Source organism: Roseateles sp. P5_E1, assembly GCF_054049335.1.
Genome location: NZ_JBFUMN010000030.1, coordinates 1 through 57,671, shown reverse-complemented (window position 1 = coordinate 57,671; position 57,671 = coordinate 1). Strand labels below are relative to the sequence as shown.

The 57,671-nt window shown below is 67.1% G+C and carries 40 protein-coding genes (1 of these 40 running past the window's edge); 5 read left to right on the top strand and 35 right to left on the bottom strand.

Features of this window, described 5'->3' with window-relative positions; all coding sequences use genetic code 11:
• The 11 genes from ACXJKJ_RS20040 to ACXJKJ_RS19990 form a co-directional block, all read right to left on the bottom strand.
• Positions 1 to 956 carry the 5' portion of a glycoside hydrolase family 43 protein gene (locus ACXJKJ_RS20040; RefSeq protein WP_457391839.1) on the bottom strand. Its footprint begins 697 nt before the window's first position, so only the first 956 of its 1,653 coding nucleotides appear in the window; the start codon lies at positions 954 to 956; its stop codon lies off the left edge, out of view.
• Between the two features lie 2 nt (positions 957 to 958).
• On the bottom strand, positions 959 to 2,161 hold the full coding sequence (locus ACXJKJ_RS20035) for a glycoside hydrolase family 88 protein (protein ID WP_457391837.1): 1,203 nt from the start codon (positions 2,159 to 2,161) through the stop codon (positions 959 to 961).
• Positions 2,162 to 2,169: 8 nt separating this feature from the next.
• Entirely contained in the window at positions 2,170 to 3,435 is a 1,266-nt protein-coding gene (locus ACXJKJ_RS20030; protein ID WP_457391835.1) for an oligosaccharide MFS transporter, read from the bottom strand.
• Between the two features lie 34 nt (positions 3,436 to 3,469).
• A complete protein-coding gene (locus ACXJKJ_RS20025) occupies positions 3,470 to 5,359 on the bottom strand; it encodes a glycoside hydrolase family 97 N-terminal domain-containing protein (protein WP_457391834.1) in 1,890 nt (629 codons plus the stop codon).
• A 10-nt stretch (positions 5,360 to 5,369) separates the two neighbouring features.
• The gene (locus tag ACXJKJ_RS20020) at positions 5,370 to 6,296 is read right to left on the bottom strand and encodes a carbohydrate kinase family protein (protein WP_457391832.1); all 927 of its coding nucleotides are present in this window, start codon (positions 6,294 to 6,296) and stop codon (positions 5,370 to 5,372) included.
• Positions 6,293 to 7,453 carry an AGE family epimerase/isomerase gene (locus ACXJKJ_RS20015; protein ID WP_457391872.1) on the bottom strand — a complete coding sequence of 387 codons (1,161 nt, stop codon included), beginning with the start codon at positions 7,451 to 7,453 and terminating at the stop codon, positions 6,293 to 6,295. The genes ACXJKJ_RS20020 and ACXJKJ_RS20015 overlap by 4 nt, the downstream gene beginning before the upstream one ends.
• 76 nt (positions 7,454 to 7,529) lie before the next feature.
• Positions 7,530 to 8,486, bottom strand: coding sequence for a hypothetical protein (locus ACXJKJ_RS20010; protein WP_457391830.1), 957 nt, complete (start codon positions 8,484 to 8,486; stop codon positions 7,530 to 7,532).
• Positions 8,487 to 8,665: 179 nt separating this feature from the next.
• Positions 8,666 to 11,569 carry a TonB-dependent receptor gene (locus ACXJKJ_RS20005; RefSeq protein ID WP_457391828.1) on the bottom strand — a complete coding sequence of 968 codons (2,904 nt, stop codon included), beginning with the start codon at positions 11,567 to 11,569 and terminating at the stop codon, positions 8,666 to 8,668.
• Positions 11,570 to 12,259: 690 nt separating this feature from the next.
• Positions 12,260 to 13,318, bottom strand: coding sequence for a LacI family DNA-binding transcriptional regulator (locus ACXJKJ_RS20000; protein WP_457391827.1), 1,059 nt, complete (start codon positions 13,316 to 13,318; stop codon positions 12,260 to 12,262).
• A gap of 132 nt (positions 13,319 to 13,450) precedes the next feature.
• Positions 13,451 to 15,019: an alpha-N-arabinofuranosidase gene (locus ACXJKJ_RS19995; protein ID WP_457391825.1), complete on the bottom strand. Its 1,569-nt coding sequence runs from the start codon at positions 15,017 to 15,019 to the stop codon at positions 13,451 to 13,453.
• Positions 15,016 to 16,143 carry a glycoside hydrolase family 43 protein gene (locus ACXJKJ_RS19990; protein ID WP_457391823.1) on the bottom strand — a complete coding sequence of 376 codons (1,128 nt, stop codon included), beginning with the start codon at positions 16,141 to 16,143 and terminating at the stop codon, positions 15,016 to 15,018. Before ACXJKJ_RS19990 ends, ACXJKJ_RS19995 begins: the two co-directional genes overlap by 4 nt.
• A 953-nt stretch (positions 16,144 to 17,096) precedes the next feature.
• Here ACXJKJ_RS19990 and ACXJKJ_RS19985 point away from each other — a divergent pair.
• The 3 genes from ACXJKJ_RS19985 to ACXJKJ_RS19975 all read left to right on the top strand — a co-directional run bounded on the left by ACXJKJ_RS19985 (position 17,097) and on the right by ACXJKJ_RS19975 (position 21,262).
• Complete coding sequence (locus tag ACXJKJ_RS19985) at positions 17,097 to 17,732, top strand: sigma-70 family RNA polymerase sigma factor (protein ID WP_457355466.1); 636 nt, start codon at positions 17,097 to 17,099, stop codon at positions 17,730 to 17,732.
• Positions 17,733 to 17,775: 43 nt separating this feature from the next.
• Positions 17,776 to 20,283: a protein kinase domain-containing protein gene (locus ACXJKJ_RS19980; protein WP_457391821.1), complete on the top strand. Its 2,508-nt coding sequence runs from the start codon at positions 17,776 to 17,778 to the stop codon at positions 20,281 to 20,283.
• Between the two features lie 154 nt (positions 20,284 to 20,437).
• Positions 20,438 to 21,262, top strand: a complete 825-nt coding sequence (locus tag ACXJKJ_RS19975; protein ID WP_457391819.1) for an autoinducer binding domain-containing protein — start codon at positions 20,438 to 20,440, stop codon at positions 21,260 to 21,262.
• An 85-nt stretch (positions 21,263 to 21,347) separates the two neighbouring features.
• On the opposite strand, the gene ACXJKJ_RS19970 is transcribed toward ACXJKJ_RS19975, so the two are convergent.
• The 14 genes from ACXJKJ_RS19970 to sctV form a co-directional block, all read right to left on the bottom strand.
• On the bottom strand, positions 21,348 to 26,309 hold the full coding sequence (locus tag ACXJKJ_RS19970; protein ID WP_457391817.1) for a hypothetical protein: 4,962 nt from the start codon (positions 26,307 to 26,309) through the stop codon (positions 21,348 to 21,350).
• A gap of 302 nt (positions 26,310 to 26,611) precedes the next feature.
• Positions 26,612 to 27,643 carry an EscU/YscU/HrcU family type III secretion system export apparatus switch protein gene (locus tag ACXJKJ_RS19965; RefSeq protein WP_457391815.1) on the bottom strand — a complete coding sequence of 344 codons (1,032 nt, stop codon included), beginning with the start codon at positions 27,641 to 27,643 and terminating at the stop codon, positions 26,612 to 26,614.
• Positions 27,636 to 28,430, bottom strand: a complete 795-nt coding sequence (sctT, locus tag ACXJKJ_RS19960) for a type III secretion system export apparatus subunit SctT (protein ID WP_457391813.1) — start codon at positions 28,428 to 28,430, stop codon at positions 27,636 to 27,638. The genes ACXJKJ_RS19965 and sctT overlap by 8 nt, the downstream gene beginning before the upstream one ends.
• Positions 28,430 to 28,915 carry a serine kinase gene (locus ACXJKJ_RS19955; RefSeq protein ID WP_457325793.1) on the bottom strand — a complete coding sequence of 162 codons (486 nt, stop codon included), beginning with the start codon at positions 28,913 to 28,915 and terminating at the stop codon, positions 28,430 to 28,432. The genes sctT and ACXJKJ_RS19955 overlap by 1 nt, the downstream gene beginning before the upstream one ends.
• A 1-nt stretch (position 28,916) precedes the next feature.
• Positions 28,917 to 30,245, bottom strand: coding sequence for a type III secretion system ATPase SctN (sctN, locus tag ACXJKJ_RS19950; protein WP_457391811.1), 1,329 nt, complete (start codon positions 30,243 to 30,245; stop codon positions 28,917 to 28,919).
• Complete coding sequence (gene sctL / locus ACXJKJ_RS19945; RefSeq protein WP_457391809.1) at positions 30,245 to 30,880, bottom strand: type III secretion system stator protein SctL; 636 nt, start codon at positions 30,878 to 30,880, stop codon at positions 30,245 to 30,247. Before sctL ends, sctN begins: the two co-directional genes overlap by 1 nt.
• Positions 30,862 to 31,563 carry a SctK family type III secretion system sorting platform protein gene (locus ACXJKJ_RS19940; protein ID WP_457391807.1) on the bottom strand — a complete coding sequence of 234 codons (702 nt, stop codon included), beginning with the start codon at positions 31,561 to 31,563 and terminating at the stop codon, positions 30,862 to 30,864. Before ACXJKJ_RS19940 ends, sctL begins: the two co-directional genes overlap by 19 nt.
• Entirely contained in the window at positions 31,563 to 32,336 is a 774-nt protein-coding gene (gene sctJ / locus ACXJKJ_RS19935) for a type III secretion system inner membrane ring lipoprotein SctJ (protein WP_457391806.1), read from the bottom strand. Before sctJ ends, ACXJKJ_RS19940 begins: the two co-directional genes overlap by 1 nt.
• Entirely contained in the window at positions 32,329 to 32,718 is a 390-nt protein-coding gene (locus ACXJKJ_RS19930; RefSeq protein ID WP_056193334.1) for a hypothetical protein, read from the bottom strand. The genes sctJ and ACXJKJ_RS19930 overlap by 8 nt, the downstream gene beginning before the upstream one ends.
• 102 nt (positions 32,719 to 32,820) lie before the next feature.
• A complete protein-coding gene (locus ACXJKJ_RS19925; protein ID WP_056193332.1) occupies positions 32,821 to 33,015 on the bottom strand; it encodes a hypothetical protein in 195 nt (64 codons plus the stop codon).
• Between the two features lie 111 nt (positions 33,016 to 33,126).
• Positions 33,127 to 34,260, bottom strand: coding sequence for an FHA domain-containing protein (locus tag ACXJKJ_RS19920; RefSeq protein ID WP_457391804.1), 1,134 nt, complete (start codon positions 34,258 to 34,260; stop codon positions 33,127 to 33,129).
• Entirely contained in the window at positions 34,257 to 35,981 is a 1,725-nt protein-coding gene (gene sctC / locus ACXJKJ_RS19915; protein ID WP_457391803.1) for a type III secretion system outer membrane ring subunit SctC, read from the bottom strand. The genes ACXJKJ_RS19920 and sctC overlap by 4 nt, the downstream gene beginning before the upstream one ends.
• Positions 35,981 to 36,247 carry a type III secretion system export apparatus subunit SctS gene (gene sctS, locus ACXJKJ_RS19910; protein ID WP_457355492.1) on the bottom strand — a complete coding sequence of 89 codons (267 nt, stop codon included), beginning with the start codon at positions 36,245 to 36,247 and terminating at the stop codon, positions 35,981 to 35,983. Before sctS ends, sctC begins: the two co-directional genes overlap by 1 nt.
• A gap of 145 nt (positions 36,248 to 36,392) precedes the next feature.
• Complete coding sequence (gene sctV / locus ACXJKJ_RS19905) at positions 36,393 to 38,507, bottom strand: type III secretion system export apparatus subunit SctV (RefSeq protein ID WP_457391801.1); 2,115 nt, start codon at positions 38,505 to 38,507, stop codon at positions 36,393 to 36,395.
• 131 nt (positions 38,508 to 38,638) lie between these two features.
• Between sctV and sctQ the strand changes: the two genes are divergently transcribed.
• Both sctQ and sctR read left to right on the top strand, forming a co-directional pair.
• Positions 38,639 to 39,718, top strand: a complete 1,080-nt coding sequence (gene sctQ / locus ACXJKJ_RS19900; protein WP_457391871.1) for a type III secretion system cytoplasmic ring protein SctQ — start codon at positions 38,639 to 38,641, stop codon at positions 39,716 to 39,718.
• Between the two features lie 2 nt (positions 39,719 to 39,720).
• Positions 39,721 to 40,383 carry a type III secretion system export apparatus subunit SctR gene (gene sctR, locus ACXJKJ_RS19895; protein ID WP_457355496.1) on the top strand — a complete coding sequence of 221 codons (663 nt, stop codon included), beginning with the start codon at positions 39,721 to 39,723 and terminating at the stop codon, positions 40,381 to 40,383.
• On the opposite strand, the gene ACXJKJ_RS19890 is transcribed toward sctR, so the two are convergent.
• The 10 genes from ACXJKJ_RS19890 to ACXJKJ_RS19845 form a co-directional block, all read right to left on the bottom strand.
• The gene (locus ACXJKJ_RS19890) at positions 40,356 to 41,318 is read right to left on the bottom strand and encodes an ABC transporter permease (protein ID WP_457391800.1); all 963 of its coding nucleotides are present in this window, start codon (positions 41,316 to 41,318) and stop codon (positions 40,356 to 40,358) included. The two genes, sctR and ACXJKJ_RS19890, sit on opposite strands and share 28 nt — an antisense overlap.
• A complete protein-coding gene (locus ACXJKJ_RS19885; RefSeq protein WP_457391799.1) occupies positions 41,315 to 42,289 on the bottom strand; it encodes an ABC transporter permease in 975 nt (324 codons plus the stop codon). Before ACXJKJ_RS19885 ends, ACXJKJ_RS19890 begins: the two co-directional genes overlap by 4 nt.
• Positions 42,286 to 43,809: a sugar ABC transporter ATP-binding protein gene (locus tag ACXJKJ_RS19880; protein ID WP_457391797.1), complete on the bottom strand. Its 1,524-nt coding sequence runs from the start codon at positions 43,807 to 43,809 to the stop codon at positions 42,286 to 42,288. The genes ACXJKJ_RS19885 and ACXJKJ_RS19880 overlap by 4 nt, the downstream gene beginning before the upstream one ends.
• 10 nt (positions 43,810 to 43,819) lie before the next feature.
• Complete coding sequence (gene rhaS / locus ACXJKJ_RS19875; protein ID WP_457391795.1) at positions 43,820 to 44,821, bottom strand: rhamnose ABC transporter substrate-binding protein; 1,002 nt, start codon at positions 44,819 to 44,821, stop codon at positions 43,820 to 43,822.
• A 121-nt stretch (positions 44,822 to 44,942) separates the two neighbouring features.
• Positions 44,943 to 48,170 (bottom strand): glycoside hydrolase family 2 TIM barrel-domain containing protein, encoded by a 3,228-nt coding sequence (locus tag ACXJKJ_RS19870; RefSeq protein WP_457391793.1) that lies wholly within the window; start codon positions 48,168 to 48,170, stop codon positions 44,943 to 44,945.
• 14 nt (positions 48,171 to 48,184) lie between these two features.
• Positions 48,185 to 49,528, bottom strand: a complete 1,344-nt coding sequence (locus ACXJKJ_RS19865; protein WP_457355507.1) for an MFS transporter — start codon at positions 49,526 to 49,528, stop codon at positions 48,185 to 48,187.
• A gap of 14 nt (positions 49,529 to 49,542) precedes the next feature.
• On the bottom strand, positions 49,543 to 51,903 hold the full coding sequence (locus ACXJKJ_RS19860) for a beta-galactosidase (RefSeq protein WP_457391791.1): 2,361 nt from the start codon (positions 51,901 to 51,903) through the stop codon (positions 49,543 to 49,545).
• 109 nt (positions 51,904 to 52,012) lie between these two features.
• Positions 52,013 to 54,694, bottom strand: coding sequence for a TonB-dependent receptor (locus ACXJKJ_RS19855; protein WP_457391790.1), 2,682 nt, complete (start codon positions 54,692 to 54,694; stop codon positions 52,013 to 52,015).
• Between the two features lie 312 nt (positions 54,695 to 55,006).
• On the bottom strand, positions 55,007 to 56,368 hold the full coding sequence (locus tag ACXJKJ_RS19850; RefSeq protein WP_457391789.1) for a BNR repeat-containing protein: 1,362 nt from the start codon (positions 56,366 to 56,368) through the stop codon (positions 55,007 to 55,009).
• Positions 56,369 to 56,481: 113 nt separating this feature from the next.
• On the bottom strand, positions 56,482 to 57,671 hold a 1,190-nt coding region (locus tag ACXJKJ_RS19845; protein ID WP_457391788.1), incomplete at its 5' end, for a TonB-dependent receptor domain-containing protein.

The window sequence follows — 57,671 nt, the reverse complement described above, 5'->3', positions numbered from 1 at the left end:
AGGGGCCAGTGGTCCTTCCAGGTCATTGGCTGCAGGTGCACGACGCGCCCGTACGGCCCCTTGTCCTGGAAGTGCACGAACCAGTCCTTGCCGTCGGGCGCCGAAACCCACGCGCCCTGGTGCGGCCCGTTGACAGGCGTGTCGCCTTGGTCCATGACCTTGCGGACTTCATAAGGCCCCATCAGCGACCTGGACCGGAACACCGCCTGCCAACCCATCTCCACGCCGCCCGCCGGCGCGAAGATGTAGTAGTAGCCGTCGGCCTTGTAGAGCTTGGGGCCCTCCACGGTGTGATAGCCGGGAAAGTCCGCGCCGTTGATGATGTCGACGGCGGGCTCGTCCAGCATGCGCGTGGCGCTCGGGTCCATGCGCTGCAGCGTGACGAGGTTGTTCTTCCCTGCCCTGCTGAAGGCCCAGGCATAGGCCAGGTAGGCCTTGCCGTCGTCGTCCCAGAACGGCGCCGGATCGATCAGGCCCTTGCCGGCGATCAGCAGGCGCGGCGCGCTCCAGGGCCCGCGGAAGTTCTCGGCCTCCACCACGTAGATGCCGAAGTCCGGGTCGGGATAGAAGATGAAGAACTTGCCATCGCGATGCCGGATGGCCGGTGCCCAGACACCTTTGGCGTACTGCGGCTTGTTGAAGGTCTCGCGCGGCACGAGCTCTGGGAGCGCATGGCCTACCAGCGTCCAGTTCACCAGGTCGGGCGACTCCAGCAACGGCAGCCCGGGCACATTGGTGAAGCTCGACGCCGTCATGTAGAAGCGCTCGCCGACACGGATGACGTCGGGGTCGGAATAGTCGGTGTGCAGCACCGGGTTGCGATAGCGCCCATCGCCCAGGTCGGCGACCCAGGGCGCGCCCGGTTGAAGCCCCTGGGCCTGCGCCACGGTCCCGATCGTCGCTGCAGCCAAAAGGCCCGCCAGCGCACTGCGAAGCAATGACAAGGTCTTGTGCATGATCACCAGTAGGGCTTCCAGATTCGCGTCAGTCGGGCAAGCGCTTCGAGGTAAAAGTAGTCACCCCAGACGCAGGACTCGTCCACGCCGATGCGATTGGGCTTGTGATAGACGGCGTGCTCAAGCAGGCCCGCGCCGGGGACCGCATCCTTGGCGAAATAGCTCTCGGCCAGTGTCAGGATCATCCCGGTGGCCGCGTGCTCGTAGATGGAGCGGTGCGGGTCCAGCAGCGGCATCTGGCTCGCGAGCTCAAGCAGCCCGCAGGCGGCGATGGCCGCTGCGGAGCTGTCCCGTTCCTCAGGACCGTTCGTGAAGATCAGGTCCCAGTAGCAGATGCCATCCGCTGGCAGACGGTTGAGGAAGTAGTTGGTCAGCACCTGACCGAGTTCGATGAGGCGCGGGTCGTCGTTGTGCCGGGCCACCAGCGAGAAGCCTGCAATGCCCCAGGCCTGGCCGCGTGACCAGCAAGAGCTGTCCGCCACGCCCTGGTGCGTGTTGCCGCCGCGGGGGTGCCCGGTGTCGGCGTCGAAGAAGTAGGTGTGATAGGTGGAGCCGTCATCGCGGACGATGTGGCGCGCCGCCTGCTCGATGTGCCGATCGGCTGCCGCGCGATAGCGCAGGTCGCCGGTGACGTCCGCCGCCCAGTACAGCAGCGGCAGGTTGAGGTTGCAGTCGATGATCATGCGGCCGCGTTGCGCCGGATCGTTCAGGTCGCCCCAGGCCTGGATGATGCCGGCGCCGGCGTGGAAGCGCTCCATCAACAGCTGTGCGGCGCCGAGGGCCGCCTCCTTGGCCACGCGGCTGCCGGTGAGCTTGTAGCCGGCAACGCAGGACAGGCTGTACAGAAAGCCCAGGTCGTGGTGATTGGTGGAGATGCGGTCGCGCTGGCGCTCGAAGAAGCTGGCCACGTGGCGATCCGCCGCCTGCCGGAACTTGTCGTCGCCGTCGAGTTCATAGGCCAGCCAGAGCTGGCCGGTCCAGAAGCCGTTGGTCCACTCGGTGTTGCCCATCACGGGATACACGCCGCCCTGGCTGGACGGCTCGGGAAAGGCGTCGCCGAAGTGGTCGAGATTTCGTGCGACGGCAGCGACCGCCGCGGCGACGGCGCGCTCTACCCTTGTCTTGGCGGGCTGCTCAAGCCAGGCCTTGGGCAGGCGGTCGACGTGGAGGAACTCCGGCTTGGCCGGATGCAGGGACTCTCGCATGGGTGGGATCAGCTTGATGCTTTTGCGACATCGCCCGTCTGTTCGGGCGAGTCGTCAGGGTGAGACGGCGATCCTGTTTCCGCAGGGGTCGAAGACAGGCTGAAGGCCGACAGGACAAGGAAGCCGGCGCCAATCGCCGACAGCAGCAGGTAGGAGCTGGGGAAGCCGATCAGGTCGTAGCTCTTCCCCACGATGGGGGACAGCAGCGCCAGGCCGAGGGAGTGGCCGAAGCTGACGCCGACCATGTAGACCGTCGAGGCGAGCCGGTTGTCGAAGTGACAGGCGATGTAGCGGAACACCGAGACCACCAGGATCGGCAGCTCGATGGAGTGCAGCATCTTCATCACCGAGATGGACATAGGGCCGACGGCCATGCCCGAGCCGAAGATGCGCAAGACCATGATGGTCCCGGCCAGCAGCAAGCCGTTCTTCGCGCCGATGCGCCGCACCAGCAGCGGCGACAGGAACAGACCGCCGGCCTCGAAGAAGATTTGCAGCGAGTTCAGGTAACCGAACATCGCGGCGCCAGTCGCCTTGTCCGGGAACTGGGATGCGAAGTAGCTGGGGAACTGCTGGTCGTAGACGAGGTAGATGTTGGTGACCGTCAGCACGAACACCATGAAGCGCCAGAAGGCCTTGTCCCGGAACAGCGCCAGCGCATCGCTGAAGCGCAGCGCCTGCTCGCGGGTGTCGGTCGCCCCGTGCGCCGGCAGCCGCCAGAACGCCAGCATGGCCACCAGCACCAGCCCCGCAACCGACGCCAGCATGAAGTTGTAGTGCGGGTCGAGGTTGTAGAGCCGGCCGGTCATGAAGGCGGCCGACGCAAAGCCCAGCGAGCCCCAAAGGCGCACGCGGCTGTACTCGAACCCGTAGGCGCGGCCGATGCGGTCCACGTAGGACTCGATGGCGTAGCTGCCGGCCAGGAAGGTGATGCCCAGATAGATGCCGCCCACGGCCGCGCCGGCCAGCACGTTGGCCTTGAGCAGCGGGCCGTAGACATGGACCAGGAACAGCCCGGACGTCATGCACAGCACGCCCACCACCCACAGGATGTGCCTGCGCATGCCCAGCTTGTCCGAGAGGTAGCCGTACACGGGCTGCGAACACATCGCGGCGAGCGAGTTGGCCGCAAACACGATGCCCGTCTCGGTGCCCGACAGCTCCAGCGTCGAGCGCAGCCACAGCGCGAGCAGCGAGACGCTCATCGCCTGGGCGAAGAAGTACACGTAGACGAACGTGCTCAGGAAGCGGTAGTGGGACTGCTTGGGCGTCATGGCTTGCAATGAGGGGTACGAAAGACGAGCGGCATCAGCGTTCCGGACTGAGCCAGATCGCCTGGCCGCCGGACGCCGGCAGGTTCAAGGTCAACACATCGTCGGCGGCGACCTTGAGCATGCGGACGCTCACCTGGGTACGTGTCGGCACGGCGGCGTCGTCCGCATAGACCGTGGCGATGAAGCGCCGGCCCTGGGGCAGGAAGGACAGCGGCAGCTTGATGCTGCGGGCGTCGTTGTTCGTGATGCTGCCGACGAACCACTCGTCGCCCTTGCGGCGGGCGATCGTCACGCGCTGGCCGGGGTGGCCGTCGATCACCCGCGTCTCGTCCCACACCGTCGGGATGCGATCCCAGAAAGCCAGCTCGGGCTCGTCCTGCGACATCTCCGGCTTGTCGTACCAGTAGAGCGTCTGCAAGGGGCTGTAGTAGATGACCGCGAGCGCCAGTTGGTGGGCATGCGTCGTCTTGATGCGCGGGTCGTAATAGCAGATGGTGTAGTCCGCCGCGCCGGCCAGGAAGCGAACGAACGGCAGCACGGTGTTGTGCGTGGCATCCGGCATCTCCTCGTTGCCGCGGATGCCCTCGGCCGTCATCAGGTTGGGCCAGGTGCGCTGCTCGCCGGTCTGGCGCCAGTCGTCATGCACATTGACCATGATGCGAGCCGCGGCGGCCTGCTGGATGGTCTTGTCCAGCCAGGTCGTCCAGCGGTGCGAGCCCACCTGGACGAAGCCGAACTTGACGCCTTTGACGCCCCAGTCGCGGTAGGTCTGGAACAGCGTGTCGGACTGGGCCAGCAGCGCCTGCTGGTTCACGTACAGCCAGACGCCGATGCCGCGCGCCTTGGCGTACTCGATGATGTCCGGGAGATCGAAGTCGGGGATGGCGACCCGGGTGGCGTCCGAGCCGAACGAGAACGCCGGGCCGTACCACTTCCAGTCGAAGAGGATGTACTGCAGCTGGTGGCGGGCGGCGAAGTCTATGTTCGCCTTGGCCGCGGCCGTCGTCTGCGTCATCACCCGCATGATCTTGCCCGGCTTGATCCATGACGTGTCCACGATCCGCGAGGGCGGGTTCAGGTTCAGGATGAAGTCGTTGTTCTCGATCAGCCTGCCCGGCGTGCGCGCAATCATGATGCCGCGCCACGGCGTGGCGAAAGGCGAGATGAGATCGGCCGGGTCATGCATGGCCGTCACCAGCGTGTCGGGTTTGGTCGCGCTCAGTTTGAACTTCGTGCGCGCGTAATCGACCATCTGCGCTTCGAGCAGCGCCAGGTACAGGCCGTTCGGCAACTCCAGCGTCAGCGGGCGTTCGGACTGGTCGGGCCAGTCGCGCAGCGGCAGCAAGCGGTAGGGTGCCTGCGCCCAGCCGTGGAACCAGGCCCGCGTGCCGGCAGGCAGCGCGAACTCGGTGTCCTCGCTGACGATCCGGTAGTAGCTGCCCTTGGGGTTCTCGGGGAAGGCAAAGCGCAAGGCCACGCCGGCGTCATAGGCCCGCAACTCGACGGACACGCGGTAGATCGGGTTGTCCTCCTTCACGAGGTCGACGCTCAGCGCCTGGTAGTTGTCGCGGATCTCCGCCCGTTCGCCGGTGACCGGCTTCCATGTCGAGTCCTGTGCGCTGCGGCGCGTGCCGACGACCTGGAGGTTCTCGAACCAGCGCGACCGGCGGTCGACGGGCAGCGCCATCGCGCTCTCGGACAGGTGGTTGTCGAGCTGGAGTTCCAGCAGCGACTCACGGATGACCGTCTCGCCTTCGTAGCGAACGCTGTAGTACAGCGCCCGCTTGCCGTCGGTGTCGGCCGTCTGCCGCAGCGTGACGGCGATCCGGCCGTCGGGCGACGTCAGCACTTCCTCCAAGCCGCTGGCACGCGCCTGCGTCAGGCTGCAGATCCACAGCGCGAGAACGAGGAAGAGTGGGCGCATGGGAACTCGCTCAGGCAAGGGTCGTGACGTCGACGGCCGGCACGAGGGCGGTCACCTGCTCGAGGGTCGGCGGTACGGCGCCGGGTCGCATGCAAGCCGCCGCACCGGCGGCGACTGCCATCCGCAGACGCTGGCCGCCGTCGGCGCCGGGCTGGCGCATGAGGGAGAACAACAGCGCGCTGACGCTCGCGTCTCCCGCGCCGATGGTGTCGGCCACCGTGACGACGGGCGCGGCTGCGCGCCAGGCGAGATGGCCGCAGTGGTACTCGGCCCCCTCGGCACCGCGCGTCAGCAGCACGCTGGCCCGCGGGTTCAGCGCGCGCAGGCTATTGAAGGCCGAGGCCGTGTCCCTGGTACGGAACAGCCCTTCGAGGTCTTCGTCGGACACCTTGATGACATCGGCCAGCCCCGCCATTGTCCGCAGCGTCGCGTCGTAGCGCCCGTCCATCGGCTTGCGGTAGTTCGGGTCGTAGCTGATGGCCACGCCTTGGGACTTCAGCCAGATCGCCATTTGAATGAGCCGGTCCGCCAGCGGCTGACGCGCCAGGCTGATGCCGCCAAAGTGCACGTAGCGCACCTCGCGCTCCCAGCCGGCCGGGAGCGCCTCGGGCGCAAAGTGCAGGTCGGCACTGTCATCGCCGATGAAGAAGTAGTCCGGCGGCGAGGTCTCGTGGACCATGGCCAGCAACGGCGCCTTGTCACGCCGCTGGATGAAGCGCATGTCGAGCGCCGCCAGCCGCGCGCCCTCGGAAAGCGCGCGGCCGAGCACATCGGTGGACACGGCGCCGGCGAAGGCGCTCCCGACGCCCAGCCGCGCCATGGCGCGCGCGACGTTGAAGGCCGCACCGCCGATGCGGCTGCACCAGACGTCCGGGCGCTTCTGGATCATGTCGGTCAGGGCCTCGCCGGCCGAGACGAACTCGGGCAGCGCGCTCATGCCGCCGCTCCCAGCACGTTGAGCGCCTCGTAGCACGCGCCCATGGTGTGATAGTCGGTCTTGCCCGCGGGGCTCTTCTCGTCGCTGAGCTTGCGGTTGTCGCGGCTCAGGATGCGGAACCAGGCGCCGTGCTGGTGGTCCACCATGTGGGCCCAGCTGTAGGCCCAGATGCGGTCGTACCAGTCCCAGTACATGGCGTCGCCCGTGCGCGCCGCCAGCAGCGCCGCCGCGGCCAGGGACTCGGCTTGCACCCAGAAGTATTTGTCGCCGTCGCAGATGACGCCTTGGGGATCGAAGCCGTAGGCAATACCGCCGTGGGCCGGGTCCCACGCTTGCGCCATGGCGTCATCGAACAAGGCCGTGGCACGGGGCAGCAGCCAGCCCGCGGGCTGGGCAAGGCTGGCGGCGTGCCGGTCGAGGATGAGCAGCAGCTTGCACCACTCCGTGAAGTGGCCGGGCTGGTAGCCCCAGGGGCGGAAGAGGTTGGCCTTGTCGTCGAGGCTGTAGCTCCAGTCGACTTGCCAGTCCTCGGTGTAGTGCTCCCAGATGCGGCCGCCCGCAAGGCCTGCCTGGCGGACGGTGATGTTGTGCGCGATCAGCTCCGCGCGATGCAGATAGCGGAGCTCGCCCGTCGCCTCGTAGGCGGCGATCAGCGCCTCGCAGGAGTGCATGTTCGCGTTCTGGCCACGGTAGGTCGACAGCGTCTGCCAGTCGGCCGTCACCTGGTCGGCGTAGAGGCCGCTGGCGGGCTGCCAGAAGCGGCGTTCCATCAACTCGAAGGTCTCGGACACATAACCGCGCGCCTCCTCGACGCCAGCGGCCAACGCATGCGCGTAAGCGAGCAGGACGAAGGCCAGGCCGTAGCAGTGGTTGTCGCCATCCAAGACCTCCTTGCTGCCGTCTGCCCATTTCAAAAGCCAGGTGTAGCCCCCGGTGGCCGGGTCGCGGTGCACCTGACGGAGGAAGTTCAGCCCGTGGTGGACCGCCTCGACGTACTCCGGGCGGTCGAAGTGCCGGCAGGCCATCGCGTAGTTGAAGACGAAGCGCGCGCTGCTGACCAGGTGCCGGGTCTCGGCGTCGTACACGCGCCCGTCGTCACGGAAGAAATGAAAGAAGCCGCCGACCGGATCGACGCATCGGGGGTGATAGAAGCGCATCGTCTGGTCGACGTGCTTCAACAGGAAGTCTCTGCTGCGAAAAGATGGGGTCACGCTCGGTCCCGGTTCGACGAGTTCATGCGTTCTGACGGCGGCTGCTGCTCGCGGCAATCCGGTAGCGCGTCTTCCACGGGCGGCCCGCTTCCAGGCGGATGCCCAGCCGGTCCGCCAACGCATGGCCTTCAGGGGCCCGGGCGACGCGGCCGAGGTCAAAGAGGCTGTTGACCGGCTCGGCACCGAGCGCGACATGCCTGCCCTGCCACGGCGGGTGCTGCCGCCCGCGGTTGCTGATCCATAGCATCAGGTCGGGGAAGTCGGCGGTGTCCCACGACAGCGCCACGGTGGCGTCATCGTCCAGATAGCGCAGGCGCAGCGGTGCCTCGCCCGCGCTGGATTTCAATCCGCGCACCTGCAGCAGTTCCTCGGCGTCGCCCAGCAGCGGCAGGCGGCTGAGGTCCACCGGCCCGTTCACACCCTGCATCGCGGCCAGGTGCTCGCTGCGCTGGTCGGGAAGCAGATGGCTGGCGCCGCCCGTGCTTCGGCTGGGATACGCAAAGATGCCTTCATGCGCCCCCAGCTCGACCTGCAACCGCCCTGCCCGCTCGGGCAGGCGGAAGGTGGGGTGCAGGCCCGCGGGCAACAGCACGCTGCGCCGCGGATGGACCACCAACTCCACGTCGAGGGCGGCCATGCCGGCAACGGCTTGAACGCGCCGCTCCAGGCGTGCCACGGGTGACGGGTCGGGATAGTCGATGGCCAGATCGACACGCCGCGCGTCGGCGTGTTCGCAACGCCAGGGGTGGTTGGCGCCAAAGCCGTGCGGCCACGCGTCGTCGGGCGCAAGAACCTGCCAGTTCAACGGCAGATCCGCCGGCGCATCGGTCCGCCCGAAAGGCACACAGGGCCACTCGCCGCGGAGCCGACGAAGGATGCCGGGAAGCTCACGCGCTTCAGCCGTGCCAGCCCAGGGCGCGACATGCATGACCTGGAGATGTCGAGAGTCGTCGAGACGAAATTCGACCGGCCCCAGCATGGCGCCCAGGGCCTGAACGCTTGCGCTGCCGAAATCCCATTGGATTCGCCACGAAAGCTGATCCGTCGTCTCTGGTGGTCGATGGGTAGGTTGCATGGAGGGTCCGTGGTCGCCCGTCGCCAACCGCTCGGAGCTGCATCACGCAGCATCCGAACCGTTGAAGGCGACCGAAGGCGGCGTCAGTCGAACTTGTAGCGCAGGCCCACCAGGAAGGCACGGCCGTTGTCGTAGTGCTGGCGCTCCAGGCCGGTGGCGTAGGCACCGGGTTCGCCGACGTAGCGGTTCAGGCCGCGGTTCGTCAGGTTCATGGCGTTGACCGTCAGCGCGAGGTTCTTGTTCAGGTTGTAGTTGAACGCCGCGTCGAGGATGCCGTAGGCGCCGATGTAGCGGCCATCGATCGGGTTGGTGGACACGCCGAAAAGCACCTGGTCGGAGCGCCAGGTATAGGTCAGTCGGGCCGACATCGTGCTGTCCTCATACATGCCCGCCAGCGTGTAGTTGCGCTTGGACACGAAGGCCTGGCTGGCATTGACGATGCGTGGCGCCGCCGCGGAGCCGAAGTTGACCGGGATCGACGTCGTCACATAGGTATAGGACGCCGACATGCCGAAGTTCTGCAGCCAGCCGGCATTGGCGTCGAAGAAGTACTGGCCCGACAGTTCGGCACCGCGTGCATAGCCCTTCAGCGAGTTGACCGCCTGGGTCACCGCCCACTGGCCGTTGGTGCAGCCGTTGTTGATCGTGCCGGTGTAGGCCTGGCCGAGCGTCTGGCAGCTCAGGATGGCGTTGGGGGCGTCCTTGATCTGCTTGTCGAACAGGCCCAGCGCCACGTAGTTGGTGGGCGTGAAGTAGCGCTCCAGGCTCAGGTCGAGGCTGTCGGCCACCTGCGGGCGCAGGTCGGGGTTGCCCAGGCCCACCGTGCCATTGGTCGTGTTGAGCGTGCCGCCCGGGCTCAGGTCGCCGATGGCCGGGCGGGTCATGCCGCGGCCGTAGCCGAAGCGGGCCAGGAAGTCCTTGCTGATCTCGCCGATGACGTTGAGCGAAGGCAGCGCATTGGTGTAGGAGGTGTTCTTCACGACATCCACCAGCGACGCGCCCGCCTGGCGAGCCTGGATCTCGGTCTGGGTACGCACCAGGCGCAGCCCGACGCTGCCGCGAATGCGGTTGTCCAGGGCCGAGAACTCGCCCAGCGCGTAGGCCGCATAGGTGTGCTCGTCGAACTTGCGGCGGTTGACGGCGTTCTCGGGCAACGCGTTGTCGGCGGGGATGCCGGCGTTACCAAAGGCCGTGCGCACCTGGTCGCCCAGCAGCGCGTCGGGCGAGTAGACGAGGTAACCGCCCGAGTAGCCGGTCGTGTAGCCCATGAAGTTGCTGGGCGCCGCCTGCACGACGCCCGGCATGGCGCTCACCAGGATCTGATTGGCAACGGTGCGGCCGGCGCCGTCGGTGGTCAGGTTCTTGCCACCGTAGGAGAAGCTCTTGTTCAGGTCCTGCTGGTTGGCGGCGCGCGCGCCGAACTTGATCGTCGTGAAGAAGCCACCGTCCAGCTCGTACTCGCCGTTCAGCGCGGCGGCATAGCCCTTGTCGTTCCAGGTCTGGCGGTTGCCGTTGCCGTAGTTGTTGAACACCCAGGTGGCCGGGTCTGCAAAGCTCGGGCCGTTCGAGAAGGTGAGCTGGTGCGGCTCGCCGTCGGCGACGCGCGTGGTCGACCAGGTCAGGCCAGGGGCCGAGACGAGTTGCACCGAGCGGTTGTCCACGCTCTGGTCGGCCTTGATGTAGCTGAAGTCGCCCTTGAGCAACAGCGCCGGGGTGGGCCGCCACTCCACGCCGGTGGCGGCGATCCAGGTCTTGTAGGGGTGGTTTTCATCGCCGCCGGTGGTGGTGGCGGTGGAATCGAGGAAGTTGCCGCTCAGCACCCGCTTGGTCAGCAGCACGTCGTCGCTGCCGCCGTTCAAGTTGCGGTTGGCCAGGCCTTCGGTGAGGTTGAAGGCCGTCGTCTGCAGGTTCTGCACATTGCCATTGCCGCCGTTGCCCACGCCGCCGTCGATCGAATTCAGGCCGCGGTAGTTCTGGTGGTAGAGGTAGTAGTTGTAGTTGGCGTCAACGTAGAAGCGCAGCGTGTCGCTCTTGCGGTAGTCGGCTGCCAGGTTGAGGCCCTTGCGCGTGCGCATGATGGTCTCTTGGAAGACGTTGGTCGTCAGGCCTGGCGCGGCGACCAGATTGGCGTCCTGGCCCGAGGTGGTGGGCAGGGTGGCGCCGACGCCGGTCAACAGGGAGACGTCGCTGCGACCGACGTACTTCTGCAAGGCCCTGTCCGTGCTGTTGCCGGTGTTGGCGGCCGCGAGCGTCGCGTACTCGGCGCTGTCGGCACGCACCACGCGCTTGAGGTTGATGCCGCCGTTGGCCGGGTTGTTGTCGGAGCGGCCGGTGCTCTTCTGGTAGACGCCGGCAATCATGGCGCCGATGCGCTCGCCGCCGCCCAGGTTCCAGCTGTTGGCGGCCAGGCCCGAGACCTCGGGGTCGAGCTTGTTGGCCAGGTCGTTGTAGCGGCCATTGGCGGCGAAGCTGTAGGTGGGCTTGCGGAAATCGCTGGGCTTGCGGGTGCGGATGTTGACCAGGCCACCGATGCCGCCCTCGATGTGTTCAGCCGACGGGTTCTTGAACACGTCGATGCCGGCCACCATCGCAGGGATGGCGCCTTCGACGTTGAACTCACGGGCGCCGGCGGTGAAGTAGGCGCGGCCGTCCACCTGCGAGGCCGTCTGGTTGGCCAGGCCGCGGATGGTCAGGCCCGAGCCCACGCCGACGGGCGACGCGCCCTCGCCGCCATAGCGGTAGCCCTGCACGCCGGGGATGCGGGTGAGCGTTTCGGCAACGTTGGAGTCCGGCAGCTTGCCGATGTCTTCCGCCGTGATGGCGTCGACGACCTCCATGGCGTTTTTCTTCACGGCCACCGACGACTGCGCACTCGCGCGGATGCCGGAAACGACGACGGTTTCCAGCTTGTCTGACTGGGCATAGGCCTGGCCGATGGCAAGGGCGAGCAGGGAAATTTGCAGTGGAAGGGCCACGATCTTCTTCATGATTGGTTTTCCTTGAGGTCGGTTGTTGGTTTGATGCGGCGCTTTCTGGGGCCCCAGGCGATCTGGCACGCCATTCGGAGCCCTGCGCGATCAAACGTTTCGGATTTACTGCGTGAAAGGGTTTTTGAGGTGGGAGCTTGTGGCTCCTCCGCAATGCCCGGCATAAAAAGCGCCCAACCGGTGACCGGAGGGGCCAAAGGAGTTGCTTCACAACTCCTCGGAGTAACTTGAAGTTATAGAGGCGGGCGCCAACAATCGGCACTTCCCAACGAGGCGGTGAACGCCTCTGCCTGCTTGCCACGCTCAAATGCGGCACACCTTGGTGTGAACATGTCTTGTCTCCATATTTAGTCAGCTGCCTGCGCGGTATGACACCGATACCACACGACGGCAATAATTGGCTCGGAATTATTTGTTTCCGATGCCGTTTCGGAAGCTGATTCCATCACTTCCCCCAACCATTAAAGCGGTATGGCACCGATACCATACTGCTCCAAAAAAATTTTGGTCGGTCGCCAGGCAAACATCTGCCCGACACCCTCACAAGATAGCTGTAACGAATTTAGGTGTCAACCGTGGCTTCCACCATCCGCGGGTCAACACTTACGTGAAAATCCATTTAGCTTCAACCCTCGATCCATTCAGGCAGGGTTATCCGCAACGGTAAGTCTGCCGTTGCGTTGAGCCACTTTATGCAACCGTCGTGCTCAGTGCCGATTCGCCCTCCCCCTTGGTTTTTACCGGCCCGGTGGACTGGCGGACGACGAGTTCCGGCGCAAAGAGGATTCTCGTCCCCTGCGCATGCCGGCTCTTGCCTTCTATCAACGCGATCAATTCCGTCATCGCGCGCGCGCTCATTTCCGCGATGGGCTGTTTGATGGTCGTGAGGGGTGGGTGAACGTGCCGGGCGGTGGGCAGATCGTCAAAGCCGATCACGGACAGGTCGTGTGGAACACGGAAACCTCGCCCGCGAATGGCGTCGATGGCTCCCATGGCCATTTCATCATTGGCGGCGAATATCGCAGTGGGCGGGCACGGCAAATCCAGCAATTGCTCCGTCGCTGCGAAGCCCCCGGTTTGGATGAACGAGCCATGGACGATCAACTTCGGGTCAACTTCCAGACCCGCAGCGACGAGCGCCTCGACATAAGCGGCCTCGCGCTCCGCACTTTGACCGGTGTATTTGGTGCCAGCGATGAAGGCGATCCGTCGATGCCCAAGCGTCAAAAGATGTTGCATCGCCATCAGCGCCCCCTTGCGGTTTTCCAGCGCAACCACCGGCAATTTGACAGGACGTGCGTCGAAATTCAGAAATACACAAGCCTGCTGGCGCTCCTCGAGTTCGCTTAAATAGCTGTCGTCCATGCTCGGCATCGGTAATATCAGCCCGGCGCAAAACTTGGCCAACATGTCGCGCGTGCCCACGCGGTCCGCGCCTTCGAATCGCTCGGCATTGAAGACAAGGATGTCATAGCCAAGGGCGTCTGCTTTCTCGCTGATGACCTTGGTGATTTCATGAATGAAGAGCGATCCGATGTTGTGCACGAAGATGCCGATCAATCGGCTCCCCTTGGTGCGCATGCGCCGGGCGACAATATCGGGCGTGTAGTTCAGCTGCGCGGCGGCTTCCATGACGCGGGCGCGCGTGTCTTCTGAAACATAGCCCTCCCCGCGAATGGCGCGCGAGGCGGTGATGTGGGCCACACCTGCCAGTCGCGCCACTTCAATGAGTTTGCTAGGCTTTCTCATATTTTTTCGCTAGCACGGTTCGATCAATTTTTGGCATCGAGAATTCAATGTTCGGCGGTGTTTTCTGAAGCTTGATCAATGTAGCTGCACTTCGCGCGCTCAATACTCGTTTCAGACGCCAGCCTCGAACCGTCAACGAAGCTCCAAACTGACCACCGAGCGCGCCGGCAAATCGACCGTCAGCGTCGAACCGGTCCAACGTGCACCGTTGAAGTCGAGCGGCGCAACGGTGTCGGGCGCGTCGAAGCCGTTGAAGCTGTCCATCGCCGGCGCCGTCAAGACCTGGCCCCGCACGGCGCCCGGCTTCAGGCCCAACACGTCCAGCGTCAGGCGGTGAGGCCGGTTGGGGTCGAGGTTGGCAAGGGACACATGCGTACGGCCGACCGCGTCGACGCTGGCCGTGCCCGTGACCGCCGGCACGTCCAGCCCACCGTGGCGGTAGCGCTGGGCGTCGATCGTCAGCGGTAGTCGACGCGCGTCCTGGTGCACCTGGTAGAGGTCGAACACATGGTAGGTCGGCGTGACCAGCATGCGCGGGCCGTCGGTCAGGATCATGGCCTGAAGCACGTTGACCATTTGCGCCACGTTGGCCATGCGCACACGCTCGGCGTGGGCGTGGAAGACGTTCAGCGTGACGGCCGCCACCAACGCGTCGCGCAGGGTGTTCTGCTGCCACAGGCCGCCAGGGCCGTCGGGTTCCTTGTCGTACCAGGTTCCCCATTCGTCGACGACGAGGGCGACCTCCTTGCCCGGGTCGTATTTGTCCATGATGACGCTGTGCTTGCCGACGAGTTCGTCCATCAGCAGCGCGCGCTTCATCGTCGAGATCCACGCCGCCTCATCGAAGCCGCGTGCGGGGTGCACGCCGCCCCAGCGGTTGCTGGGCAGCGTGTAGAAATGCAGCGACAAGCCATCCAGCAGCGGCTTGGGCGGGCTGTAGAGGATGGGCGACGTCGCGTTCGGGCGGAACCTCGTCGCCAGCCGCATGACGGTGTCGGTCCATTCATAGTCGTCTGTGTCCGGGCCGGTGGCAATCTTGCGGATGCCGGGGCCGGAGTAGGACTTGAGGTAGCCCTGGAACTGCCGGTAGCGGTTGGCGTACTCCTCGGCGTGCATGTGGCCGCCGCACCCCCAGCTCTCGTTGCCGACGCCGACGAACGGGACTGCCCATGGCTCGGAGCGGCCGTTGCGCGCGCGCTCCGCGCCGGGCGCCGTGGTGGCGGGCGCCGTCATGTATTGCATCCAGCCCTGCGCTTCCTCGACGCTGCCCGACCCCAAGTTCACGCCGACATAAGGCTGGGCGCCGATCTGCTCGACGAAGTCCATGAACTCGTGCGTGCCGAAGGTGTTGGGCTCGATGGCGTTGCTCCAGCTCGAGTTGATGCTGGGCTGGCGCTGCGAACCGACGCCGTGGCGCCAGTGGTAGTCGTCGGCGAAGCAGCCGCCTGGCCAGCGCACGACGGGAACCTTGATCCGGCGCAGCGCGGCGACAACGTCATTGCGGATGCCGCGCGTGTTGGGAATGGGCGATTGCGGCCCCACCCAGATGCCCTCGTAGACGCCGCGGCCCAGGTGCTCGACGAACTGGCCATAGACCTCCTTGTGGATGACAGGGCCGGGCGAGCCCGCATCGAGACGCCCGCTGTCCGCCTGGGCGATGGCAGCGCCAAGCGACAGCACGCAGGCGATGAACGCTTTCATGGGGCGAAGTAGGTTTGCAGCCGCTGCGCTTCTTCCGGCGCGATGGCGATGACGGCGCCGTGCTTCGCGCCAACGAAGTTGGTCGCCTTCATCGGCGAGCCCGGTTCATTGAAACGGCCCAGGTTCTTGAAGTTCACGAAGTCCGCGGTCTCGGAGAAGCCCATGTTGTTGCGCGGCTTTGCGCCGAACACGTCGTACATCAGCACCCAGGTGTCGCTGCCGTGGCGGCGCCACAAGTTGGGCGCTTCGGTGCCCACCGTCTCCGGGTCGATCTTCTGCGGGTTGAAGACATAGCCACCGTTGATGCGGTCCGACACCGCCTGGCGCAGGTGGCCGGGCGCGTCGTGCGCGACGTAGAACATGTGGAAGCGGTCGCCGATGCGCGTGATGTCGCCGTCGATGGCGCTCTTGCCCTTCACCGGGTAGGTGAACAGCGGCTCGGGCGACGTGGTCAGCGTCGTGAAATCGGCGTCGGCATAGGCGTAGACGAGGTGGTCGGCGCCCTTCTTCACGCGGGTCGTGTAATAGACCATGGGCTTGCCGGCCTTGTCGTCCCAGATGGTTTCGGGCGCCCAGACGACGCCGAGGTCGCCGCCCTGCGGGAACAACTGGGCCACCGGCACGCGGTGGTGCGTCCAGTGCAGCAGGTCCCAGGACTTCATGAAGATGAGATTGCGGTTGTTGCCCCAGCCGTACTCCTCGCCGGATCGCTCCCAATCAGTCGCACGCAGGCCAGCGGGCTTGGCGAAGATGTGCAGGTCCGTCATCGCCATGTAGAAGGCGCCATCCGGCCCGCGCATCAGGTGCGGGTCGCGGACGCCTTTTTGCTCCGCCAGCACCCGGCCCAGGAAGACAGGCTGGCCGCCGTTCACATCGGTGAATGTGCAGCCATCGGCTGAAGTGGCGAAATAGATGTCGTGCGTCTCGTCCTTGAAGTAGACGAGCAGGTAGGACGTCAGATTTTTCTCTACCGATGCCCCCTCGAGCCGCGCCGGCAGCTTGTCGATGATGCTCAGCACCTTGACCGGATGGGCGACCTCCAGCGGCGGCACCTGCGCCTGAGCACAGAGGGCGGCCGCTGCGAGCAGTGGCAGCGTGAGAAGGGACTGGAGCAACCGCCTCATGATTTCCTTTTTACAGATTCGCTTCTGCACGCTGTCACGTGCCAGTGGTTTCGGCGCCCACTTTGACGGTTCGAATAAATCAACAGTATTCGAATATGGTATCGGTGCCATATCGACAGAAAAAAAAACACTTCCGCAGCATCTGGATTGCCGGGTTATCCCGTAGGGCCAAGAGCCAGACCGCCCGCCATGTCACCGAGCCAAGGTCGGCGCTCGAAACTGCCGACAGGCTACCCCGTAAGGACGGGAAGCACATATGAAAGTTGGGCGTCGATATATGCAGATTTGAGGATGGCTACGACGAGAGAACGACCAATCCTGGTTCAGTCACCGCCTGGGCCTAGGCGCATAAAGCTGCCGTAGCGGCAGCTTTATGCATTTTGGGGACACCACGCTCCAGCCAGGCGTCGCAGTGCTCTCTGCGCATCGGCAATGTCATCAGATGTAAACCCAAATGACATCGATAACATTTGCCAGCACAGTGTGGACGACTGACAGTCCGGCTGCGGCCACGCCGGCTCTCGGAAACGCCCACAACGACCAGGGGAGACAACCCATGCACCGCGACCGACCCGCATCACTCAATGGTGATCGTCCCGCCTACGACCTCTTCCGCCCGGGCACCCAGGCGCCAGCGGTGAACATGAGACGAAGGACCGCTTCGGCCGGACGCCGGTTGCAGAAGCGATGGTTGAGCTAGCAAAAGCGCTTCATCGCTGATCACCGGCATGCCAGCGCCGGGTCTTCAGTCCAGCGGCGTGGCATGTCCAGGGACGAGAGAGGCAGAGCGCTGCCCATTGCACACCCCGGCGTGTAAGCGATTTCAATGTCCCTGAAATGAGGCTGCTGCCAAAAAACGGTGCATCAATCGCCGTTTGCAGACGTAGGCTGCGCACCCCGAGCAGTTTGAGCAAGGAGCAAGTTGCATCATGACGAGCGGACCCGTTGACGAGATGGCCCACGGCCCGGTAACGCAGTTGCTTCGACAGTGGTCCGACGGCGACGGCCAGGCGTTCGAGCGCCTGATTCCGCTTGTGTATGACGATCTGCGTCATCTCGCGCGCCGCCATCTGCGGGGCGAGCGCTCAGGCCACACCCTCCAGGGCACCGGCCTGGTCCACGAGGCCTTCCTGCGTCTGGCCAAGGAACGCGAAGTGCAGTGGAAGTCGCGCTCGCAGCTGTTTGCGCTGGTCTCCAAGCTGATGCGCCACATCCTGGTCGACCATGCCCGCGCGCGCCAGACAGGCAAGCGAGGCGGCGGCCAGATCGCCGTGAGCCTGGAGGAACTTCATGAGTTGCCCACGGATTGGGACCAATCGATCCAGGCGGGCGAGCTGGCACTCAACATCCTCACGCTTGACCAGTGCCTGCAACGGCTGGAACGCCTCGACCCGCAGCAGAACCAGGTCGTTGAGCTGCGCTACTTCGGCGGGCTCAGCATCGACGAGACCGCCGAGACGCTGGGTATTTCTCCGGCCACGGTGAAGCGGGAATGGGTGACGGCGCGGGCCTGGCTGCTGCGCGAAATGGCGCGGCCTGCTGCTGTCGCCTCGCGCCGGGAAGTTCTTTCCGCTGTCGCGCCGGCATGAGCTTGCACCGCCGTCCCGGGAGGCAACGGCATTGAGCGCATCGATGGAAGCCGAGCTGTGGCAACGGGCCAAGGCAGTCGTGGCCGACGCCATGGAGCGTCCGGCGAGCGAACGCAAGGCTTTCGTGCGGCATGCCAGCGCCGGCGACTCGACGTTGATGCGCGAGGTCGAAGACCTGCTTGAAGCCGCCGGCGCTGTGGCAAGTCCCCTGGATGCGCCGCCCGCTGAATTCATGCTCGAGGCGCTGGAGCAGCGCGCGACCGGGACATGGGTTGGGCGGACACTGGGTGCCTATCGGCTCGTGTCGCTGATTGCCCGCGGCGGCATGGGCGAGGTCTATCTCGGTGAGCGCGCTGACGGCCAGTACGAGCAGCAGGTGGCGGTCAAGGTGATGAGGGCGGATGCCGACCAGGCCGTTGCCCTGGAACCGTTCTGGGCCGAGCGGCGCATCCTGGCCTCGCTCGACCATCCCAACCTCGCCAAACTGATCGACGCCGGCGTCACGGGCGACGGCGCGCCGTGGTTTGTCATGGAACTCGTTCAAGGCGACGCCATCGACACCTACTGCGACGACCGCGGGCTTGGCGTGGAAGATCGGCTGCGGCTCTTTGTCACCGTCTGCCAAGTGGTGGGTTATCTGCACGGACGCGGCGTGGTGCACCGCGATCTGAAGCCGAGCAACATCCATGTGCGCGGCGATGGCACGGTCAAGTTGCTGGACTTCGGCATCGCCGAGCAGCTGCATCCGGTGCAGGCCGACAACCAGCACACGGATGGCATCCACCGCATCCTGACGCCCGAATACGCCAGCCCCGAGCAGATCCGCGGCGAGCCGGTCACGCCGGCGAGCGACGTCTTCTCGCTGGGCGTGGTGCTGTATCGGTTGCTCGCCCGGACGAGTCCCTATGCTCGCGGCGTCGGCGACGTCTCGCCGGGCCAGGCCATCCTCGAAGACGACCCGCCTTGGCCAAGCCGGGCCGTCGATGCCAGCCTGACCGGTGCCGGCACACTCAGGCGGCAGCTGCGCGGCGGCCTGGATGCGGTGGTGATGAAAGCCCTGCACAAGTCGCCGGCACAGCGCTACGCCAGCGCGGCGGAACTGGCCGACGATCTCTCCCGGCACCTGCAAGGCCTCGCGGTGCAGGCCCGGCCCCATGCGCGGCGCTACCGCATCGGCCTCTTCCTGCGGCGCCACCGTGTGGCGCTCTCTGCGTCCCTGCTGGTTCTCGTGGCCGCCTCCACCGTGGCGGCCTATGAGGCCTACGAAGCGCGCCGGCAGAAGGCCCGTGCGGAGCAGCACTTCGCCGACGTCCGCAAGCTGGCCACCCTCATGCTGCGCGACCTTCAAAAGGCCATCGCGCCGCTGCCAGGGGGCACGGCGGCGCGGCGGATGGTCGTGCAGAACGCGCTCGACTCGCTGCGGCATTTGAGCGCCGAAGCCGCCGGGGACGCTGAGCTGCAGATCGAGCTGGCCGGCGGCTACCGCAACATCGGCGACATCCAGGGCCGCCCGTATTCGGCCAACCTCGGTGACCCGAAGAGCGCGCGCGACAGCTACGACCGGGGCATCGCGCTGGTGAAGGACCTCGTCGGCAACCCGCGGGTCGCCGAGCCGAGCCAGGCCCATGCCGCGGCCACGCTCGCCCAGCTGTATCAGCGCAAGGGCACGCTGCTGGCCTCCCAGGATGACGACGCCGCGGCGGAGTCACTGGTGGCCCAGGGGGTCAGGCTGATGGACATGTTGGCCGCACGTGGCCAGCTGGATCCCGAGCTGCAGACCGTCCATGCCGCCATGCATTCCCAGCTCGCGCAGGTCCAGCGTTTCGTTGACAAGGTGGAGCCCTTCTTCAAGAGCCTGGAAACTGCACGGCGCCTGTATCTGGCCATCCTCGCTAGCCGGCCTGGCGATGAGACGGCCACGTCCGGCCTGGCCACCACCTACCTGGAAGAAGGCACCTACTACTTCGAACGCGATGAAGAGGCTGCGACGGTGCAGCTGGCCATCGCGGCGTTCCGGCGCGCCCTCAAGCTGCAAGGGCCGGTCGTGCAAAGGCATGGCGATGATGCGCGCCTGCAGCGCAATTTCGCGGCCCACCACGCCAATCTGGCCGCGGCCCTGATGCGCGCCAAGCAGCCACGTGACGCGGCCAACGCCTACCGGCAGGCGGTCCAGATCCTGTCCGAACTGAGCGGCCGGGACCCCAGCAACGCACAACTGCGCGCCGAGGTGGCCATCGTCACCGGCTCGATGAGCAAGGCGCTGCTGGCCAACGGCGATGCGGCGGCCGCCGTAGCAGCGGCGCAGCGGGCGGTGGAGGGCTACAACAGCCTGCCAGAAGGCTCACTGCGCGACCTGAACACACGCTACAAGCAGGGCGTGGCCCACTACCTGCTGGGCCAGGCACTTGCCGCCGGCCAACAGAACGCCCGAGCATGTGCCGCGTGGCGACGCAGCCTGGTCATCCTGCGCGACGTGCAGAGCCGCAACGGCATTGGCCGGACCGACACCACGCCGGCCGTCGTATCGCAGTCACTGCAGCGCTGCGACTAAAGCGTATCCAGCTGAAACGCCATGAGCCGGTCGCTCCGCGTTTCTCGCCTTATGCGGTATCTGGAACTGATGCGCAGCCGAGGTGTTTGGCATGGGAATGTTGATGTCTTTGGGAGCGGCGTTCGGCCGTGGCGACCCTCCTTTTGCGCCGGGAGTGAACGGCACCACGCCGGTATTGCTGCACGACGAGCCGCCAGGGTTGCAACGAGACCTGACCCAGCCGCGGCTGCAGCCGGCGCTGCTCGTCGCGCTGATGGCAGCAGAGACACCCGAGCTGCGCCAGCGCTCGGTGAAGGCGCTGCTGCAGTCGCTCGGCTTTGAATGGCTGGGCTACGGCTGTTTCAGCCAGGCGGGAGACCGCCCCGTGCCGCGGTCGTTCTGCACGACCTACGCGGATCCCGCCTGGACGGAACGCTACTTCGCCGAGACCTATCACCTGGTCGACCCGCGGTTGCAGCGCGTGCCCGAATCCGGCCTGCCGGTCATGTGGACGCTGGACGAGCTGCAAGCCGAGGCCGAGACGCCTTCCTACCTGCAGGGCCTGCGCCAGCGCTTCTTCGACGACCTGCGCGCCACCGGTGCCGGCAGCGGCGTGATGATGGGCCTGCCGAGCTTGCCGGGCCGTGATCGGCACATCATCAGCCTGATCTCGAAACGACCGGGCCGCGACTGGATGACCGATGCGGTGCTGGGCCAGGTCCTGACCCTGGCCCTGTGCCTGCACGAGTTCTACAGCCGCTATACGCTGGCACCGCAAGCGGACGGCCTGCGCAGCGCCGCCGGCGCGCTGACGCCGCTGCAGAACGAGATCCTGGCGCGGCTGGCGCGCGGCCTGCCCGACAAGCTCATCGCCGCGCAACTCGACCTCTCGTTGCACAACGTCGACTACCACATGCGCCAGCTGCGCAGGCGCTTCGGCGTGCGCAACCGCCTGCAGCTGATGCAGGCCGCGCTGGGGCCGGCGCCTCACGCCGCCTGAGCCCTGACGGCGGCCCGCACGGGGCCGTTGCGCCGACGGCTGAACGCGGTGGCGCAACGCCGTGCCGAAGCGGCACGGGTGCACATCACGCCTTCGGTGCGTGATACCCATCGGGAAGCACCAGCACATCGCCCACTTCGATGTAGTTGGGGTTCTGGCCGCCGCGCGCGTTGATGGGGCGCTTGTCGCTTTCCATGCGGTCGTTGAGCCATAGGTTGTGGCCATAGATCCACTCCACGACCTTGGGATCATTGCCGGCGATGCTCCAGACGCTCTCGTCCGCCTTCACGGTGTAGGTGTTGCCGCGTGCGGTCTTCGACGTGTCCACCGGCGCGGGCGGCGTGTCGTCGGGCTTGGGCAGGGGCGGCGGCGCCATGCCATGCGCCTGCAGCCAGTTCTTCAAGCCCTCACCCCCACGGGCAGACAGCCGGATGTTGACGTCGGCCATGCAATGGATCTCGCGCGACTTCGGGTTGTAGTCGATGAAGTAGTGCGCCTTGCTGGGGTCGTTGACCTTGGCGGCGCCGGGTGCGGCCGCGATGTCCTTGTCGTAGACCCAGCTGCCACCGCGGTAGTAGGTCTGCGTCATCGGGTCCTCGAAGCGCTTCTTGCTGCCGTTGTAGGCCACGCTCGAATAGGACAGGTCCACCTTGGTCGGGTCCTCGGGCAGGGCCAGGAAGGCCTCGTAGTGCTCCGGCGCCTGCTTGTCGGTGTCGTATTCGGACGCCTGGCGTACCTGCTCCAGCCGACCCGTGCGCTGCAGCTCGTTGACCCAGTCCACGAACTTGTCGGGGTCGCCCTTGGCATCGCTGTAGGCATCCAGCAGCCCCTCGGCCAGCGACTCGCCGCTGAGCCAACGGTTGAAGTTGGCCTTCAGCAGGTCGCGGTCGGCGAGATTGTCCGCAGCGCCCGGCGACATGCCGGCGGCGGAGAGGAAGTCTCGATCCACCGATTCCAGCTGCTTGTGGATCTTCTGCTCATTGCCATACCAGTTGACCAGGTCGGTCGCCGTCCAGGCCATGGTGGCCAGCCAGCCGGCAGGGCCGGCCTCCATGAAGGGGAGCTTCTTGGCCATGAACTTGCCGACGGCCTCGTAGATATTCGCCGGCGTCATCACCGCCTTCAAGCCGAAGCGGCCGAGCGCGTACTTGTCGACGGCGCCCTCGATGGCCAGCTGCGCCGCCTTGATCGGTCCATCGCGCGTCACAGCCGCGCCACCTCGTGCGGCGATCCGCTTGGCCTCCTCGGTGGTGACCAGCGGATCCTTCAGCAGGTTCCAGGCCCCCTTGAACTCGAGCGTCGAGATCGCGACGTCGTTGGACAGGTTGACGGTGGCGGTCCAGAAGTTGCGCTGGTCCACCGGTTTTCCGTCGATGAAGTTGTTGACTTCACCCTTCGCGCGGCTCAAGTCCCACACCGCGGCATCGGCATGCAGCAGGCCGAAGAAGCCGATGGACTTCCATTCGGCGGTGCGGGTGAACTCGCTGCCGCGCTCGATCGTGCTGAGGCTCGGCAGGCCCCTGGTGTCGTTGAGAACCCTCTGCATGCTCGGCGGCAGTGCCTGCGCGCCCTTGTGCGCCAGCGCGGCGCCGGCTTCGAGCACCTTGATGCCCGCGAAGCCCCCCACCAGCCCCAGCAGCACCGGCTTGCGCCAGGACTCGCTCGAGTCGAACTTGAGGTTGTGATAGAGGTAGTCCGTGAACCACAGCTGCGTGACGCCCACTGCGCCCCAGCTCGCCGCCGCCGCCGGGCCATGGTTGCCCAGCCGCCCATAGCCAGCACCGTAGACCCCCTTGAGCTTGTTGTTCTCGATGGCGTTCTCGGCGAAGTCGCCGGTCCACTGCAGGTACAGGTTCACCGGCACCACCCCTGCAGCCGCAGGCGGTGTGATGCCGGCGTCGCGCATCCAGTTCAGCGACGAATGCACCGCCTGCTCCTTGATGCGGGTCGAGGCGGCATCGCTGCCCATCAGCATGGTCTTGGTGTAGTCGTCGTCCAGCAACGCCGTGCGCTTGTCGTCCACCTGGCTGTAGCCGTCCTGCTTGCCCAGCCTGTCGTCCTGGCCATAGAAGGTGACCATCTCGGTGTCGCGCAGCAGCTGGTAGCCGCGCGCGTCCAGGGTGCGCTTGCCGTCCTCGAAGGCCTTGGCGAAGTCGGGATGCTGCTTGATCACGGCCTGCAGCGCTTTCTGCTGCTGCTCCTCGGTCATCAGTTTGCCGAAGCGCAGCTGCGGCACTTCAAGCGCGGCCATGTCCTTGTGCTTGTCTTCGAACAGCTGGCGCGAGTTTTTCTTCAGGTCGTCCAAGCCCTTGGCGGTGCTTTGCAGGGTTTCCTTTGCGAGGTCGACCTCATGCCCGCCGGCCGGGCCCCAATCCATCTTGAACTGGAAGTCCTTTTCCTGCCTGGCCGTCTCCAGAGCCAGCGTCGCCCCTGAACCGTTGGCGATGGCGCGCTGGAAGCCGCCATTGAGACGCCCCTGCTGCGGCCCCCAGTTCTCGACGATGTTCATCGTGAAGGACTGCCCGGCAGACTCGACAGCCTTCTGCACTTCGTCGGATTCCCAGGCCATCACCGGCTTGCCGTCCGCGCTGTTGCCAGTCGGATGCGAGCCGGCCGCGGCGCGGTCGATGACCGTGCTGACGCCGCCGATGATCTCGTCGAAATCCTTCAATCCGTAGCCCATCAGCATGTCGTTGTCCATGCCGCGGAAGGACTTGAAATCCTCAGGCGTGCCGTCGATCGTCATCAGCTCCGCGGAGTGGTCGCCATGCAGCGAGACGTCGTCGATCACCTTGTCCAGGGTGCCGTTGCCGTCCGGACCGAACAGCTTGTTGACGATGCGCGCCGTGATCTCGGGCGTGAGTTCGGGATGCTGGGCCGGGTCGGTCAGCTCCATCAACTTGCGCGTGGCCGCCGTGGCGGGTGCCGCATAGTTCTTGTCCCGTCGGTAGGTGTCCCCGTACTCGTCCTTGTAGTCCTTGACGCCCTTGTCGTAGGCGTCGGTGACGGCCTGGGCCGATTCGTTCACATAGCTGTCGACAAGCTTCTTCACGCCCGGGTCCGACATCACCAGCTCGCGGATCTGCAGGCTGGTGTCGGCCGGCATCGCCTTGCCGAGGGCGAGCATCTGGTTGGTCGTGCCGCTGTCGCTCTCGGTGTGGCTGATGATGCGCGCCGCTGCGGCCATGCGGGTCAAGTCTTCGTCACCCAGGTAGCGGTCGACCAGGCCCATCGCGGCATCGTCGATCGCCTTGTCGCGCGCGGCGCCGTCCGGCTGCCCGGCGGCGGCCAACGAGATCTCGTGCCCCAGGGTCTCCATCACGGCATTGCGCTTGGTCTCGTAGTCAGCCAGGGCCGTCTTGTAGACGCCCTCATCCGTGTGGCCGGTCGCGTTGAGCTGCGCCTGCAGCGTCGTGACCTGGTCGGTCGCGCGGTGGAACTCGTAGAGCTTGTTGCCGGTGTCGCGCTGCTGGGCGTTCTCGGTCTTGACCGTCTTCAATGCGGCGTCGACCACCATCTGCGCCTCGGGGTCGTCGCGGAAGCGCTTGGCGATCTCGTGCGCCGCATCCTCGGTGGCCACCGCGTTCTTCGCGTCGGCCTTGTAGGTCTGGCGCAGCTCCGCCGCGATGGCCTGCTCGCTCTTGGCGCGTTCCCGGATCGTCAGGTTGGCGGCGCTGCGGTAGGCCTGGGCCGCCTTCTCGTAGTCCTCGCTGCCGGGCTTGTACTTGGCGAGCTCCGCTTCCTTCTTGCGCGCGTCCAGCAGCAGCTCGTGGGACAGGTCGATCTCGTCGTCCGTGTAGGTCTTCATCGCCGCCAGGTCGGTGGGCGACGCACCTGCCACGCCCGCCGGCTCCGGCACGCCAGCGATCAGCCGCACCGTGGACGCGAGCGTGTCGGGCGATGCCGCCAGCACCGAGCCCGCTGGCGCGTTCTGCGGCGATTGCAAGGCAAACAGCACCGCGTCGTGCAGCGCTCCCTTGCCGACGTTGTGCGCGCGCAGCGCATCGCCGAACAGGTCGAGCCCGTCGGCGCCACCGCCTGGCTTGGCTGGCGCGGCGAGGTGATCCAGCAACGTGCGCGCGAGTTGCCGCGCCTGCGCCGGGTCGCCAGCGGCATCGGCCGCCGTGGCCAGGTCGTCGACCAATGCGTGGTACTCCGCCTTGTCGTCGATGCCCGTGGTCTTGCCGGCCTGGCCGTCGGCCGGCAGGTCGGTGTGGCGCGCCTCCTGGCCCGCCGTCTCGGCAAGCTTGCTGACCACCGGCTGGGCCTTGGCCATCAGCTGCTTGCGCTGCTCGGGGCTCAGGCTCGTGTCTCCCATCGCCTGCGCGAGCTGTTGGGCAGCGGTGGCGGCGCCCGACTGGGCGTAGACGTCCTGGATCTGCTGGGCATAGCCGTCGACGTCATGCTTGGCGACCGGCACGCCCTGCATGGGCCGCAGGAACGGTGGCGGATTGCCGCCCAGGGTTGGCTTTGACTGCAAGGGCCCCAGCCCGGGCGACAGCGGGTTGTTGCCGCCGAGCGGAGGCGTGGCGCGCAGTGGCCCCAGGTCGTTGATGAAGGGCGAACCGCTGTTGAAGAGGGGCGCGGCTGCCAATGGATCGTAGAAGGCGTAGGTCGCCCGCGCCTTGTCGACCTGCTTCTGCGCTTCCTGGGTGGCGGCCGACGGCGCGGCCGGCGCGCGGTTGTCCTGCGCGTCCTTCAGCCTGGCCTTGGCGAGGCCGTGCTCCTTCTCCTTGAACACGGCCTGGGCTTCGGCCTTGAGCGCATCGGCTTGCTTGGCCTTGAGGTCGGCCTTGGCCTCGGCGGCCTTGTCCTTGTCCTGCTGGGCCTGGGTCTGCTGCGCCTTGGCCTCGGCTTCCTCCGCGGCCTTGCGCGCGGCTTCGGCCTGGCGCTTGGCTTCTTCGGCGCGGCGACGGGCTTCCTCGGCGCGCCGACGCGCTTCCTCGGCGGCGCGGCGTGCGGCCTCCTCGGCACGGCGACGCGCTTCTTCGGCCTGTGCGGCGTCGTCCCGGCCGACGAAAGAACTGGAACCTACGGCGTCAAGCATTCACTCTCTCCTTGTCTATGGCGGATGGGCCTGATGTGCATTCCTGCCCGGCGATCAACAGTAGTTGCAGGGGTGTCGCCCTCGCAACTACGAGTCCACGTAGCGCGGGCCTGTTAACGCCATGGCAATGGGCCGCGAAGGCCCGCCACACGTTCACGCTATGGCAATGGGTCGCGTTGTCGCCAAAAAGGCCGCGTGCGGCGTTGCCAATGCTCGCCGGGTGCCCAACCCGGCTCCGCTTTGCGCCTTGCTCGCGGCCTTTTTGGCGACAACGCGACCCATTGCCATAGCGTGAACGGGCCCTAGTTATCCCCCTGGGCCCACTGCAGCAGCCGGGCCACCGGCGCATACAGCGAGCGCGGAATCGGCTGGTCCTGCGGCACCTCGTCGTACAGCAGCTCGGCGAGCGATGGGTCGAAAGCCATCGGTATCAGCGCCTCGCCCGCCACGCGGCGGATCTGTGCGGCCAGCTCGGCCTCACCGTGCACCAGCACGCGCGGCAGGTCGTGCTCGCCGAGGTACTGCAGGGCCACCGCCACGCGCTGCGAATGGATGACGGCCGAGGCCATGCGCACGCGGTCCGCCAGACTCGCGTACACGGCCTCGAAGTGGGCGCTGCGGCGGCGCGAGCGGTTCAGCGGATCGCCCTCGGCATCCTTGTGCTCGCGCCTCACCTCGTCGATGGACATGCGCAGGCCCTTGATGAACTCGTAGCGTGTGTGCGCATAGTCCACGCCCGCCATCAGCGCGTAAATGAGCCCCGCCCAGGCGAAGCTCTGCAGCACGAGGCTGGCGCCGACGCTCATCGCGGCCGACGGCGTCGCATAGCCGAGCTTCAGCGCGGTATCGAGGCAACCGCGGATCACCAGCCACATCACCGATGCGAGCAGCGCCGTCTTGACCATCATCTTCAGCAGGTTGATGAGGTTGCGCGTCGAGAAGATCTTCTGGAAACCCTGCGCCGGGTTGAGCCGGTTCACGTCGGGCTTGATGCGCTCCCAGGCCAGCAGCCCGCCCACCTGCGCGAACGAACCGACGAAGCCGCCCGCCGCCGCCATCGCGCCCAGGCCCAGCATCGTGGCAACCAACACTCGCCCGGCGTGCAGCAGCAATGCCGGCACGCCGTCGTCCGGCGCGATGAACAGGCGCTCGCTGGTGGCATGCAGCCACAGCTCGCGCCACAGGCCGAAGATCGTGGCGCCGGCCAGCCACAAGGCCAGCACGGCGAACAGGAAGACGGCGCTGGACGCCACGTCGTGGCTGAACACCACCTCGCCCCGCTTGCGTGCGTCGCGCAGCTTCTTGGACGTCGGAGCCTGATCCTTCTCAGCCACCGCGGGGCCTCATGGAAGCGCGCAGGAACTCGAGCACGCCGTTGTCGGGCCGCAGGAACTGCTGCAGGGAATCCCACAGCACATACATGAACAGCATCATCATCAGCGCGGCCAGCAGGCCCTTGAGCGACTGCGTGCTCTGGAACACGTTGAGCTGCGGTGCCACGCGCTGCAGCAGGCCGGCGCCCAGCTCCACCAGCATCAGCACCAGGATGACCGGCGCGGCCAGCTTGACGATCCAGGTGAACAGGGTGTCGCCCTGGCGGATGGCGAAGGCCTCGATGACGTGGCTCAGGTCCGGAAAGAAGTCGGCCACCGGCCACAGCCGGTAGGAGTCCACCACCGCACCCACCAGCGCCAGCATGCCGCCCGCCGACACGAAGAGGTTGATGACGACCCAGCCGAGGAACTCGCCGGTGGGGCCGTTGTCATGCCCTGCCACGGGGTCGAAGAAGGCGGCGTTGCTGGTGCCGGTCTGGAAGTCGATCAGGTCGCCCACGCTCTGGATGGCCCAGAAGAAGATGCCGAAGCCCAGGCCCAGCAACACGCCGATCAGCGCCTCCTTGGCGGCGATGGCCACCCACATCGTCACCGACAGCGCCGGCATGTCGCCCGCCAGCGGCGACATGAACAGTGCCAGCATCAGCATCAGCGAATTGCGCGACATGCCGGTGATGACGTTGGGCGACAGGAAAGGCGTCACGGCGAACACGGCGAACAGCCGCGGCATGGTCAGCGCGATGGAAGCGAGCAGTTGCTCGGGATGGAGGAAGGCGGACTCGTCCATCAGGCCCGCCGCGCCGCCGACCACATCTGCACCGAGGCTTCCTCGGTCGCTTCGTCCTGCCGGCGCTCCTGCTGCGCACGTTGCTCTGCCAAGGCGCGCTGCTGCATCTGCCTGGCCTTCTCCAGCTCCGCGCTGGCGCGGCGCAGCTGCGCGCGGCTCGCGTCGAGCAGCCCTGCAGCCTGCGCCACCACGACCTGAGCCTGCACGGCGGCCGCACCGGCCGTCACGATGCGCCCGTCGAGCGCGCGGCTCCAGGCTCCCGCCTGGCGCATCTGCGCCACGCTGCAGCCGCCCTCGCCCACGGCCGCCACAGTGGACTGCCAGTGCTGCGCCTTGGCCTGGTGCTGCTGCAGCCATTGCTGCTCGGCCTCTTGCGCCCTCGCCTCGCAGGCCTGCAGCGCCCGCTGGTCACGCCCGACGGCCTGCAGCGCGCTGCGCTGATGGCGCTCGCGCACGTCGGCCAGCAGCTTCCAGGCGATGGCCATGTCACACGCCCTCGGCGAGCCGCCGCAGCGCCGCCAGTGTCTGCTCGAAAGCTTGGCGGTCGCCGGGCTTCTGCGCGAGGAACTGCTGCGTCGCAGCCCGGCGTTGCACCGCCAGGTCGGCCAACGCTTCGGCGCCCTGGCGGTACTCGCCGATCTGGATCAGCAGTTCCAGCTCCTGGTACTTGGCCATCAGGGAGCGCAGGCGCCCGGCCGCCTGCGCATGCTCGGGCGACGCCACGGCCGACATCACGCGGCTCACGCTGGCCAGCACATCGATGGCGGGGTAGTGGTTGGCCGCGGCGAGCTTGCGCGACAGCACGATGTGGCCGTCCAGGATGGAGCGAACCTCCTCGGCGATGGGGTCGCTGTCGTCCTCGCCCTCGGTCAGTACCGAATACACGGCGGTGATGGAGCCGCGCTCGCCCTGCCCCGCGCGCTCCAGCAGTTGCGGCAGCATCGAGAAGATCGACGGCGGGTAGCTGCGCCGCGTGGGCGGCTCGCCGCTGGCCAGGCCGATCTCGCGCTGGGCGCGCGCAAAGCGCGTCAGCGAGTCCACCAGCAGCAGCACTTTCTGCCCCTGGTCGCGGAAATGCTCGGCGATGGTGGTGGCCACATAGGCCGACTTGATGCGCTCCATCGGGGGCCGGTCGGAGGTGGACACCACCATCACCGTGCGAGCCATGCCATCGGTGCCAAGGCTGCGCTCGATGAACTCCTTCACCTCGCGGCCACGCTCGCCGATCAGCGCCACCACGTTGACGTCGGCCGTGGAGCCCCGCGCCAGCATGCCCAGCAGCGTGCTCTTGCCCACGCCGGGCGGCGAGAACACACCCACGCGCTGGCCCTCGCCCAGCGTCAGCAGGCCGTCGATGGCGCGGATGCCGGTGGCCAGCGGCTCGGCCACCATGCGTCGCGCCAGCGGGTTCACCGGCTGACGCTGGACCGGCATGCGCGCCATTGCCTTCAGCGGGCCCTTGCCGTCCATGGGCTCACCCATGGCGTCGAGCACCCGCCCGAGCAGCCCGGGCCCGACGGGGCAGACATGGCCGCGGCCCGAGGGCACCACCTCGGTCAGCGCGGAGATGCCGGTGGTCGGCCCCAGCGGCGTCAGGATGGCCACCTGCTTCTGGAAGCCCACCACCTCCGCCAGCAGCGGTGGCTCGCCCGGCGTGCGCAGCTCGCAGAGTTCGCCCACATGGGCCTGGATGCCGGTCGCGTCGATCAGCATGCCCACTGCCTTGCTGACGCGGCCGCGCACGCCCACGGTGGGCAGGTGGCCGAAGGCGCGCGACAGGTCGTCGACGATGCTTTGCGTGGCCAGCTCGTTCATCAGCCCTGCTCCGTGGGCTGCAGCAACCCGCTGCGCTCCACTGCGGCGCGAAAGGCTTCGAGCTGCGCGTCGACGCCGATCTGCAGCGTGCCCGAGGGCGTCTGCAGCACGCAGGCCTGGGCCGGCAGGGCCGGGTCGGCCACCACGGCCAGCGCCTGGGCCCAGGGCAGCTCGCCACCGAGCTGCCGCAGCGCCGTGCGCACGTGCTCTTCCTGCGCGGGCGCCACGCGCAGCATGACGAAGGGCTCGTGGCGTACCAGGGTGTCGACGCGGCGCAGCGCGGTCTCCAGCAGCGCCGCCGGATCGGCCTCGCCCAGGAACTGCCGCACGGCCTGGGCGACGATCTGCGCCATCGCCGCGCGCAGTGCCTGCAGCTGACGCTGTGCGGCCAGGGCCTCGCCCACCAGCTGCTGGGCGTACTCGGCGCGCGCCGCCTCCAGCCCCTGCTCGTGACCCTGGCGGCGGCTGTCCTCGGCCTGCTGCCGGGCCTGCTGCTCGATGCGGCGCGCCTCCTGCCGCGCGGCCTCCACGACGGCCGAGGCGTCCAGCAGGGCGGCGTACTCGGCCTCCTTCAGCACCTTGCGCTCGCTGAGCAGTTGCAGGTTGTCGGTCGTGATCAGAAAAGCCAGTCCCATTGCGGCAGTCTTTCCGGGACGATGCACAGCAGCATCAGCTCCCTGAGTTGTTCGAGCTGGCGCGGCTGCAGCGGCGGCACGCGCAAGCGGCTCACGCGCTGCGGCAACTTGAGCCGGATGCGCTGCAGCACCGCAGCCCCCTCGGGCAGCAGCGCGCCCGTCAGCAGCCGGTAGCCGCGCTGCACCATCACATGGCCGGCCGCATGCGAGTGCTCTTGCAGCCGCTGCATGTCGACGCGGATGTGGGTGAGCTGGGGCACGCGGTCGAGCACGAAGTCGACCGCGTCATCGGCCACGCGCAGCGCCTGGCGCCGTACCTGGCTCCCCAGGCCACCCCGCAGGCCGAACAGCGGCTTGTGCGCCGCGAAGCCACAGTAGATGGCCAGCAGCCGCAGCGAGGCGGCGTCCATCAGGTCCACGCGCTTGAGCTGGGAATCGAACTGCAGGTCCAGGGCCTCATCGGCCAGGCCGCGGGCGCGCAGCAGTTGGCCCAGCACCGCGCGACCCGCGGGCCCGAGGTGTGCAGTCCTGCGGTGGCGCACTGGCCAGTCCGGTGGCAGCCAGCTGGGGTGCAAGCCGTCCTCAGGGTGCAGACCCTGGCGCAACGCCATGCGCAGCATGTCCAACGGGCCATGCTCGGATGCCGGCGGTGCCGCTTCGACGGGGGGCTGTACGGTTCGCATCAGCGCTTCAACAGTTGGCGCCGCGCCCAGGTGCGCCAATCGAGGCCCTGGCGGCGCAGCAGGCCAGGCAGCGCGATCAGGCAGGCCACTGCGGCCAGCAGCAGCACAGCGARCGTGATCATGGTGCGGTCAAACGACAGGCCGGCCACCTCATAGCGCGGTGGCGTGTCGACGGCGGCCAGCGCCGCACCGCCGGGCCGCTTGGCCTCCACCAGCGACAGCGAGACCTGGTCATGCGACAGCCCCTCGATGCTGTGCGCCACCATGTCCTTGACGGTGGGCGCCAGCAGCCGCAGGTCCACGTCGGGGCGGTATTTGATGAAGACCGCTGCCGACGAGGGCTTGAGCTTGTCGCTCAGCGGGTCGTTGGCCGGGATCACCACATGCACCCGGGCAGCCACCACGCCGTCGATGGTGCGCAGCGTCTGCGACAGCTCCTGCGACACCGCATAGATGTAGCGCATGCGTTCTTCCGACGGCGTGGACACCAGGCCCTGCTTCTGGAAGACGTCGCCCATGCTGGCGTAGCGGTCGTGCGGCAGCCCCTGCGAGCGCAGCACGTCCAGCGCCGCCGGCAGGCGGCTTTCCTCGACCTTGAGCTGCCAGAGACCGCCCTCGGCAACCTCCTTCTCGGCGGGGATGCTCTCCGAGGTCAGCGCGGCCAGCATCTCGTTGGCCTCACGCTCGTTGAGGTTGGAATAGAGGTCGACCTTGCAGGCGGCAAGGGCGAGGCACACGACCAGGGCCGCGGCGGTGCAAAGCTGCCTAGCCATTGTTCTTCAGCAACGAGTTGAACTGGTTGCTGCAGGCGCTGGCCAGCGCCGTGCACATATGCATCTTGCTGAAGTAGGTCATGGAGTCGTTGCTGAACCTGACGATCTCCATCTGCGCGCGACCGAATTCGACGGCAGCGGTCTGCGGGTCGCCCAGGTCCGCAGCCGGCACCATGCGGTGGGCCATCAGCTCGCTGGCCCCGGGGCGTTGGCCGAAGAACTGGTCGGCGGCGCTGGACAGCGATTGCAGTGAGCCGGTGCCGCCGGCCTGGGGGCGGACCATGTAGCCGGCGAAATGCTGGGCTTCGGCCGGATCGATCGCGGCCGGCGCCGTGGCGCTGGACTGGACCGCAACGGCCATGGCATCAACGGGTTGGACCATGATGACCTCGCTGGGGTGAAAGGGATGAAGAAGAAGTGCCGCCCCGGCGCCGGGGCACAGATGAAATGCCGCCCCGGCGCCGGGGCGGCGACAAGCGGAAGGTCAGACCTTCTGCGACTGCTGGCGAACGTCGCTGGCCGCCTGCAGGACCGTGTTGGTCTGCTGGGCGTTGGCCGACGTGATGGCCGCGGTGCGCTGGGCGCTCTGCGACGTCACGGTGCTGAAGATGGTCAGCTGCTTGTTCTGTTCCAGGATTGCCTTGCTGTCCAGTCCGGACTCGGGTGCGGCTACGGCCATGGTTTGACTCCTAACGTCAAAGGTTGATGACATGACAAAAATCGCCCCCGCCCTCATGGACGGAGGCATTCCGCACGAAGGCCAGGCCTCCGGTGCGAAATCCTGTGGTGCTCATCGCGCGCCCTCCCTGCCTGGTGACACCACCAGGCCATCGGCCTCGATGCGCTTGAGTTCGGCGCCCGACTTGAGCACCGCCCCCTCGTAGTAGCGGTTGCCATTGGCGAGCTGGATGTAGCTCATGCCACTGGCGTCCTGCGTGATGCTGACCATGCGCGACGGCAGCACGCTCTGCCACGCGTCCCACTGCGCGCGCTGCTGCTCACCCGCGTGGTCGACCTGGGGCCGCGGCCRCAGCTTCACCTGGTCGGACACCAGCACCGCCGGGTGCAGGTCGTCGGCCAGGCGACGGATCTTCTGGCGCACCGATTCGTCCTCGGTCGCGCCGGCCACCACCAGCCGGCCCTGGCCCGCGTAGCTCATCGAGATGCCGGGGTCGCTCACGTAGCGGCGCGCCTGCTCGACGATGTCCTCGGCCGCGTGCACGCTGGTGCTGACCTGCCGGCCAAAAGGCGCCATGGTCTCGGCCAGCGCCTGCTTGCGCTGGCGCGACTCGACATAGCCGCGCACGTTGAAACGGCCGCCGGCGACCGCGACCACTTCGACCTCGGGGAAGGGCTTCAGCGCCTTCTCCACCTCGGCCAGGTCGACCGTGGCGGCTCGGGTCGAACTGCCCGCACTGCCGGCCCAGGCCAGCACGCCGGCCGCCCCGCCGACCGCCAGCACCACCACCGCCACGCTCAGCCAGGGCGAGCCCCGGCGCGCAGGCGCCTGCAGCAGGGCGGCGGGCGGCGCGTCGCCGGGCATGATGCTTTCAGCCCACTTGGACGCCGGGTCGTCGTGCTCGGGCGCGGGATAGCTGCGGTCGACCTGGAAGTCGATGCTGCCGACCGACACCACGTCGCCTGCCACCACGCCCTTGCGCTGGGCCTGCACATCCTGGCCGTTGAGCCTCACGGCGGCCGCGCCGACCTTCTGCAGCGACATCGCCAGTTCGCCCACCGTGAACACCAGGTGGCGCGGCAGCACGTCGCTGCCGGGCAGCATGACCTCGCACTCACCCGAAGCGCCCAGCGTGTTGACGCCCTGCTTGAGCGCGATGGTGCGGCCCTTGACCGCGCCACTGAGGAAGCGCAGGCACCAGCCCGGCACGGCGGCCGTGGTGGTGGTGTGGGCCCGCGCGTTCATTGCGTGGGCTCCTGCTGGACCGGCAGYGGCGGCTTGCTGCCGGGTGTGACGAGGCGCGGCGTCAGCAGGTAGAAGCGCTCCATGTTGTTCTGCTTCTTCTCGCTGTACTGGAACAGCTTGCCCAGCACCGGGATGCTGGACAGCAGCGGCACGCCCGAGGTCGCGTTGGCCTTCTCCTCCGAGGTGTAGCCGGCGATCAGCAGGCTGGTGCCTTCGTCCACCAGTGCCTGGGTGTTGACGGTGCGCCGCCGCACGACGGGGATGCGGTCGACGGTGCTGCTGCTGACGTCGCCGTCCTCGATGTCGATGGACATCAGCACGCCGCGGCCCTCCTTGTCGTCGATGATCAAGGGCGTCACGCGCACCGCGGTGCCGGCCGTGACGCTGTACAGGCTCGAATCCTGAAAGCCGTCGACCCGCACATAGAACTCGCTGAGGTTCTCCAGCACCGCCTCGTTGTTGTCCAGCGTCAGCACCTTGGGCCGCGCGATGAAGTTGGCATTGCCCTTCTGGGCCAGCGCGCTGACGCGGGTCAGCAGGTAGTTGCGCAGGTCGTTGCCGATGGAGGCGGTGAACAGCGCGCCCAGCGGCGTGCTGGGGTTGCCCTGCGGGTTGACGGTGACGACCTGACCGGCCTCGGAGTTGGCGTTGCCGAAGGTCAGCGGCGGCAGGTTGCCGCGGCCGATCTGCAGGTCGCCGTGGCGGGCGTGCAGCCGCCAGTCCACGCCCAGGCTGTYCAGCKTGTYGSYGCTGATGTCCATGATCGTGACCTCGATCTCGATCAGGCGCGGCCGCACGTCCATGGTCTGGATCAGCTTCTCGTAGCGCGCCATGCGCTCGGGCGTGTCGCGCACCAGCACCGCATTGAGCCGCGTGTCGGGCTGGAACTGCGGCAGTTCGCCGCTGGAGAACTCGGGGCCACCGCCGTCGCCCTCGTCCTCGGTCGCGCTGCTGCCCTCGCTGGACAGCTTGGCCACGCCGGCGTCGGCGCTGACGCCGAGCTTGGTGCGCCGCACCGGCCCGGTCACGGCCGAGGGTGCCGCTCCGCGCGCCGCCCCGGTGCGGCCATACAGATTGCGCAGCACGGTCGCCACGCCAGGAATGGACACCTGCTTGCCGGCGCGATTCATCTTGAAGTCGGCGGCCCAGGCATAGCGCAGCGGGAACACCTGTACCTCGGCACGGTCGTCGCGTGCCGCGCGCTGGTCGATCAGCCGCACCGTCTGGCGCACCAGTTCCACATAGCGCTTGGGACCCGAGACGTAGACGTTGCCATCCGCCTCGCTGATCTGCAGCGGATAGCGGGCGTCGGCAATCTTGAGCCGGGCCAGCGTGTCGGCGATGCGCTGCGCGTTCTTGCCGGCGATGGTGAACACCTCGCTGCGCGTGTCGGTGGCGGGGTCGACAAACAGAAAGGCACCGTCGTAATACCAGGTCAACCCGTTGGCCGCGCAGATATTGCTCAGCACCATCTGCACCGCACCGGGCTGGCTGCCGGTGATGGCGAAGCGGCCGCTGATGGTGCCGCCGACCTTGCCGTCGATGACCGCCGTGACGCCCTGCGACGCCGCCAGCTCGCGCAGGAAGTCGCCTACCGGCTTCTCGTTGGCTTCCATGCGGAAGGGCCGGCCGTTGCGCGGCAGGTCGGCCGCCCTGGCGGGGCTGGCCAGCAATGCCGCGACCAGGCCGGCGCAAAACAGGAGGTAGACGAAGCGCAGCATCAGCTCAGCGAAGTCAGGGTTTGGAAAGCGCGCTCGGCGAAGCGCAGCACATCGCGGCCGAGCCAGCCGGCCGTCACCACGAGGGCGATCAGCACTGCAATCAGGCGCACCGACTGGCCGATGCTCTGGTCCTGGATCTGCGTGACCGCCTGCAGCACGGCCACGACCAGCGAGGTCAGCGTGGACACCAGCACCATGGGCAGCGAGACCATCAGCACGATCAGCAGTCCTTCGCGCGTGATGTCGAGGATGCTCTGAGGGGTCATTGATGCACCCTTCGGCCTGCGGCCTTGCCTGGCCGCTGCATCGGCCAGGCGTTCGCCAGGCTTGGAATGCCCATCGGGCATCCCAAGTCCGGGCTCACTCCCGCCGAGCGGGAGCGAACTTGCTTGGGGCGGCCCAGCGCGGCGTTCATGCCGCCTCCGCGATCGGGGTGAGGGCCTGCGGCTGCGGGTTGCTGACCCAGCCCACCGGCTGCAATGCGACGTCCTCGTCGACCTCCTGGTAGGACAGCACCGCCAGCTGGGGCGCCACCGGCTCGATCAGCGTCTTGATGTAGCGCCGCGTGTCGGACGACACGATGGCCACCACGCGCTGCTGGGCGCCACCGAGGATGCGGCGCACCTGTTCGCGCACGTCCTGCGCCACCGCGGGATCGAGCAGCAGCAGGTTGCCGCGCGGCGAGCGCTCGATGGCGGCCTGCACGCGGTCGATCAGGCTGGACTCGAACAGGATGGCGTGCAACTCGCGCCGCGCGCCGACGTGGCGGCTGGTGATGAAGCGGCCGAGATCGATGCGCACCAGCTCCGTCAGCGCGACGACGTCGGGCTCGGTCGGCGCCCAGATCGCCAGGCTCTCGAAGATGGCATGCAGGTTGCGGATGGGCACGTTCTCCTGCAGCAGCCGGCGCAGCACCTCGGCCAGGCGCTGCAGCGGGACGGCGCGCGCCACTTCCGCCGCCAGCTCGGGCACCTCGCGCTGTGCCGCGTGCAGCAGACGCTGCACCTCCTGCAGGCCGATCAGCTGGGCGATGTGGCGGCGCACCGCATGGTCCACATGCAGGCCCAGCACGTCTTCGCAAGTCCAGCTGCGGATCGCCGCCGGGGCGGTATCGACCCATACGACGCGGGGAAACGGCCCAAAGGGCTCCGCCACCTCGGCGCCCGCCGGCGGCGTGACGGCTTCGGCCGCGTCGAGCAGCCAGTGTCCCGGCCGCAGCGCTCCCTGGGAGACCACGACGTCCTGCACCAGCACCTGGTACTGGTTCTCGCCCAGGCCGCTGCCCCAGCCGACCTGCACGCGCGGGAACACCGGCCCCAGGTCGCTCTCGACGCGGGCCTTGGCCGCAGCCATGCGCTGGTCCAGCGCGGGGCGGTCCAGGCGCCCACGCAGGCCGGTGGACAGGCGCAGCTCCAGCGGTGCGGCGATGGCGCCCTGCACCACTTCGCCACCGTCGTCGTCCGCGTCGCTATAGGACATCCAGGCCGGCGTGCGGCGGCTGTCGAGCAGCCGGCGCGTCATCAGGCCGGCCCCCAGCACCACCAACGCCAGCGTGCCGAAGACCCACTTGGGAAAACCGGGCACCAGCAGGAAGCTGGCGGTGGCCAGGCCCGCGATCACCAGCGCGCGGGGATGGGCCATCAACTGGCGAGTGATCTGGTTGGCCAACTGGCCCCCGTGCGGCTCGCCGTCGGCCGACACGCGGGTGATGACCACGCCTGAGGCGATGGACACCAGCAGCGACGGGATCTGCGACACCATGCCGTCGCCCACCGTGAGGATGGCGTAGCGCTGCAGCGCGCCGCCGATGCTCATGTCGTGCATCAGCGTGCCGATGGCCAGGCCGGCGAGGATGTTGACCAGCGCGATGACGATGCCGGCGATGGCGTCGCCCTTGACGAACTTCATCGCGCCGTCCATTGCGCCGTGCAACGAGCATTCCTGCTCCAGTTGCTGGCGGCGCTTTTGCGCCTGCACCGACGACAGCACGCCGGCGCGCACGTCGGCGTCGATGCTCATCTGCTTGCCGGGCATGGCGTCCAGTGCGAAGCGTGCCGCCACCTCGGCCACCCGCTCCGAGCCCTTGGCGACGACGATGAACTGCACGATGGCGATGATCAGGAACACCACGCCGCCGACCACGACGTTGTTGCCGACGATCAGCTTGCCGAAGGTGTCGATGATGTGACCCGCATTGGCGTGCAGCAGGATGAGCTTGGTCGATGCGATGTTCAGCGCCAGCCGGAACAGCGTCGTGAACAGCAGCAGCGACGGGAAGGTGGACAGCGACAGCGCCGACGGCACATACATCGCCACGATGAGCAGAGTCAGGCTCATCGACAGGTTGGCGGCGATCAGGAAGTCCAGCAACGGCGTGGGCAGCGGCAGCACGAACAGCGCGACGATGGCCACCAGCATGCCGGCCAGCAGCAGGTCGTTGTGGCGGCCCGCGCTGGCGATCAGGTCCTTCATGCCGCCGCGTCGCGGCAGGTGTCTTTGCAGTGCGTTCGATGCGGGGTCGGCCATGCGAAGCACTCTATGGCGTGACTTTTTTACGCACCACTACGAGTCCCCGTAGCGCCCCGCCGTTATGCGCGGTGCTACGAATTCACGTAGTTCCTCCCAGCTCCGCGGATGGCTACGCTCGCCGCGTGCTGATGCCTACCGCCGTGATCGATCTGAGCGAGGTGAGCGCGTTGACGCGCTTGCCGGCGCCCGCCTGCCTGGCTCTCAATCGTCTCTACGACCGCCGCGCGCCGCCCATCGAGCTGACGCTACGGGACGCGAGGCATCGCCTGCAGTGGCATTTCGGCAGCATCCAGGATTTCACTGGATTTGGCCGTTATCGATTCCGCCTCGGCCCTCACACGGGCTGGCTGATGCTGGATTCCCCCGCGCAGGCCGCACTGCTGCAGGAGCGCAGCCATGCCCTGCTGCCAGCCGAGTTGCGCTACGTGCTGCTGGCCGATGCACTGCAGTCGGTGGCCACCGCACTGGAGGCCACGCTGCGCCTGCATTTCGAATGGTCGCCCGGCGAGCCCGATGAGGACGCCGAGTCACTGTTGCCGCCGGAGTCCGCCGTCTGCTTCACGGTAGCCGCCGACGACCAGCCCTGGCCCTGGCAGGGCCTGCTGCTGTTCCAGGACCCATCGGCACTCGACAAGCTGGTGCCGCCTTTGCCGGCTGCCTCGGCCGGCCCTTTGGGCAGCGGCTTCGACGGCCTGCGCGTGCCGCTGGCATTCCGCATCGGCGCCAGCGTGCTGAGCCTGGCCGAAGTGCGCGGCATCCGGCCGGGCGACATCGTCAGCGTCGAACACTGGACCGCCGCCGGCGCGGGCCTGGTCGTGCAGGCCGAACTGGGTGGTCCTGCAGGCCGGCAACTCATCGCGCGGGCCGAGGGCTCGCGCATCACCGTCACGCAATGGAGAGACCTTTCGATGAAACGAGATGAGCTTGCCCCCGGCACTGAGGGCGACGACGCGACGGGCCTGCCGCTGGACCGACTCGATGCGCTGGAAGTGGCGCTGCGCTTCGAGGTGGGTCATCTGAGCCTGTCGCTCGGCGAGCTGAGGAATATCGGCTCCGGCCATGTGTTCGATCTGACGCAGCCGCTGAACCGCAGCCCGGTGCGCATCCTGGCTCATGGCAACGTGCTGGGCAAAGGCTTCCTGGTGGCGGTGGGCGAGCGCCTGGGCGTGCGAGTCTCGGAGTTCGCGCCGACCGAGCTGAAGACCTGACGATGAACACCACCGGCATGCCCGAGCCCATGACGCTCGTGGCGCTGATCCTCGCCTTCGGGGTGGCGCCCTTCGTCGCGATGATGGTGACCAGCTATACCAAGCTGGTCATCGTCTTTGGCCTGCTGCGCACCGCGCTCGGCCTGCAGCAGACGCCGCCGAACATGGTGCTCAACGGCATCGCCATCATCCTGTCGGTCTACATCATGGCGCCGGTGGGCATGGAGGTGGCCGACGCGCTGCGTCACCGCCAGGCCGGTGCCAGGAGCGAGGGCTGGACTGACGTCGTGATGGTGCTGGACGCCGGCAAGGCGCCGCTCAAGGCCTTCCTGCAAAAGCACACGCATGAGCGTGAGCGCCAGTTTTTCCTGAAGTCGGCCGCCGCCATCTGGCCCAAGGAACAGGCCGACAGGCTGCAGGCCGACGACTTTCTGGTGATGGTTCCCAGCTTCACGCTCAGCGAGCTGACCCGGGCCTTCCAGATCGGCTTTGTGCTCTACCTGGTGTTCGTCGTGGTCGATCTGATCGTGGCGACGGTGCTGCTGGCGCTGGGCATGTCAATGATCTCGCCGACCACCATTTCGCTGCCGTTCAAATTGCTGTTGTTCGTCATGCTCGACGGGTGGGCCCGCTTGATTCACGGGCTGGTGCTTTCGTATCGATAGCCGTGCGGTAGCACCATGACGCAGATGAGCAATCCGCCAACGACGGTCGTCATCACCATCCCGGAGACGTTCAGCATGCCGAGTGCGAAGGTGAAGCCGCCCAGCAGCACTGTCGCGAGCAGCACGCCGACGATGCCGCCGCGGCCACCTTGGATCGCCACGCCGCCAAGGATGACGATGGTGATGGCGTCCAGCTCCCAACCCAGCGCGAGGTTGGGCCGCGTGCTGCCAATGCGGCCGGTCAGCTGCACGGCCGCCAACGCCGCCATCAGGCCGGCAAGCGTGAAGAGCAACAGCCGGTAGCGCTGCACCGCGATGCCCGAGAAGCGCGCGGCCACGGGGTTGGCGCCAATGGCGTAGATGCGCCGGCCATGGACCGTGCGGTGTTGCAGCAGCATGAACACCACCGCCACGGCCAGCATGACGCCGAACTCGATCGGCACGATCAGCCACGGCCAACCCGCCAGATCCCCCAGCGTACCGTTGCCCCACTGACTCAACCATTCCGGGTAGCCCGTGATGGCCTGGTCGCCCAGCAGCACCAGGGCCAGGCCGCGGTAGAGCGACAGCGTGCCGATGGTGACGACGATGGAGGGCAGCTGCCAGCGCGTGACCAGCCAGCCGTTGAATGCGCCGCACGCGATGCCGCAACCCAGAGCGGCGGCGATCATGCCGGCTGGGCCTGCGCCGGCCTGCATCGCATAGCCCATGGCCAGGGAGCACAGCGCCATCGTCGCGGCGATGGAGAGATCGATCTCGCCCGCGATGATCAGCAGCGCCATGGCCATCGCGATCAAGGCCTTTTCCGACATATTGGTCGTGCTGTCGGCGATGGCGTACGGTGAGGCAAAGCCGTCGATGCCGAGCCCGAAGCCGACGTAGACGGCCACGATCAGTGCCGCCAGCACCCACTCCCAGGAACCCCAGGCTTTCATGCGGCTGGCCTTTCCAGGATCTGCTGCCCCGACCGGCGCTGCGCTCGCGAGTTCAGCATCACCGAAACCAGGATGACGGCGCCGGCAATCGCCTGCTGCCAGAACGGCGAGACGTGGATCACGGGCAGGGCCGCATTGATGACGCCGATGAACAGCACGCCCAGCAGCGCGCCGCCGACCGTGCCGACGCCACCTGCGATGCTGACACCGCCGATGACGCAGGCCGCGATCACCGTGAGCTCGAAACCAGCGGCGAGTTCGGTGAAAGCAATGGCATAGCGGCCGACCCAGAGCAAGCCGGCGAGCCCGGCCAGCGCGCCAGACAGCGTGTAGGCCATGCGGAYGCGCTGCGGCACCGGGATGCCCACGACCCGCGCAGCAGCCGGGTTGCCGCCGCAGGCGTAGAGGTCACGCCCTTCCCGGCGCCAGCGCAGCAGCCACCACCCCAATACAGCGACGGCGGCGGCGATCCACACCAGCAGCGGCAAGCCCAGCAGCTCCGCGCGAGGCAGGGCCTTGATGGACGCATGGATGTCCTGGTCGTTGACCCAGGCGCCGCCGCTGACCAGGAAGATGGCGCCGCGATAGACCGACATGGTGCCCAAGGTGACGACGATGGGCGGCAGGTCGAAGCGCGTGATCAGCCAGCCATTGAGGGCGCCCTGCGCCGCGCCCAGCGCCAGCGCAAGCAGGATCAACACCGGCGCGCCGGCACCCGGAAAGAGCTTGCCGAACAGCGCCACCAGCATGCCCGTCAAGGCCAGGTTGGACGCCACGGACAAGTCGATGCCGCGCGTGAGCAGAACCGGCATTTGGCCGATGACGAGGATGGCCAGCAGGGCCGAATCGTTGGCGATATCCAGTGCATTGCGCGGCGTGAGGAAGACGGGCGACCGCAAGCCCACCGCCAACGTGATGGCCACGATGACGGCGGCCAGCGCCAAATCGCGCCAATTCATGCGACGCGTCATGCGGCGTTCCTGCTCAGGCCCGAAGCCGCAGCCACGACAGTTTCTGCATCCACCTCGCCACGCCGGAACTCGGCGACTTGCCGGCCACGCTTCATGACGACCACGCGGTGGGCCAGGTGCATCACCTCGGGCAGTTCGGACGACACCAGGATGACCGCCAGCCCCTGCGCCACCATCTCCGCGACCAGTTGATAAACCGCCTGCTTGGCGCCGACGTCGATGCCCTTGGTGGGTTCGTCCAGGATGACGATGCGCGGGGCCAGCCCCAACCACTTGCCGATGACGACCTTCTGCTGGTTGCCACCGGAGAGGCCGGACAGCGGCGTGTCCTGGCTGGCGGTCTTGATGTTCAGTCGTTCGATCAGCCGCTGCGCCCAGGCGCTTTCGCGCACGGCGGACAGCCAGGGCCCGCGCGAGACCTGGCCCTTCACGGCATGGCTGGACCCCGCCAGCGCGGCCAGGCTGAGGTTGTGCCGCACCGAGAAATCGAGAATGCCGCCCTGGCGCTGACGCTCCTCGGGCACATAGGCCAACCCCAGTGCGATGGCATCGGCCGGATCACGGATGAGCCGCTCCTGCCCGTCAATGGCGATGCGGCCGCGAGCCAGCGGCTTCAGGCCCATCAAGGCCATCATGACTTCGCTGCGGCCCGCGCCGACCAGGCCGTAGAAGCCCAGGATCTCGCCACGCCGCAGCGCAAAGCTGATTCCGTCGAACTCGGTCGGGTGACTGAGGTCGCGCGCCTCCAGCACGATCGCGCCGGGTTGCGTGTCCACGCGCGGGTACACCTGCTCGATGCTGCGGCCGGCCATCAGGCGCAGCAGCTCGGGCTCGCTGGCCTCTTTCATGCGGCCACTGCCGACCGAGGCGCCATCCCGCAGCACCACGTAGTTGTCGCAGACCGCGAACAGCTCATCGAACTTGTGCGAGATGAACAGCACCGCCACGCCGCGAGCCAGCAGCCCGCGCACGAGGCCGTAGAAATCGCGAATCTCGGCCTGCGACAGCGCGGCGGTGGGTTCGTCCAGGATGACGACGCGGGCTCGGTGCGACAGCGCCCGCGCGATCTCGATCAAGTGCCTTTGCGCCAGGCTGAGCTGGCTGACCGGCACCGTGGCGTCAAAGCCCGCGCCCACCTCGTCAAGCACCTCCTGCGCCAGCCGATTCATCGTCGCCCAGTCCACGACATGCAGCCCCCTCGGGCCCCGCATGGGCTGGCGGCCGATGAAGATGTTCTCGGCCGCCGTCAGCTCCTCGAACATCACCGTTTCCTGGTGCACGGCGACGATGCCGACGGCCTGGGCGGCGTGCGTGTCGTGCAGGCACAGCGGCTGACCGTCCAGCCACAGTTCGCCTTCGTCGGGCTGATGAACGCCGGTGAGGATCTTGACCAGCGTCGACTTGCCCGCGCCGTTCTCACCAATCACGGCAAGCGCCTGGCCCGGCCTCAGGTCAAGATCCACCCCGCGCAGCGCATGCGTCGGCCCGAAACGTTTGTGGATGCCCCGCAGGCGGAGCACCACGCCAGGGTCAGAAGAACTTGGCGAACTTGTCGACATTGCCGGCGTCGTAGGTGAACGGTTCGGCCATCACTGCTTCGGTGTTCGCGTCCAGCGTGACCGTGCCGACGCGGCCCACGCCGATCTTCGCGCCCGCGCTCGCCGTCGCCTTGCCGGTGACGAGGCCGTGGGCGATATAGACCGCCGAGTAGCCCAGGTCGATGGGGTTCCAGATCGCAAAACTCTTCACCGCGCCGCTGCGAACGTGGCCGGCCATTTCCGATGGCAGGCCGAGGCCGGTGACGAAGACCTGGCCCACCCTCTTCTCGTCCTGTACGGCCTTGGCGGCCGCCGCAACGCCGACCGTCGTCGGCGCGACGATGGCCTTGAGGTTGGGGTAGCTCTTCAGCAAACCCTGGGCCTCGCGATAGCTCTTGTCGGTCTGGTCGTCGCCATAGACCACGCTGACTAGCTTCAGGCCCTTGGCCGCGGGCTGGGCCAGCGCCTTCTTCATCTCGGCGATCCAGAGGTTCTGGTTGGTGGCCTGAGCGGTGGCCGACAGCACCGCGATCTCGCCGCTGCTACCGATGGCGTCGGTCGTGAGGGCCACGAGCTTCTGGCCGATCAGCGCATTGGACGAAGGCGCGAGATGCACGAGGCGCCCATCCTTGCGCACCGCCGAATCGAAGGACACGACCTTGATGCCACGTGCCATGGCCTTCTTGAGCACCGGCACCAGCGCGTCGGGATCGTTGGCGGACACGACGATGGCCTTGACGTTCTGCGCAATCAGCGTGTTGATGACCTCGATCTGGCCCTCGGCCGTGGCCTTGGCCGGGCTGGCGAGCACGATCTCCACGCCGCCCAGCGCCTTGGCGGCTTCCTGCGCGCCCTGGTGGGCGGCAATGAAGAAGCCGTTGCCCGAGCTTTTGGCGACAAGGGCGATCTTGTCAGCGGCCAGCGCGCCCTGTGCGGCAAGGCAGAAGGCGGCTGCGGAAACGGCAAGCGTCAGCGTGCGGCGGCTTAGGGTCATGGCGCATTCCTGGAAAGAGGGCTCGAAGGCTGCCGCAGGCTATCCGTTCTTGCCCAGAGAATGTCGGCCCTGGCGCACAACGAGCAAGCTGTTGAGCGAAGTCCCTTGCGCGCGAGCCGCCCTATTGCGGCATCGTCGCCTGCGCGGGCATGGCCTTCCCAGGTGTGCCGCCCTCCCCTTCGAATGGCCGAAGGCGAAACGCCACGCGAACCGGTTCCAGCCGGGTGCGGTACTGCGCATGAGGCTGGCCGACGAAGCTCCAGGAGTTGTCGCCGCCCACGCCCCACTGCGCGCCGTCGATCAGCAGCGTGCCGTGGTCGTGGGGAACGATGTCGCTGCTCTTCCAGGTGCCGGGGGCACGGCGGTAGAGGTCGGTGTAGGGAAACGCGAGCGCGTTGGCCATCAGCAACTGCTGGCCCTCCACCCGCAGGCCGCGGCCCCCGCCGGAGATTTCGAGCCAGCGCACGTCGACCTTGTTGCCGGTGTCCTGCGGCCGCATGTAGTCGTGGTTCTGCTCGGCGATGGCGCCGCGCCACAGGCCGACCGCAGCGCCCGTCTTGCGGTCGACGTAGCTTTCGTGGGGACCGCGGCCGTACCAGGTGACCGTGGTCAGGTCCAGCGGCATGTCGAACCACAGGCCGACCCGCACGGGCGGCGGCAGGTCGCTCTTGAGCGGCGTCAGCACGCCGGCCACATCGACGGAGCCGTCGCCGCGCATGGTGTAGGTGGTCACGAAGCGCGCCGCGCCGGCGCCCAGGCGATGGTCGACGACGACCTCCGCCCCGCCGCCGGGCAGGCGGCGGCTGGCGATGCCCCGGACCTGGCGCTCACGGGTCATCACCTTCCACGGCGCCTGCTGCGCGACCGTGCCAGTCAGCGTGTCGTTGTCGGTCTCGGCACGAACGAAGTTGGGCTGGCCGCCAGTCAACAGCGGCGTTCCTGCCTTGCCGTAGCCGGTCAGCAGGCCGGTCTGGCGATCGAGTGACAGCGTCGCACCCGCGGCCGACAGGACCACGGCGTCGGCACTCTCCTTCAGCTCGACCGTGCCCTTGGCCGGCGGGGCCGATGCGATCACGGGAGGCGTCAGCGCGAACTGCTCCCAGCCGACGACGTAACCTTCCGGCGTCAGCGGCACGGCACCCGCCCTGGCCCTCGCGCGCACCGTGACGAGGTATTCCGCGCCCGGCTTGCGCCGGACGTTGGACAGCGGCAACTGCAACTTCTGCGTGGCCCGCGCCGCGGTCGACAGGCCGGGCAGCGGCCCCGAGGCGACGGCCACGCCGTTCTCCAGCAGCGCCCACTCGAAGGCAAAGCCCGACAGGTCGCGGAAGTCGTGGCGGTTGCGCACGGTCACCGTGGCTGACGCTGGGTCGAAGGCCTCGAACTGAATGGGCGAGTAGACCTTCTGCACTTCGTAGACATGCGGGTTGGGCGTGCGGTCGGGCTGGATCAGGCCGTCGCCGAACTCGATGTCGCCGCCCGGGTTGGGGCCGTACTCGCCGCCATCGCCCCAGTAGCGTCGTCCATCCTTCGTGGTGCGATACATCGACTGGTCCACCCAGTCCCAGATGAAGCCGCCCTGCAGCTTCTCGTACTTGTAGATCGTGTCCCAGTAGTCCTTGAAATTGCCGCCCGAGTTGCCTTGCATGTGGGCGTACTCGCACTGGATCATGGGCTGGGTGCGGGTGGGGTCGGTCGCCCAGTCCACCATCTTCTCGATGTCGTCGTACATCGGCGCGTAGATGTCGACATAGGCGTTGGGCTCATGGCGCCAGTCCACCGTGCCCCAACCCAGGTAGGAGATCAGCCGCGAGGGGTCACGCTGGCGCGCCTGCGCCGCCGCCTTCTCGAAGTTGGGGCCGAGGCCTGCCTCGTTGCCGAGGGACCAGAAGATCACCGACGGGTGGTTCTTGTCGCGTTCCACCATGTTCAGCACACGGCTGACGTGCGCGCCTTCCCAGGCCGGGTCGAAGCCGAGCTGGATCTTGGCCCTCAGTTCCGGATGCTGGTGCCCGTAGCCCATGTAGGCATGGCTCTCGATGTTGGCCTCGTCCATGACGTAGAGGCCGTATTCGTCGGCCAGCGCGTACCAGAGCTCGGCATTCGGGTAATGAGACGTCCGCACCGCGTTGATGTTGTTGCGCTTCATCAGCTCGATGTCGCGGCGCATCGACGCTTCCGACATCACGTGGAAGGTCTCGGGATCGTGCTCGTGGCGATTGACGCCGCGGATGACGATGGGCCGGCCGTTGACCATGACCAGGCCCTTGCTGATCTCGACCGTGCGAAAGCCGATGCGCTGCGGCGTCGCCTGGATGAGCCGGCCGTCGGCGTCGAGCACCTCGACCAGCAGCGTGTAGAGGTTGGGCGTCTCGGCCGTCCAGGGGCGAACGCCCGGCACGGGGGCGGACAGCGTCTCGGTGCGGGCCGCACCGGCCGCGACGGCAGCGGTCCGCGTCAGCACGACCTTGTCGCCCTCCAGCAAGCTCATGCGCAGCGTCAGCGGCTGGGTGCGCGCGGTCAGCGCCACGTCGACCGACAGCGCGCCGTCGCGGTAGTCCTTGTCCAGGCCGGCATGGACGAACAGGTCGGTCAGCCGTGTCCTCGGCACGGCCTTCAGGTAGACCGAGCGCTCGATGCCCGAGACCCGCCAGAAGTCCTGGTCTTCCAGGTAGGACCCGTCGGACCAGCGATGGATCTGCATGGCGACAACGTTCTTCTGCCCCGGCTTCAGCAGCGCCGTGATGTCGAACTCGCTGGGCAGCTTGGAATCCTCCGAGTACCCCGCCTCGACGCCGTTCACCCAGACCCGGTAGGCCGAGCCGGCCGCACCGATATGCAGGATGACGTCCTGCGCCGACCAGTTCGCCGGCACCTCGAAGCTGCGCCGATACGAGCCCACCGGGTTGGTGGCGTGCGGGATCAGCGGCCGGTTGGCCGGGAAGGGATAGGTGATGTTGTTGTAGCGGGCCTGGTCGTAGCCCTCGGCCTGCCACATGGCCGGCACCTTGATGGTCTTCCAGCCCGAGATGTCGTAGCCGGGCTTCTCGAAGCCGCTGGGCACGTCGTCGGACGACGGCGAGAAGCTGAACGACCAGAGGCCGTCCAGCGTCTGGTAGCGGGTCGACCGCGCGGGGTTGCCGGCCAGCGCCGCTTCGCGGCTCTCGAACGGGAAGTGGGTCGCCGCGGCCGGCAGCTTGCCGCGCGCGTAGACCGCCGGATTCTCCCAGTCCGGCCGCGACGCGTCGACCTGCACTGCCTGCACCTGCGGTGCCTGGGCGCGCGCCGCACCGCCCAACGTGACGCCCAGCAACGCCACGCTCACACCGGCGATCAGTCTCAGCTGCATGTGTATTTCCATCATCAAAGCTCGTTGATTTCCTTGTGGCGCGGCACCAGCGCCTTCATGGCGGCCCAGGCGGCCAGGTAGGCCAGCGCGCAGATGGAGAACATGATCATGTAGCCGGTGGACAGGTCGCCGCGCGCGCCGTAGGCGTCGAAGATCCAGCCGCCGAGCTTGGACACGGCCACGCCGCCCAGGCCGCCGGCCATGCCGCCGATGCCGACGACCGAGCCGATGGCCCGCTTGGGGAACATGTCCGAGACGGTGGTGAAGAGGTTGGCCGACCAGGCCTGGTGGGCCGACGCGCCGATGCCGATCAGCAGCACGGGAAGCCAGTAGCTGATGGAGCCCAGCGGCTGGGCCAGCAGCACCACCAGCGGGAAGAAGGCGATCACCAGCATCGCCCGCATGCGGCCGTCATAGGGCTTGTAGCCACGCTCCATGAAGTAGGTCGGGAACCAGCCGCCGCCGATGCTGCCGATCATGGTCATGCTGTAGAGGACGGTGAGCGGCAGCGCGATGTCCGTCGTGCTCATGCCGTACTGGCCGGTGAGGTATTTGGGCAGCCAGAACAGGTAGAACCACCAGACGCCGTCGGTCAGGAATTTGCCGACGACGAAGGCCCAGGTCTGGCGGTGCGCGAGCAGCCGGAACCACGGCACCTTGGCGCCCTCCACGGCAGGCGCGGTGGCCTCACGGTCGCTGTTGATGTAGGCCAGCTCGGCCGCACCCAGCCGGCGCTGACGGGACGGCGCGTCGTAGAAGGTGAGCCACAACGCGACCCACAGGAAGCCGATGGCGCCGATGGCGATGAAGGCCATCTGCCAGCCCCAGGTGACGGCGATCCACGGCACGGTCAGCGGCGCCAGGATGGCGCCGACGTTGGCTCCCGAATTGAAGATGCCGGTGGCGAATGACCGCTCCTTCTTGGGGAAGTATTCGGCGGTCGCCTTGATGGCCGCAGGGAAGTTCCCGGCCTCACCAAGGGCCAGCACGGCGCGCGACACCATGAAGCCCGCCACCGACACCGGCAGCCCGACACCAAGGGCCACCAGCATGCCGCCAATGGGCACGGAGAGGGCATGCATCATGGCGCCGAGCGACCAGACGACCACGGCGATGGCGAAGGCGCGCTGGGTGCCGATCGCGTCGATGAACCGGCCCGCGAAAAGCATCGAGATCGCGTAGCCGAACTGGAACACCGCGGTGATGTTGGCGTAGTCCGTGTTGGACCAGCCGAACTCCTTGGACAGGGCCGGCGCCAGCAGGCTCAGGACCTGGCGGTCCAGGTAGTTGACGGTGGTGGCGAAGAACAGCAGCGCACAGATGGTCCATCTGTACTTGCCGATGACTTGCGGGTTCATGTTCAGTCCTCTGTTCACTCAGCAACCAGTTTGTCACCGACGAACACGCGGTAGCGGCGGATTCGGCCGGTGACGCCGTCCGGCCCCTGGCGAGGTGTGTAGCGCAGGCCGGCGATGTCGGCCGGCGCGCCGAGGTCGATGATGAGGCGCGGCGGACCGGAGGGACGGACGGTACCGCTGTAGGCCGTGTGCCAATAGTCAGTCGCCTGACCGTTGATGGCATTCAGCGCGCCGCCGTCTTCCTTGCGCGCCTCCTCGCTGCTGGCGTAGGCGATGGTCCAGGCCGTCTGGTTCAGCGGCTTGCCCTGCGCGTCGAGCAGCGCCAACTCGGCGATGGCCGCATGGGGCTTGCCGTCGAAGCTGTCGAGCACCTCGATGCAGAGCTGGYGGCCGCGGGCGGGCTCGGCAAAGCGCACGTCCTGCGTGGCCGGGCCGCTGGCGAACTGCCCGGCATGCACCGGCGTCAACCCAGCCAAGCGTGGGCGCGCCTTGCTGGGCGGCCGCGCCAGGTCGAGCTCCGGCCGCAGTTGGTCGAGCACGGGCGCGGTCTTGCCTTCGATGCGGTTGACACGCGGCCCGGTCAGGTCCAGCACCACGACCTCGTTGCGGCCGGCCTTGATCCAAGGCCCCGGCAGATACATCGTCTGCGTCGGGCCGATGCTCCAGTAGCGCCCCAGGCAGCGGCCGTTGATCCAGACGATGCCCTGGCCCCAGCTCGACATGTCCAGGAAGGTATCGGCCGCTGCCATCGCTTCGAAGCTGCCGCGCCAGAAGGCGGGGCCGGCCAATCGTTTGGACTGCCAGCGCAGCGGCGGCAGGTCGCCGTCGGCGCCAAAGTCGATGGCGCGGATCTCCCAGCCCTTGAGTTCCTGCGTCTCGGTCTTCGACGTGCGCAACATGACCGGGCCCTGCAGGCCCTTGCGGTCGTGGACCTCCATGCCGAAGTTCACGCGGGCAATCGTGTACAGCAGGATCTCGACCATGGTGTCGCGGCTGCGCGCGGGGATGTCGACGCTGAAGCGGCGGTAGCGCGTGTCCATCGTGCCGGCCAGGCGGCCGCCGACGAAGACCCAGGCCAGGTCGCGCGCGTTCGCGGCCTCCAGCTTACCGGCGGGGCCGGCCGGCAGCGTGACGCGATAGGCAACCAGCCCGCGGCTGATGTCGTAGTGCTCGATGTTCCTGGGCGACTCGGCGGCAATCGCTTGCGCCGGCAGATTGGCGAACACCGGCGCCGTCTCGGTGAGGGTGAACGAAGGGATCGCCATCACCGGCAGCCGGGCCGGCGGGTCGGGCAGCACCTCGCCCGGCTTCAGGTGCTTGGCAAGGCAGTCGCGGTAAGTGCGGAACTTGTCGCCCACCCAGCCTGCCTCGCCGATGGGCGCGTCGTAGTCATAGCTCGTCGTGTCGGGGCGGAAGGGCCGGTCACAGCCACCCCAGAGGCCAAACGTCGTGCCGCCATGGGCCATGTAGAGGCTGAACGAGCCGTTGGCGTTCAGCATCGCGTCGATGTCCTGCACGGCGCGGGCGTTGTCGCCGCGGCGGTGGGGGGCGCCCCAGGTGTCGAACCAGCCGGAGTAGTACTCGCCGCACATCAGCGGCCCCTTCTGCAAGGCGGCCAGCGCCTTGAAGCCGGTCGCTGGGTCGCTGCCGAAGTTGGCCACGTTGAACAGCTCCGGGATGTGCGTCTTGCCGAGCGCGTTGGTCGGGTTGCACTGGAACAGCGGCACGTCAAAGCCACCGTCCAGCACGGCCTGGCGCATCACGCGCATGTAGTCCTTGTCGTCGTTCAGGAAGCCGTACTCGTTCTCCACCTGCACCATCAGGATGGGGCCGCCCTGGCTGACCTGCATCGGTGCCAGCACGCGGCCGACCTCCCTGAACCAGCGCCGCACCGGTTGCACGAAGGCGTCGTCGCGGCTGCGCAGGAAGGCATCACCGGGGTGCTTGAGCAGCCACCACGGCAGGCCGCCCATCTCCCATTCGGCACAGGCGTAGGGGCCGGGGCGCAGGATGACCCACAGGCCCTCGGCCTGTGCCTGCCTGCAGAACTCAGCCGCGTCGCGCTGGCCTTCCCATTGGTACTGGCCTTCGCGCCATTCGTGGAAGTTCCAGAACAGGTAGGCGCACACCGTGTTCATGCCCATGGCCTTGATGGCTTGCAGGCGGTGCTTCCAGTACTCGCGCGGCACGCGGGCGAAATGCATCTCGCCGCAGCGGATCTGCAGCGGCTTGCCGTCGAGCAGGAAGTCGCTCTCGCCGATGGCAAAGCGCGGTGCTTCTGCCTTGGCCGCGCTGGCAGGCGAAGCGTTCAGCAGCAGCGTCGCGCCGGAGGCGGCAGCGCCGAGCAGTCGACGACGGGGAAGAAGAACAGTCATGAGGGGTCCTGATTTCTTGTACGGCTGGCCTGAACAAAAAAACCCTGCCTCGCAGAGACAGGGTGAAAGGCGTGCGCCCGGGCACCGCCTGGAGAACTCTGCTGGCTTGCTAGAACGCCACCCGCACACCCACGTTGAAGCGGCGGCCGACGTCCTCCAAGGTCAGGAACTGCGACTCGTTGTTCGCGTATTCGTGCATGCGTTCGTTGTTCAGATTGATCGCGTCGGCATACAGCGAAACCGTCGGCGTGACGTTGTAGCGCACGCTGGCATCGGCCTGCCCATAGGCCGCGCGGGTGCGCGGCAAGGTGCTGCCGCCGCCGCAGTCGACGGAGAAGTGGTTGCGCCAGTTGTAGCTCAGCCGCGCCTGGAAGCGGCTGTCCTCATAGAACACCGAGCCGTTGTACGACTGCTTGGACAGGCCGGGATAGCCACAGCTGGCGACGCCGCCTTCCCGCGTGGCATTCGCATCCACATAGGTGAAGTTGGCCGCCACGCCGAAGCCCTGCAGCAGCCCGTTGTTGGCGTCGAAGGCGTATTGCCCGGCCAGCTCCAGCCCTTTGATCTTGCCTTGTTGCCCGTTGCGGATGCGGGTGTCGTGCGCGATCTCGGGGAACTGCGGCAATTGGATGTCGATCAGCCGGGATTCGAGAAAGTCGGTGACCTTCTTTTGGAAGACCGCCGCGCTGACGTAGTTGGTCTTGGACAGATACCACTCCAGCGACGCGTCCAGGTTGGTCGAGCGCATCGGCTTGAGATAGGGGTTGCCGCCGCCGGTCTGCACGTCCCCAAAACGGCCACCGTACCAGTTGCTCACGCCCATCTGGTTCAGCGTCGGGCGCGTCAGTGTCTTGGAGGCCGCCAGGCGCAGCACGAGGTCGCGAGTCAGGTCGAGTTTGAGGTTGGCAGAGGGCAGCAGGTTGTTGTAGCTGTTCTCGACCGAGTTCACGCTGTCGAGGCCGTAGTTCAGGATGTAGGTCGTGTCGTTGGGGCTCTTGACGGCCGACAGCAGCACCCGGCTGATGCCGATCGACGTGGAGTTCACGTGCACATACCGCGCGCCCACATTGCCCGACCAGCCGTCGCCCTCCCACTTGCTGTCGACAAAGAGACTGGACACCTTCTCCTTGACGGCCCACATCGACGGCCTGGTGTAGTCGATGGCCATCGGGCCGTTGGGGTACTTGGTCTTGTCGCCGTAGAGCGCCGGATCGTTGGACTGCGCGATCAGCGACGGCTGGTTCAGGTAGGCCATGTAGGCGTAGGGGTCGAACCTGAGGAAGGTCGACGGCATCGCGCCTTCCGCGCCCAGGATGTTGTCGAGCTTGCTCACCGTGAACAGCGAGGCCGGCAGCGACACGTGATAGCCGCTGAATGCGTTCCACGAATCGCTGTTCCATTGGGTACGGTCCACCTTGCGGCGCGAGGCCGCGAGGCCGAACTGCAGCCCCTTGAAGTAGCCGATCTCGTGATCCCAGCCCAGATTGACGCGGCCTTCCTTCAGGTCGTCGCCATTGCGGATCTGGCCATAGGCGACGGCGTGGGCACGCACGGCGGCGGGGTCGGAGAGGCTGTCCCCGAAATGGATGGTGGGCGTGCCGTCAAAGGTCAGCGTGTCACCGTTCTTGGGCACCATCCCGGCGACGATCCACATGTCGGGCGTCCCCGAGGTCGTGCGCGACGAGGACAGGTCGGCTTCCAGGTTCCACTCCGGCGCCAGCGCCCACTTGGCATTGCCACCGAAGGCCTTGGTCGTCGACAGCCGGTCGCCGGCCTTGACGATCATGTCGTTGGAGTTCGCTTCGCCGAGCAGCTTGCCGGGGCCGGCAATCTCCGGGTTGTTGGCGAAGAAGGTCGAGCCCGGCCGCAGGAAGCTGGTGATCTGGTTGTCGGCGTTGAACTTGACGCCGAGCTGGGTGGGGTTGTTCCAGTCGCTGACCGCGATGACGTCGTTCTTCTGGTCCAGCCGCGAGTACAGCGCATCGGCCGTGAGCTTGAGCGCCGAGCTCGGGTTGAACTGGACGGTGCCCGCGGCCACCAGGCGCTTGCGGCGCTCGTTTTCCTCCTGGAACCCGAAGCTCTGCGGGATGTAGAGCTTCTTGACCGTCACGTCGGCCATCGTCAGGTTCTTGGAATTCAGGTCGCCGTTGATCAGCGTCACGTCCTTGTAGTTCCACGCGTCGTTGACGGCCTTGGTCTGCTTCGAGGCACGGTCGGTGTACGACAGGGAACCGCTGACGCCGAAGCTGCGGTCGTCGTTCGCGAACGAGTACATCGCGCTCGCGTTGGGCGTCTTCTTCTTGGAGTTGGAATCGTAGGACCCGGACAGGTTCACCACCGCGCTGTGGCCTTTGCGGCCCAACAGCGGCCGCGCCGTTTGAATATCGACCGTGGAGCCAATGCCGCCCTCGGGCAGGAAGGGCTGCGCCGTCTTGTAAACCAGCGCCTTCGAGATGAGATCGGGCGACAGCAGGTCGAACGAGAACTCACGGCCACCGGTATCGCTGGTCATGGTTCGGCCGTTGACGAGCACATTGTTGAACTCCGGCCCCAACCCGCGAACGGAAATATACCGGCCCTCGCCGTTGTTGCGCTGGATCTGCACGCCAGTGACGCGCTGCAGCGATTCGGCGATATTCGTGTCGGGGAATTTACCGGCGTCTTCCGCGGACACCGCGTCGACGACGCCGTCCTGCATGCGCTTGGTCGCGACTGACGATTCCAGCGAGGCCCGGATACCAGTGACGACGACCCGTTCCAGGTCGGGCTTTGCCGTATCTTGCGCATGCACCGGGGATGCTAGCCAAAACTGGCTGATCAAACCGGCAATGACGGTTTTTGCGAAATTCTTTGACCGCATGGTTGTCTCCGTGAGGTGGGTATGTTTGGCAGGCGAAACAAAATGCGTTCGTCTGCCGATTTATTGATACCAATCATTACACCGCTCGCAGTGGATTACACCTGAACAGGTAATGTCGAAAGGCTAGCACCGTTGAATATTCAATTCGTATGCTGTTTCGCCTTTGCCCCATCCAAAGTTCGTATAGCTGGCAATAAACATATAGTACGGAGCGGCGCTTTAGGGCACAGGCTTTCCCGTCGCTCAGGGTTTCGGACGCCATTGCAGCACTCGCACCTTGCTGGTCGGAATGTCAGCGGTGCCCTCCCCGTCCACCTGCTGCACGGTTTGCAGGAACAGGTTCAATTCGCCTCGCTCGCGCCACAACTCCGTGTCAAAACTGGGTTCCCAGGCGCCGGCGGAATCCGCCGTCAGGTTGTGCACGGTCCAACGCCGGGCACTGAAGTCGGCTATGCGGGCGACCGACACCCGACTGCCCCGCTCCTCGTCGCGAAACACCAGCAGCGCCGTGGGCTCACCACCTCCCAGGCTCACCATGATTTGCGGGCGTGACACGGGGATCGCCTTGGTCCCCACGCCGCTGAGCGAGAACGGCGTGCGGCGAAAGTCCAGCTCCAGTTCCCGCCAGGCACCACCGCGGCGGTAGACCACCTGGTACTGCGGCACCGTGCGGCCCGCGCGCCGCCAGTAGCTGGCGACGTAGGGGTTGCCGTCCTGGTCGGCCGACATCGAGGTCTGGTTGATCAGTTCGCTGTTCTGCGGGATGTGCGCGGCGACCTCGGCGCTGGACAGCGTGATGGGCAGCGCGCACGGCCGGCCGTCGGAGGTCTCCCAGCTGCGGCCACCGTCGCGCGAGCGGGCATAGGCCAGGTCGTGGTTGCTGGCGACGTCCGGCGATTCGCGCCAGACCCAGGACAAATGCAGGGTGCCGCGGTGGTCGAGGAAGGCTTGCCAGTAGGCGTTGCGCTTGCCTTCCCCGCTGATCAGGTTGGCGTGCAGCCGCGTCCACGCCTGCGTGGCGACGTCGTAGCGGTTGAGAACCAGGTTGCCCCGGCCCGAACCGCCGTCCCGGTAGAAGAACAGCAGATTGCCGTCCGGCTGGCGATGGAACTCGGGATAGGACACCGAGGCCTCGTCCTGCCCCGTCATCGGCATTTCGGCCGTCATTTCCAGCGCACCGGGCCGCAGGCTGCGCGCGTAGCGCAGCGCACTGTTGTGGTGGTCCCAGGCCAGGTGCAGATAGCCCGCGCCATCGACCATGATGCTGATGCTGTTGTGGGCATCCAGCGCGTTGCCCTGGTAGGGCGTGGTCCTCAGCTCCCAGGCGCCGCTGCCGAGCCGGCGCTTGCCCAGCACCACCCGGGCCTGCGGGTCGTAGAAGGCGATGTACTGCATGTCGCCGTGGGTGACGAGGGAGTTCTTGCGGAACACCACGGCGTTGACGGAGTTGCGCGCCCAACCCTCACCGACGTCGACCACACGCACATCGCCGGCGTGGATATCAGCGGCGCGCGGTGGTGGCGCGGCGCAGCTTACGGCACACGCCGCGGCCATGAGAACGGACAGCGCGTCGAACTTGCGGGCCGAGCGCCGGGCCGCTCCCAAGCCGGCCCGCCTGGGGCGATGTGCTTGCGGCTCAACGCCGCAAGCATCGCCGTCCCCACGGGGGACCGGTTGGGCACGCCCGCGTTCAGCGGCGCGAGACCGGACGAGGGGCATCAGAACCTGCCGCGCAGGCCGATCTTGAAGGTGCGACCGTCGTACTTCGCATAGTCCATGCGGGTCTTGTTGCCCAGGCCGTACTGGCCGGTGGCATCTTCGAAGTAGTCGTAGGCCAGCGTGTTGGACAGGTTCAACCCCTCCACGCGGATCTCCAGCGAGTCGTTGATCTTGTAGCTGACGTTGGCGTCCAGGTAGCCGCGGCCGGCGCGCCAGCGGATCAGGTCATCGCCGTTGTTCTTCGGGTTGTCGCTGTGCAGCGAGCGGCCCTTGTAGTTGTAGGACGTGCGGAATGCGAACGGGCCGTTCTCGTAGTACAGCGTGGTGCTGTATGCGTACTTGGGCACGGAGTTCACGTCGATGACGCTGCCCCCATTGGTCGTCCACACCGCGCTGTTGAACGGGTTGATGTGCGTGTAGCTGGCCAGCGCGCCCAGGCCCTTGAAGGGTTCGGGCAGGAAGGTGAAGGCCTGCTGGTAGGCCAGCTCGAAGCCCTTGAGCGTCTGCTTGCCGGCGTTGCTGTAGGTCTTCAGCGTCATCGGCAGCTTGGGATCCACCTTGCCGTTGGCGTCCTGGAAGATGGCGCCCAGCGCCGTGTCAGGCAGGCCCAGCGCGCCGAAGGTGGTTTGCACGCTGTTGCTCGTGGTGGCGTCGGTCAGTTCCTTCCGGAACAGGGCCGCCGACAGCATGCTGCCCTTCTGGAAATACCACTCCAGGCTGGTGTCGAAGTTCTTGGATTTCTGCGGACGCAGGCTGGGATTGCCGGCCGTTGCGGTGTTGTCGAACGGGTTGGGAATGACCGTCTGCGCCGCAATGATGGACAGCGCCTGGCGGCTCAGCGTCTTGCCCCAGGAGGCACGCCAGGTCAGGTTGTCGGTCAGGTCCAAGGCCGAGCTGAAGGCCGGCAGCACGCTGGTGTAGGAGCCCTTCTCCTGGTTCGGCGCGTAGGTGAGGCTGGCACCCTGYTGCTTGAAGTTGTCGATCAGCGTCTCGGTGCGCGCGAAGCGCACGCCGGCGTTCAGGCGCAGTTCCCGGTCGAACACCTGGCCCCGGAAGTCGGACTGCACGAAGGCCGTGGACACGTTCTCCTGCGCCTTGAAGCTCTGCGCCGGCGTGAAGGTCGCCTCCGAGTTGAGGGCCAGCGGGTCGAAGGTGGAGTAGGTGTAGGCTCGGGTGAAGGTGCCCCAGG

What these genes read in the sequence shown, in the direction of transcription:
- ACXJKJ_RS20035 (WP_457391837.1), bottom strand. Translation starts at nt 2,161, where the DNA reads ATGCGAGAGTCCCTGCATCCGGCCAAGCCGGAGTTCCTCCACGTCGAC.
- ACXJKJ_RS20030 (WP_457391835.1), bottom strand. Translation starts at nt 3,435, where the DNA reads ATGACGCCCAAGCAGTCCCACTACCGCTTCCTGAGCACGTTCGTCTAC.
- ACXJKJ_RS20025 (WP_457391834.1), bottom strand. Translation starts at nt 5,359, where the DNA reads ATGCGCCCACTCTTCCTCGTTCTCGCGCTGTGGATCTGCAGCCTGACG.
- ACXJKJ_RS20020 (WP_457391832.1), bottom strand. Translation starts at nt 6,296, where the DNA reads ATGAGCGCGCTGCCCGAGTTCGTCTCGGCCGGCGAGGCCCTGACCGAC.
- ACXJKJ_RS20015 (WP_457391872.1), bottom strand. Translation starts at nt 7,453, where the DNA reads ATGCGCTTCTATCACCCCCGATGCGTCGATCCGGTCGGCGGCTTCTTT.
- ACXJKJ_RS20010 (WP_457391830.1), bottom strand. Translation starts at nt 8,486, where the DNA reads ATGCTGGGGCCGGTCGAATTTCGTCTCGACGACTCTCGACATCTCCAG.
- ACXJKJ_RS20005 (WP_457391828.1), bottom strand. Translation starts at nt 11,569, where the DNA reads ATGAAGAAGATCGTGGCCCTTCCACTGCAAATTTCCCTGCTCGCCCTT.
- ACXJKJ_RS20000 (WP_457391827.1), bottom strand. Translation starts at nt 13,318, where the DNA reads ATGAGAAAGCCTAGCAAACTCATTGAAGTGGCGCGACTGGCAGGTGTG.
- ACXJKJ_RS19995 (WP_457391825.1), bottom strand. Translation starts at nt 15,019, where the DNA reads ATGAAAGCGTTCATCGCCTGCGTGCTGTCGCTTGGCGCTGCCATCGCC.
- ACXJKJ_RS19990 (WP_457391823.1), bottom strand. Translation starts at nt 16,143, where the DNA reads ATGAGGCGGTTGCTCCAGTCCCTTCTCACGCTGCCACTGCTCGCAGCG.
- ACXJKJ_RS19985 (WP_457355466.1), top strand. Translation starts at nt 17,097, where the DNA reads ATGGCCCACGGCCCGGTAACGCAGTTGCTTCGACAGTGGTCCGACGGC.
- ACXJKJ_RS19980 (WP_457391821.1), top strand. Translation starts at nt 17,776, where the DNA reads ATGGAAGCCGAGCTGTGGCAACGGGCCAAGGCAGTCGTGGCCGACGCC.
- ACXJKJ_RS19970 (WP_457391817.1), bottom strand. Translation starts at nt 26,309, where the DNA reads ATGCTTGACGCCGTAGGTTCCAGTTCTTTCGTCGGCCGGGACGACGCC.
- sctT (WP_457391813.1), bottom strand. Translation starts at nt 28,430, where the DNA reads ATGGACGAGTCCGCCTTCCTCCATCCCGAGCAACTGCTCGCTTCCATC.
- ACXJKJ_RS19955 (WP_457325793.1), bottom strand. Translation starts at nt 28,915, where the DNA reads ATGGCCATCGCCTGGAAGCTGCTGGCCGACGTGCGCGAGCGCCATCAG.
- sctN (WP_457391811.1), bottom strand. Translation starts at nt 30,245, where the DNA reads ATGAACGAGCTGGCCACGCAAAGCATCGTCGACGACCTGTCGCGCGCC.
- sctL (WP_457391809.1), bottom strand. Translation starts at nt 30,880, where the DNA reads ATGGGACTGGCTTTTCTGATCACGACCGACAACCTGCAACTGCTCAGC.
- ACXJKJ_RS19940 (WP_457391807.1), bottom strand. Translation starts at nt 31,563, where the DNA reads ATGCGAACCGTACAGCCCCCCGTCGAAGCGGCACCGCCGGCATCCGAG.
- ACXJKJ_RS19930 (WP_056193334.1), bottom strand. Translation starts at nt 32,718, where the DNA reads ATGGTCCAACCCGTTGATGCCATGGCCGTTGCGGTCCAGTCCAGCGCC.
- ACXJKJ_RS19925 (WP_056193332.1), bottom strand. Translation starts at nt 33,015, where the DNA reads ATGGCCGTAGCCGCACCCGAGTCCGGACTGGACAGCAAGGCAATCCTG.
- sctS (WP_457355492.1), bottom strand. Translation starts at nt 36,247, where the DNA reads ATGACCCCTCAGAGCATCCTCGACATCACGCGCGAAGGACTGCTGATC.
- sctV (WP_457391801.1), bottom strand. Translation starts at nt 38,507, where the DNA reads ATGGCCGACCCCGCATCGAACGCACTGCAAAGACACCTGCCGCGACGC.
- sctQ (WP_457391871.1), top strand. Translation starts at nt 38,639, where the DNA reads ATGCCTACCGCCGTGATCGATCTGAGCGAGGTGAGCGCGTTGACGCGC.
- sctR (WP_457355496.1), top strand. Translation starts at nt 39,721, where the DNA reads ATGAACACCACCGGCATGCCCGAGCCCATGACGCTCGTGGCGCTGATC.
- ACXJKJ_RS19890 (WP_457391800.1), bottom strand. Translation starts at nt 41,318, where the DNA reads ATGAAAGCCTGGGGTTCCTGGGAGTGGGTGCTGGCGGCACTGATCGTG.
- rhaS (WP_457391795.1), bottom strand. Translation starts at nt 44,821, where the DNA reads ATGACCCTAAGCCGCCGCACGCTGACGCTTGCCGTTTCCGCAGCCGCC.
- ACXJKJ_RS19870 (WP_457391793.1), bottom strand. Translation starts at nt 48,170, where the DNA reads ATGCAGCTGAGACTGATCGCCGGTGTGAGCGTGGCGTTGCTGGGCGTC.
- ACXJKJ_RS19865 (WP_457355507.1), bottom strand. Translation starts at nt 49,528, where the DNA reads ATGAACCCGCAAGTCATCGGCAAGTACAGATGGACCATCTGTGCGCTG.